The organism is Streptomyces sp. NPDC037271, assembly GCF_055603605.1.
Genome location: NZ_JBVJVN010000031.1, coordinates 1 through 55,146, shown reverse-complemented (window position 1 = coordinate 55,146; position 55,146 = coordinate 1). Strand labels below are relative to the sequence as shown.

Sequence of the window (55,146 nt, the reverse complement as noted above, 5' to 3'; positions counted from 1 at the left end):
CGTCGGTGATCAGCGCTGGCCCTGGTACAGCTTCTTCACGGTCAGACCGGCGAAGGCGAGGACGCCGACGCAGACCAGGACCAGCAGGGCTTCGAAGAAGATCTCCACGGGGTGCTCCTTGAGCGGGGGGGGCATACGACAGGGCCGCCCCCAGCTTACGCGGCCCCTCCGGCCGCTTCCCGTCGGACTCCGCCCACGAAGGCGGCCCATGCGGGCGCGGTGAACAGGAGGGCTCCGCGGGCGGGGTCCTTGCTGTCCCGCACGGGGACGAGGGAGGGGAGGTTGGCGGCGACCTCGACGCAGGCGCCGCCGTCCTGGTTGCTGTAGCTGCTCCTGCGCCAGTCGGCGGTACGGAGGAGGTCGTCGGAGACCTCGACGCAGTTGCCGCCGTCCGGGTTGCTGTAGCTGCTCTTGCGCCACGTAATCGTGCTCAGATCGATGGCTTGCATGGCGCTTCCTCCAGCATCCGCTCGATGAACTCCCGCGACGCCCCCGGAGACAGGGCCATATCGCGCACCCGATCGTATCGGAGCTGGAGCAGATCAACGGCCTGAGTTTCTTGCACCAGTTCGCCTGAGTAGCCCGTTTCCACCCAAGCCACAGCTCGGCCGCTGGTGCCGCGCAGGAACATGGCGTCGGTGTTGGGCAGCCCGTGCAGCCCGGCCGATAGCAGCTGCACCTGGAGGGTGACGTTGGCACGGCCTCCCATCACCAGGAGATGAGACAACTGCGCCCGCCAATTAGCGGGTGCGCTCATCGGGCTGCGCAGCGCTGCCTCGGAGAGCAGGGCCCGGAACTGCGGCCCGCCCTCGGCCAGCAGCGGTTCACGCCGGCTCATGCGCGCCGCCACCTGCTTGTCCAGCTCGACGCCCGTCAGTCCGCCCTGGCTGAGCAGCTCCGTCGCGTACTCCGGCGTCTGGAGCAGGCCCGGCACGATGCTCGGCGAGTACTGCCACATGCTCACCGCCTCGGCCTCCAGGACCATGTACCGGCGGTACCGCTCCTTGAACTGCGTGGGATCGGCCACCGCCAGCTCCCACAGCGTGAGCAGCATGCCGCCCGTGCCGTAGTACTGGTCCAGCGCCTCGACGATCTCCGGGCCGCCCAGCGTGTGGCCGTTCTCCATCTTTCCGAACTGGGACGCGTCCCAGCCCACCGCCTCCGCCATGCCCCGCAGGGACACGCCCCGCCCCTGCCGGAGCAGCCGCAGCTCCTCCGCGAACCGCGCCCTCGGTCCCTGACTGCGACCCGTGATCGCCCTCCGCTGCGGCACGCCACCCCTCCCGGCTGTGGAATTTGTGGAATTTGGAGCGCCCGGTGTGGCACTAGCGGCCGTTTCCGGCCTGGCGACCCCCAGTCCGGGTCATGCTCTTACTGCCCACCACTACGCAGAGTAGGGCAACTGTCGCATTCCGTACAGACATTGACGTAAGGGAGCGGATCCGTGAGAACAGAACCGGCCACCTACGAGCCCGGCACCGTGCTCTACGACACCGCCGCCGCCAAGGTCGGTGAGTACCGGGGTCACAGCGGGTCGCGCGCGATGCTCCGGCCGCTCGGCGGCGGGCGGGAGTGGGAGGCGGAGCCGGCGGCGCTGCGCCCGGCGACCGACCGGGAGCGGCTCGGGGCGAGCCTGCGTGCGGTGAACGACCGCACTCTCGCCGCGCCTCCGGTCCCCGGCGAGCTGGAGCGGCCGCCCCTGCCGGTACCCGGCTGCGAGGCCTGCGCCTGGCTGGCCGACCGGCGGGAGGCCGCACGGGCGGCGTTCGACCACAGCGCGGTGACGGACGCGAACGTCCTGCTGCGCCAGCACCGGCGCAAGGAGCACGAGGGATGACGTACGACGGCGGACTGCCCTACGAGGAGTGCCGGCGGGCGCAGCGGCTCGCGCCGCGGCGGGACCGCGCTCCCCTCTCCCCCGGCTTCGCGCTGCCGCCGTTCCATCCGGACCACCCGCCGAGGCCCGTGCCGAAGCACAAGGCCCGGCACCGGCGGCGCACCCGGCTGGACGGCGCCACCGTCAGCGGCCTGCTCACCGTCCTGTGGGTCGCGACGCTGCTGGTGACGATCACCTTCGCCGTCTGACGCCGAGTACACAGGCCCCGTGGGGTCCGTCCGCCCGGCGGATCAGTGCAGCAGTTGGCTCTGCAGGACGACGGTCTGCTGGAAGGGCACCGCCCAGGCGCCGCCCTTGCGGCTCTGCAGGACGACGGCCAGCACGTCACCGGCGCCGAGGTAGGCCTGGAGCACCTGTTCGGCGCCGTACGGCTCGGGTTCGACGTAGAAGGTGTACGTGACGTCGTCGAACCGGGCCTCCTCCGGAACCCTCTCGCCGAGGAAGGTCTCGCCGGGCACGGACAGGTCCTCGCCCCGCACCGCGAAGGCCGGGTTGAGGGCAGGCGCGATGTGAAGGGCCTTCAGCTCGTCCACGACGGCCGCGGTGTCGAAGTGGAGCAGGTAGATCCGCGTGTGGGTGCCGTCCGGCGTGGTCCAGCCGCGGGCGGCGATGTGCCGCAGTCCCCTGTCGACGAGCATCCGCCGCAGGGAGTCCCGGTCCGACTCCACCTGGTACTCCCGGAGGAAGACGTCGGTGGGCAGCCAGCCGTCCTTTCCGCGCAGCGCCTTGTCCACCGTCGCGCCCTCGGGGGCCGGCAGGACCAGGTCGCGCAGGTCGGCGTAGTGGGCGCCCGCCGCGTTCTCCTCGGCGAACGGTCCCGGGCTGCCGGACGGCAGCGGTGCGGCGGTGAGCGCGGGGTAGTCCCACCGTCCGTCCGACTCGGTCGCCAGGCCGGGTACGTCCGTGCGCTCCACGCGGGTGACGCCGTACGCCGTCACCGACCCGACGGCCGCGAACACGGCGACGGCCGCGCTCCAGCGCAGCACCGCGCGCAGCACGCGGCGGTCTCGCTCCCCCGGCGCCGGCCGGGCGGTCTGCTCGGTCACACGGACTCCCCGGGCTCGGCGATGCGGTCGAGCTGTTCGGTCACCAGCTCGGTGAAGCTCTCGGTGTCGAACGGCCGCACACTGTCGGCGGTGACGGTGACCAGCACGTCTCCCTCGTAGGCGGCGCAGAAGACCATGTCGAGTTCCTGGTCGGACTCCGCGGACGGACGGAAGCACCTGGCGTCCTTGTGGCCCTTGATGCGCGGGCCCTCACGGAAGACGTCCATCGCCGCGAGGAACTCGTTCTGACGCGTCGCCATATCGCGTACCGCCGACCGGTTCCCCATGCGGGAGAGCACGATCGTCACCGTGGCCGCGCCCGCCTGTCCGTCGTCGGTGACGTGGCCGCCACCGGCGTAGTTCCGCATCGCCATGCCCGTGATGTGCCGGCGGTCGATCTCCTTTTCCAGCTCCTTGCGCTCGGAGCGGGGCAGGCCGGCCAGTGACTCCTTGCGCAGGGCGGTGGCCTGGGCGCCGCTCAGCGTGGCGTCCGAGCCGAACTCTCCGAGGTCGGGGCCGCGCGACCAGGCGTCGTTCCGGTACGGCACGAGGGTCTGGGCCAGGCCGGCGGCTCCGGCCGGGACCGGTGCCTGCTCCGCCTTCTTCTCCGGCGCGGCCTTGGGGAGCGCCAAGGTGGGGGCGCCCGGGCTGCGGTCGGCGTCCCTCACGGTCACGGCGGTGTACCCGGCGCCCGCGACGGTGACGGCCGCCAGCACGAGCGCGCTGCCGGCCACCGCGAGACGCCGACCACGCCCAGGCCGCGCGTCGACCGCGTCGGGCTCCACGGGCGTATCGGCCTCGCCGGAACCGGTGGAAGCGCCGGGCTCGGTGGACTCGCTGGAACCGGCGCTCGCGTCGGCTCCGGCGCTCGCGTCGGACTCGGTGAGAACGTCGATGCGCGGCGTCCTGTCCGGTTCGGCGGTTGCGTGGGACTCGGCGGGCGCGTCGGGGGGCGGTAGGGCGGAGGTGGGATGCGGCGGCTCGGGGACGCTGAGGGCCGGGAGCGCCGGCTCGCCGTTCCGGTTCTCGTTCACAGGCGCTCCATCTGCCGCTCGGCCAGGTCCAGGATCGTCTGCTTGCTGATCGGCTTGTCGCCGTTGACCCAGATCTCCATGGCCACGTCACCCCGCCGGGCGTGCGCCTCCGCGGTGTACACCGGCGGCTCTCCCGGCTCGCCGGTGGGCAGCCCGTGGACGTACGCCCGCCCGTCCCCGGTCCCCGGGACGGGCCAACTGTCGGTGTCCTCGTCCCGCATCGCCCAGTACTTCGCTACGGCGACCTTCTCCCCCACCACCAGAACCTCCTCCTGACGGAACTGGACCAGCCGGATGCTCACCGCGTAGGAGCCTTCGACGTACCAACCGCCGACGGCCGCCCGGCGGAACTCGTCGTGGAGCAGCGCGGCGAACTGCACGCCCGGCCGCTCATAGGTCTCCGCGTACGTGGCGAGGTCCATCCAGCCGTCCTCGCCCTCCGGCCACTCGAGGTCCTGGGCGGCGCGCGGCTTCTCCAGCAACAGCTCGCGCAGGTCGCCGTCGGTCCGCACCCTGCGGTCCTGCGCGGCGGGCAGCCGCTGCGGCACCTCACCCTTGCCGGGCGCGGCCAGCGGCCGGGCCAACGACGGCAGCTTCGTCGGCTCCCGGTCGGCCTGCACGAGGTAGCCGGCGCAGACGCCGGCGACCAGCCCGAGTACGGCGGCGGTGCAGATGAGCACGGTGGTACGGCCGCGTCGACGCGGCCGTGGCTCCGGCACCGTCCCGTCGGCCGGCGGCGTGCCCTCCGTTCGCGGTTCCGCTTCCGGTTCCGTTTCCTCTTCCAAGACGTCCCCCCACAGAACGTGTATGACGCATTCGATCAGTCGCGCGCACAGGAGACCCACAGCCTGGCGCCGGGGTTGTGATGGCGTTGATTACGATTCGGCCATGGCGAAGAAGCTCGTGATCAAGGTGACGGCGGGGGCGGACGCGCCCGAGCGGTGTTCTCAGGCGTTCACGGTGGCGGCGGTGGCCGTGGCCAGCGGTGTCGACGTGTCGCTGTGGCTGACCGGGGAGTCCGCCTGGTTCGCGGTGCCGGGGCGCGCGGCCGAGTTCGAGCTGCCGCACGCCGCGCCGCTGCCGGACCTGCTGGACTCGCTGCTGGCGGGCGGCCGGGTGACGCTGTGCACGCAGTGCGCGGCTCGGCGCGACCTCACCGAGAAGGACGTCATCGAGGGCGTACGCATCGCGGGCGCGCAGGTCTTCGTACAGGAGGCGCTGGCCGACGACACCCAGGCCCTCATCTACTGACCTCCTCCCCGAAAAGCGTGAACGCCCAGCACCCAAGTGTCCTCCAACCGCTCATTCGAGCGCCCCGAGGACACCAGGGCCGAAGTGTTCACGCTTCCGACTCCGTCGGGCGCCGGCAGGACCAGGTCCCGCAGATCGGCGGCGTCCCTGGGCTCCGGGGAACGGGCTCGCGGCCGGGGCGTGGATCGATGCGACCGTGCGCCCACGGGGCATGGCCGGGACCGTGCCCCTACGGGGCGCGGGCTATGGGAACCGTGCGCCTACGGGGCGTGGGTCCGCGAGGCATCGGTCCTAGTGACGCCCCTTCCTGCCGTCCAGCTCGTCCCACCACTCGTCGGACTGGGCGTCACCCGACGGGTCGTCCCACCAGCGGTCGTCGGGGCCGCGGCGGTTGGCGACGACCGCGGCGAGCGGGGGGATGACCATGGCGACCACGCACATGCCGACGGCCGCGGGGACCGACCAGAGACGGACGACGCCCCAGGCCAGGACGAACAGCCCGATGCAGACGCCCATCATCACGAAGTAGATGTGCCGCCGCCGTGCGTACATACGTCCAGGGTAGGTCCGGACGCGGGACCCGACAGGAGCCCGGAGGCGGTACCGGACACCGGACCGGACACGGGACCGGACACGGGACCGGACACGGGACCGGACACGCCGGAGGGCCGCACCCCGGGCGGCGTCCAACCCGCGGGGTGCGGCCCTCCGGCCGTCACTGGCCGTCAGACGGCGATCGCGACCTCGGCCAGCCCACCCGGCTGGGCGACGACCGTGCGGTCGGCGCTGGCGCCCGGGACGAGTGCCCGTACGGTCCAGGTGCCCTCGGCCGCGTAGAACCGGAACTGGCCCGTGGCGGAGGTCGGGACCTCCGCGGTGAACTCGCCGGTGGAGTCCAGCAGACGGACGTAGCCCGTCACCGGCTCGCCGTCGCGGGTCACCTGGCCCTGGATCGTGGTCTCACCCGGCTTGATCGTCGAGGCGTCGGGGCCGCCGGCCTTCGCTCCGCACATGTCGTACTCCTGAAGGGTTGGGAAAGGTCGGTCGGGTGTACTACCCGCTTGCTTACTTGGCCGCGCCGAGCTCGATCGGCACGCCGACGAGGGAGCCGTACTCGGTCCAGGAGCCGTCGTAGTTCTTGACGTTCTCCACGCCCAGCAGTTCGTGCAGGACGAACCAGGTCAGGGCGGAGCGCTCACCGATGCGGCAGTAGGCGATGGTGTCCTTCGCCAGGTCGACCTGCTCGTCCTCGTAGAGCGCCTTGAGCTCGTCGTCGGACTTGAAGGTGCCGTCGTCGTTGGCGTTCTTCGACCACGGGATGTTGCGGGCGGACGGGACGTGGCCCGGGCGCTGCGACTGCTCCTGCGGAAGGTGGGCCGGGGCGAGCAGCTTGCCGGAGAACTCGTCGGGCGACCGGACGTCGACCAGGTTCTGCGCGCCGATGGCGGCGACCACGTCGTCGCGGAAGGCGCGGATCGCGGTGTTCTGCGGCTTGGCCTTGTAGTCGGTGGCGGGGCGCTCGGGCACGTCGGCGCCGTCGACCAGCTCGCGGGCGTCCAGCTCCCACTTCTTGCGGCCGCCGTCGAGGAGCTTGACGTTGTCGTGGCCGTACAGCTTGAAGTACCAGTAGGCGTAGGACGCGAACCAGTTGTTGTTGCCGCCGTAGAGGACCACGGTGTGGTCGTTGGAGATCCCCTTGGCCGACAGGAGCTTCTCGAAGCCCTCCTGGTCGACGAAGTCGCGGCGGACCGGGTCCTGGAGGTCCTGGGTCCAGTCGATCCGGATCGCGTTCTTGATGTGGTTCTTCTCGTAGGCGGACGTGTCCTCGTCCACCTCCACGATGGCGATGCTCGGGTCGTCCAGGTGGTCCTGCAGCCAGTCGGCGTCGACCAGTACGTCGCTGCGGCTCATGATTTCTCCTCCGGGGCAGTTGGCGGCGGGGCGTGCGGTGAGACGGTGTGCGCGCTCGGGCCGGAGCGGCGCGCGGGTGCCCTGACCAGGGCGGTGAGGGGGACCGGACGGCGGCGTCGCCGTCCGCTCAGAAGGTGCGACAGAGCATGGCGGCAACGCGGCACAGGTCCACTGCCCGCCGCTTCGTGAGATCCGCCTGTCGCTTCATGAGTCCTGATCGTAGGGACGGACGGTGGGCCATGTCACCGACGTGTCGCATGGTGAGACATGATCGTCCGCGATGCGGGACAACAGAGGGTTGGGGAGTGCCGTCGAAGGGTGCCCGACGCAGGACGACCGGCGCTCCATCTGCGGTACGGACGGTGCCGTCTCGCCTGTCGGACGCCCGGTCGTCGTTCGCCGCCTATCTCCGGCAGCCGGCCGTCGCCCTCTCCGGCAGCCGGCCGTCGTCCTGCCCGGCAGCCGGGCCGTCGTCACCGGCAGGCCGACCGTCGTCCTACCCGGCCAGCACGACGTTCGAACCCTTCACCGAGATCTCGACGCCGTCCTTCGCCGCCTCGACCTTGTCCAGCTCGATGCCGCCGGGCAGTTCGTCGATGGACTGCTGGAAGTCGGTGATCGCCCGGATCCGGGACTCGGCGAGCTGCTTGCCGCCGATCTCCGGCAGGCCTTCGGCGACGACCTCCACGTCGTTGTCCTTGACCGTGACCGTGCTGAGCACCTCGACCGGCTGGGGCACGTCGACGCCCATCACGGTGGCCGCGAGCGACACCTTGATCTTGCCGTTGCCGCCGTCGGAGAGGCCGATGACCTTGGCGGTGACACCGGGCGCGATGGCCGTGGGCTCGGACTTGGCGGCCTTCATCAGCTCGTCGTAGCCGACGGTCGCGGTGCCGGTGGCGGTGGCGGCGGTGGCGGAGCTGTAGTCGCTCGAGAACTCGACGCCCTTCATGTTCGCGCGCAGGTTGTCGATCATGATCTTCTCGCCGCCGTTGCCGGTGGACGCCTCGTAGTCGTCGATGCCGACCTCGACGTCGTCCAGCTCGCCGCCGACGACCTGGGTGAGGAAGGGGAAGCCGTTGATGGAGACGTCCGGCGCCGAGGCCAGGTTCTCGGTGCTGCGCAGCTGGTCCGCCGCCTCACCCTCGGCGAAGTTGACCGCCAAGCGGTCCGCGATCACGAAGAGTCCGCCCAGGATCACGACGACGATCAGCAGTATTCGCAGTGCACGCATGCGGTGTTCCTCAACCCTGGGCGGTCAACGACGACGGTCCCCCGACGGCCGGCGGCCGTACAGCGCGAGGGTAACGCGGCAGGGAAGGGCCACCGGGGTTTTGTCGATCACCTGTGACAGGGGGCGGCCCGGCGCGGCCCGGGGAGCGCCGCGGCCGGGGAGCGCCACCCCCGGGGAGCACCCGCGGCCGGGGAACCCCGCCCGGGGAGCGTACGGCCCGGGGCGGTGGCTCAGCGGCTCAGCCGAACGCCCGGCCGAGCACGTACACGGCCGGTGCCGCGGCCGCGAGGGGCAGCGCCACGCCCGCCGTGAAGTGGACGAACCGGGACGGGTAGTCGTAGGCCGCCACTCGGTGGCCGATCAGCGCGCACACCGCCGCTCCCGCGCCGAGCAGCGCCCCCGACGTCCCGAAGTCCGTCATCGAGCCGACCGCGATCCCCGCCCCGGCCGCCGCGAGCAGCGCGGCGACCACGGACACCGGCGTCGGCAGCGGCAGGGCGCGGACCACGACGGCGACGGCCACCGCGATCGCGCCCACGGTCACCGCGTCCGCGTCGGCGGCGAGGTACCCGCCCGCGACGACCGCCAGGGCCGATGCGGCGACGGTGGCCATCAGGCCGTACATCCGCTCGTCGGGGTCGGCGTGCGAGCGCAGTTGCAGGACGAGCGACAGCAGCACCCACACCCCGAGCGTGCCGAGGATCGCCGCCGGGGAACGGTCGGACACCAGCATCGCCGCGTCGGCGGCCAGGGCACCCGCGAAGCCCAGCGCGATGCCCTGCCGGGCGGGCCACATGCCGTTCAGACGGAACCAGCCCGCCGCGGTGACGGCCTGGAGGGCGACGAGCGGGACGAGGAGGGCGTACGTGCCGAGCGCCGCCGATCCGGCCAGCAGCAGCCCGAGCAGCGCGGTGAGCCCGGCCGGCTGCATCCCCGGGTCGATGATCGGCGAACGCCCTTCGGCACGGGCGCGCTGCGCGTCGGTGATCCGGGTGTTCCCGGCGATGGTCGCGGGACCGTAGCCGGGCGCGTCGGAGGCCGCGGGGGCGGAGGGTTCGGGGGCGGAGGGCGCGGGGGCGGGCACGGGGTCGGGCGCAGGGGGTTCGTACGGCTGGGAGTGGGGCTGGGGGTGGGGCTGGGGGGCGTAGGCCTGCGGCTGTGCCTGGTACGGCGGTGACTGTGCCTGGTGCGGCTGCGCCCGGTACGGCTGAGGCTGCGACGGATACGGTTGCGGCTGCGACGGATACGGCTGCGGCTGCGGCTGCGGCTGTGCTGCGTAGCCCCCGGTCGTCCCGTACGGCGTGCCCGTCGGCTCCTGATGGCCGTGCGGCGGCTGCGTCGACAGGGGCGGCAGATACGCCGTCTCCTCGGCGGAGACCGGCGGCTGCACCTGGGTCTCCCAGGTCTGCCCCTGCCACTGCTGCGTGTACTGGGCCGCGTCCGGGTCCTGGTAACCCTGGCCGTCCTGGTACGCCTGCTGCGCCTGCTGCGCGGGCCACGCCTGGGCGTCGTACGCCTCGTACCCCTCGTACGACTGATGCGGCTGATGCGGCTGATGCGGCTGGTTGGTCATCGCTCACCCTCCTGCGAACGGCGGGAGCACCTCGACCGTGCCGCCGTCGGCCAGCCGTACCGTCTCATGCCCGCGGGTGCCCACGGGGTCGCCGTCGACGAGGAACGAGCAGCGCAGCAGCACGCGCGTGAGTTCGCCGGGGTGCCGCTCGCGCACCGCGCCGAGCGCGTCGGCGAGCGTGGCCGCCTCGTACGGCTCCTCGGCCACCCCCGCCGCGGCCTTCGCGGCGGCCCAGTAGCGCACCGTGACCTTTGCCATCTGCATCCTTCGTCGCCGGTGCCGATCGGCGTCCGTGTCGACCGGCAGTGAACACATGCAGGCTAGCCCGCCCGGGACGCGGCCCAGTCGCCGATCCGGCGCAGCAGGTCCTCGTCGGACGCGTGCTCCGCGTGGCCCATGCCGGGCTCCAGCCACAGTTCGCCGTGGTCACCGGCGGCCTCGGCCAGCATCCGGGGGTGGTCGAGGGGAAAGTAGCCGTCCTGGTCGCCGTGGACGACGAGCAGCGGTGTCGGCGCGATCCGCCCCGCCGCCTCCACCGGCGACAGCGGCACCGGGTCCCAGTCCCGGTGGTGGATACGGGTGCGCAGGCCGTAGCGGCCCACCAGGCGCCCGGCGGGCCGCATCACCAGCCAGTGCAGCCGGCGCATGGGCGCCGTTCCCCGGTAGTACCAGCGGGCGGGGGAGCTCACCGACACGACGGCGTCCGTACGCGCCTCGCTGTCGGCGCCGTACAGCGCGGCGTGCCGCAGCACCACCGAGCCGCCCATGGAGAAGCCGACGGTCACCACGCGCGCGTGCCCGAAACCGCGCGCCCAGGTGACCGCCGCCGCCAGGTCGAGCACCTCGCGGTCGCCGACGGTGGACCGGCCGCCGGACGCGCCGTGCCCGCGGAAGGAGAACGCGACCACGGCCCCGTGGCGCGCCAGCGCCGCCGCGATCCGCCGTACGTGCGGGCGGTCCGCGTCGCCCGTGAAGCCGTGCGCGATGACGAACACCAGGTCAGCGGCCCCGCGGCCGGCCGCGCCGGGCTCGTACACGGCGTCGATCCGGACCCCGTCGGATGCGCGCAGGAAGGTGCGTGACGGCGTGCGGCGCGGCGTCCCGCGGGGCGTCTCGGGATGCGGACGATGGGTGGGACGCGCCACATGACCCGCCGGTCGGTTCCTCATGTCGGCTATTCTGCTGGGCAGAGGACTCGGGCAATGTAGCCCCCGGGTCCTTTTGTGCTTCCGGGAGCGACGCGCGGCGTTCATCTCCCGGACGCGCGGTGGGCCCCACGGCCAACGGGGTCCGCACCTGTACGAAGCAGTGCCGTAAACGTCCTCGCAGGGACCCAGGAGGAACCAGACGTTATGGGCGAGCGAAACGTGCACGACCGCAGGACGACCCGGGCAGGTGGGGCGCGATGAGTTCGCTGCTGCTCCTGACCAACGCCCTCCAGCCGTCGACGGAGGTGCTCCCCGCCCTCGGCCTGCTGCTGCACAGCGTGCGCGTCGCCCCGGCGGAGGGACCCGCCCTCGTCGACACCCCCGGCGCCGACGTCATCCTCGTCGACGGGCGCCGTGACCTTCCCCAGGTCCGCAGCCTGTGCCAGCTGCTGCGGTCCACCGGGCTCAGCTGTCCGCTGGTCCTCGTCGTCACCGAGGGCGGCCTGGCCGCCGTCACCGCCGACTGGGGCATCGACGACGTGCTGCTGGACACCGCCGGTCCGGCGGAGGTCGAGGCCCGGCTGCGCCTCGCCATGGGCCGCCAGCAGATCGTCGGCGACGACTCCCCCATGGAGATCCGCAACGGCGACCTGTCGGTGGACGAGGCGACGTACTCGGCGAAGCTCAAGGGCCGGGTCCTGGACCTGACCTTCAAGGAGTTCGAGCTGCTGAAGTACCTCGCCCAGCACCCGGGCCGGGTCTTCACCCGCGCCCAGCTGCTCCAGGAGGTCTGGGGCTACGACTACTTCGGCGGCACCCGCACGGTCGACGTGCACGTACGGCGGCTGCGCGCCAAGCTCGGCCCCGAGCACGAGTCGCTGATCGGGACCGTCCGCAACGTCGGCTACCGCTTCGTCACGCCGGAGAAGCCCGAGAAGTCGGAGCGCGCCTCGGAGGACGCCAAGGCGAAGGCGAAGGCCCGGTCCCAGGCGCAGGCGGAAGCGGGGTCGGACACCGCGGCGGAGGCGACGTCGGCCAACGCGTGAACCAGGGCGTGAACCAGGACGTGAACCAGGTGTGAACCAAGGTGTGATACGCCCTGCCCGGTACGGTTCCATCCGCGTAGACTCCGCGCGTGGCCAAGGTGACTAGGGATGATGTGGCGCGACTGGCGGGGACTTCCACCGCCGTCGTCAGCTATGTCATCAACAACGGACCCCGGCCGGTCGCCCCGGCCACGCGCGAGCGTGTACTCGCCGCGATCAAGGAACTGGGGTACCGGCCGGACCGGGTCGCCCAGGCGATGGCGTCACGGCGCACGGACCTCATAGGCCTGATCGTGCCGGACGCGCGCCAGCCGTTCTTCGCGGAGATGGCGCACGCGGTCGAGTGGGCCGCCTCCGAGCGCGGGAAGATGGTGCTCGTCGGCAACTCCGACTACGTCGGCGAGCGCGAGGTCCACTATCTGCGCGCCTTCCTCGGGATGCGCGTCTCCGGCCTGATCCTGGTCAGCCACGCCCTGAACGACCTGGCCGCCGCCGAGATCGACGCCTGGGACGCCCGGGTCGTCCTGCTGCACGAGCGCCCCGAGGCCATCGACGACGTCGCCGTCGTCACCGACGACCTGGGCGGCGCCCAGCTCGCCGTACGCCACCTCCTGGAGCACGGATACGAGTACGTCGCCTGCATGGGCGGCACCGCCGAGACCCCGTCCGTCGGCGACCCGGTCTCCGACCACGTCGAGGGCTGGACGCGCGCGATGAAGGAGGCCGGGCTCTCCACCGAGGGCCGGCTCTTCGAGGCGCCGTACAACCGCTACGACGCCTACCGCGTCGCGCTGGAGCTCCTCTCCGGGCCCAGGCGTCCGCCCGCGATCTTCTGCTCCACGGACGACCAGGCGATCGGCCTGCTGCGCGCGGCGCGCGAGCTGCGCATCGACGTCCCCGGCGAGCTGGCGGTCGCCGGCTTCGACGACATCAAGGAGGCGGACCTGGCCGACCCGCCGCTGACGACGGTCGCCTCGGACCGGTCGGCGATGGCGCGGGCGGCCGTGGACCTGGTCCTGGACGACGGTCTGCGGGTGGCGGGCTCACGGCGGGAGCGGCTGAAGGTGTTCCCGTCGCGGCTGGTGGTACGGCAGTCCTGCGGCTGCGAGTAGCTCTTTATATCGGGCATACGAGGTTCTGCCGGGCTTCTCAGGCAGCACTCAGACCGCTCTCATACGGGGGCGGGAAGCTCATGAACATGACCGAGAGCCTCCGCCGCAGCGGCGAGTACGAGCACGCGCACGAGAACCCGTACGGCAGTCCGTACCAGGGCACCCAGCAGCACGCCTCCTCTCCCGTCAACCCCGAGTGGCCGCCCCCGCCGGCGCAGCCGCCCGCCGGGCCCGCGCAGGCGGCTGCTCAGCCCGGACAGCCCGTGCAGGCCGCTCAGCCCACGCAGGCCGCTCAGCCCACGCAGGCCGCTCAGCCCGGACAGCCCGAGCCGCCCGCCCAGTTCGAGCAGCCCGAGCCGCCGCGCAGGAAGCGCACGGTCCGTCGCGGCCCCGCCGCCCTGCTCGCGGCCGTGGCGATCGTCGCGGCGGCCGTCGGCGGCGGCACCGCGTACGGCATCCAGGAGCTGACCGGCAGCGACACCGTCGTCTCCAGCGCCACCAGCACCAACGTGGTGCCCGCCGGTCAGAAGGGCACGGTCGCCGGGGTCGCGGCGGCGGTCAGCCCGAGCATCGTCGAGATCAGCGCCACCTCCAACGCCGGCTCCTCCACCGGCTCCGGCGTGATCATCACCGGCGACGGCGAGATCATCACCAACAACCACGTCGTGTCCGGCGCCTCCTCCGTCAAGGTGACGACCGGCGACGGCAAGCAGTACGCCGCCCGGGTCGTCGGCACCGACAGCAGCAAGGACCTCGCGCTGATCAAGCTGGAGAACGCCTCCGGCCTGAAGGCGGCGACGCTCGGCGACTCCGACGGTGTCGGGGTCGGCGACCAGGTCGTCGCGATCGGCTCCCCGGAGGGCCTGACCGGCACCGTGACCAGCGGCATCGTCTCGGCCCTGGACCGTGACGTGACCGTCTCGACGGACGAGGGGCAGCAGCAGCAACAGCAGCGGCAGGGCGGCGGCTGGCCGTTCGAGTTCGGTGGTCAGGAGTTCAACGGCGACACCGGCTCGTCCACGACGACGTACAAGGCGATCCAGACCGACGCCTCCCTCAACCCGGGCAACTCCGGCGGCGCGCTGATCGACATGAACGGCAACATCATCGGCATCAACTCCGCGATGTACTCGTCGGCCGAGTCCTCCGCCGGTGCGGGCAGCGTCGGCCTCGGCTTCGCCATCCCGGTCAACACCGTCAAGGCCGACCTGCCCGCGCTGCGAGCGGGCGCCGACGGCTGAGCGGGTACGGAAACGTACGACGCGACGTGCGACGCTGAAGGCGTTGGCAGCCCGCACCGACCCACCGCCCGCACCCACCGCCCGTACCCACCGCCCGTATCCCACCGCACCCGAGGACTGACCCCGAGCCATGAGCCCCGCAGACGGCGACCGCGACCGTGACACCCAGCGCATCCTGATCGTCGACGACGAGCCGGCGGTCCGCGAGGCCCTCCAGCGCAGCCTCGCCTTCGAGGGGTACGGCACCGAGGTCGCCGTCGACGGCGCGGACGCCCTGGAGAAGGCGGCGGCCTACCGGCCCGACCTGGTCGTCCTCGACATCCAGATGCCCCGCATGGACGGCCTGACCGCCGCCCGCCGGATCCGCGGCGCGGGCGACACGACCCCGATCCTGATGCTGACGGCCCGCGACACGGTCGGCGACCGGGTGACCGGCCTGGACGCCGGCGCCGACGACTACCTGGTCAAGCCCTTCGAGCTGGACGAGCTCTTCGCCCGTATCCGCGCCCTGCTGCGCCGCAGCTCCTACGCGGCGGCCGTCGAGGCCACCGCCGAGGACGACGACACCCTCTCCTTCGCCGACCTGACCATGGACCTGGCGACGCGGGAGGTCACGCGGGGCGGACGTCCGGTGGAGCTGACCCGCACCGAGTTCACCCTCCTGGAGATGTTCATGGCGCACCCGCGCCAGGTCCTCACCCGGGAGCAGATCCTGAAGGCGGTCTGGGGCTTCGACTTCGAGCCGTCCTCCAACTCCCTCGACGTGTACGTCATGTACCTGCGCCGCAAGACCGAGGCAGCCGGCGAGGCGCGCCTCGTCCACACGGTCCGCGGCGTCGGCTACGTCCTGCGGCAGGGCGGCGCGGAGTGAGAGGACCGGTCCGCCGCTTCCGTACGCTGCCGCTGCGTTCGCGCCTGGCGATGCTGGTGGCCGCGGCGGTGGCGTTCGCCGTGACGGCGGCGGCGGTGGCGTGCTGGTTCGTGGTCAAGAGCGTGCTGGTGGACTCGCTGGACGAGGCGCTGAAGGCGAACCGCATGGACCGGCAGCAGGTGAGCCAGTACGTCAACCTGCGCACCGGCCTGTGCGCCCACGACCCCGTCACCCACGAGCAGAATCCCTTCGGCTCGTCCGTACAGCTCGTGGACCGCAAGGGCGGCAGCTGCCTCATCATCGGCACGGAGGAGGTCCCGCTCACCGACGCCGACCACGCCGTGGCCGAGGGCGCGTCCTCCGACGCGCTGCACGACGCCACCGGGTCGGACGGCACGCAGTACCGCGTCTTCACCTACACCGTGCCCGACCTTTCGGGCGTCGCCGTCTCCGCCGCGCGTCCGCTGGGCGAGGTGAACGGCTCTCTCAGCAACCTCGCGCTGGTGCTCGTCTTCGTCGCGGGAGCCGGTGTCGTCGGCGCGGGTGCCGCCGGCCTCTGGGTGGCCCGGACCGGCCTGCGCCCCGTCGACGAACTGACCCGGGCCGTGGAGCACGTGGCCCGCACCGAGGACCTCACCGTCCGCATCCCCGTGGAGGACGACAGCGAGGACGAGATCGCCCGCCTCTCCCGCTCCTTCAACAGCATGACCTCGTCCCTGGCCAGCTCCCGCGACTTGCAGCAGCAGCTCATCGCCGACGCCGGCCACGAACTGCGCACCCCTCTCACCTCCCTGCGCACCAACATCGAACTCCTCACCCGCAGCGAGGAGACCGGCCGCCCGATCCCCGAGGCCGACCGCAAGGCGCTCCTCGCCTCGGTCAAGGCCCAGATGACGGAACTGGCCGCCCTGATCGGCGACCTCCAGGAACTCTCCCGCCCCGACACCGGCCAGCACACGGGCCGCACCCGCATCCTCGCCTGGCACGACGTCGTCGAGTCGGCCCTGCGCCGCGCCCGCCTGCGCGGGCCGGAGCTGACGATCACAGCGGACGTACGGCCCTGGTACGTGCGTGCGGAACCGGCCGCCCTGGAACGCGCGGTCGTCAACGTCCTGGACAACGCGGTGAAGTTCAGCCCCGAGTCCGGCACCGTCGACGTACGCCTCGCCGACGGCGTCCTCACCGTCCGCGACCACGGCCCCGGCATCCCCGTCGACGAACTCCCGCACGTCTTCGACCGCTTCTGGCGCTCACCGAGCGCACGCGCCCTGCCCGGCTCGGGCCTCGGCCTGTCGATCGTGGCGCGGACGGTGCAGCAGGGGGGCGGCGAGGTGACCCTGACCCCGGCCGAGGACGGTGCCGGCGGAACCGTGGCGACCGTGCGGCTGCCGGGGGCGCCGGTACCACCGCCGGAGACGACCGCGGCCGACGGGGGTCAGTGGTAGCCGAGCATGCCGGGGGCGTCGATGCCGACGGTGAGGAAGCCCGGTGGGTAGAGATCCTCCTGCCCGGTCAGGATGATCGACATGCCTCCCGAGTCCAGGTGCGGCGTCGCAACGTAGAGCGCGTGACACGTATCCGCACCGCCCCAGCCGTCCCGCACCATCCCGCCGACAGTGATGGCCGCGACCTGGCCGAGCGGATCGACGTGCAGGCCCGGAAGCGCCATCAGCGCGCCTCCGACGTTCGCCTCGCTCTCCTCGGCCTTCATGAGGCACAGCGCCGGGAGATGCAGCCAGTCACCCGGCGTGTGAGCGACGTTGTCGGCGAGGCGATGGAGGGCCTCATGGCCATGGGCGAGCGCCAGGGCCGCACCCGCGTCGAGAATGATCACGCGGCTTGCTCCCCGAGGGCCCGGGTCTTGTCCGCCGCCATCGCGTAGATGTTGGCCAGCACGTTCGGTCCGCTCTCGAACTCCTCGTCGCTGAGTGTGCAGCCCAGCCGTTCACGCAGCACCGTGCGCGTGGCCGCCACCCGCTCCGCGATCTGCTCCGCCGTCGGCTGTTCCGAGGCCAGCTGCTCCACCAGCTGGCCTAGGGTCATGCCCCGCTCCTTGGCGACCTGCGCGAGGTGGTCGCGGGCCTGGCGTGACACCTGAATGGTCGTGTTCTCTGCCATGGCACCACCATAGCCACATTACAACCCAGGGGGTCGCCGCCCGCCGCTCCCTTCACCCCAAGGTGTCTACGACGCTCGCCCCGCTTGACGCCTTCGGCTCCGCGCCCCTCGGCTCCGGCGCCGCCTTCATCACCAGCAACGACCTAGCCGCGATCGCCAGCCGGATACAACCCCGTACTTACCGTGATCGCGTTGCTTGTGCCCCGAGCACGCCCAGCCCACACTTGAGGAGGTGACGTCAGTACCTGTCCAGGTCCTCCATGACCGCCCGCTTGGAGAGCCGTTCACCCTTCTCCAGGCGGTACAGGTAGCTCTTGTCGTACGAGGTCTCCTCGGCCAACTGGCCAAGCGACTTGCCCGCCTTCTCGCGGAGTATCCGGAGCGGCGCACCCAGCTCGGCGCGCCTCGACTGCCCTTCGTCGAGCGGGTGTTCGTCCATGCCTGCCCTCCCCGATTGTCCGCCGCCCAGGCAACGTCTGGCCTCTTTCGCAGCGTACGCGCAGCGAGTGACGATCAGAGCACGAACGGTAATAGCCGCTGGCCGCGGCTCCGAAGCGGGCCGTGCGGTTCGCGTTGACTAGGGCGACGGAGTCGCTGGAGGACGTGCTGCGGGTCGCGGTCAGCCGGGGCCGGCGTCTCCCCCGGCCGGCGGGCGGCAACCTTCGCGGGCGGGGCGGCGACTGAGCAGCGGACCATCCCCACGTGGAACGGAACGCCCATGAGCGAGCAGCACCGCAGCAAACCCCGGCACCGCAAAGGCAGGAAGGCCCTGGCCGTCGGGGTCCCGCTGGCCCTGACCGCCGCGGGGACGCTGGCGTACGGAGCGGACCTCGGCGTGCTCGGCTCCGGCGCACAGCGGGCGTCCGCCGCGACGGCCGCCGCACCGGCCTGGGCGACCGCCACCGCCGACGGCTTCGCCTCGGTCGACGCCCTCGGGCAGAACGGCACGTACGGCGGCCGGGACGGCGAGACGGTGACCGTACGGACGCAGGCGGAGCTGGAGAAGTACGCGACGGCCGAGAAGCCGTACGTCATCGTCGTCGCCGGGACCATCGACATGGCGCCCGTCGGCAAGGAGATCAAGGTCCGGTCGGACAAGACCATCGTCGGCGCCGGCACCTCCGGGCAGATCGTCGGCGGCGGTTTCTTCCTCGGCACCGGCGTGCACAACGTGATCATCCGCAACCTGACGATCCGGGACTCCTACCAGGGCGTCTGGAACGACAAGGAGCACGACTTCGACGCCATCCAGATGGACGGCGCGCACCACGTCTGGATCGACCACAACGACCTGCGGCACATGGCCGACGGACTGATCGACGTCCGCAAGGACAGCACCTACGTGACGGTGTCCTGGAACAGACTGAGCGACAACAACAAGACGTTCGGCATCGGCTGGACGGACAACGTCACCACGGACATCACCATCCACCACAACTGGTTCCGCGAGACCGAGCAGCGCAACCCGTCCACCGACAACGCCGCCCACGCGCACCTCTACAACAACTTCCTGGAGGACGCGCCGGGCACGGACATCACCTCCTCCTACGGCAACTACGCGCGCGGCAGGACGTCGATGGTCCTGGAGAACAGCTACTTCCAGGGCGTGCGCAACCCCGTCACCAAGGACGCCACCGCGACGCTCGTCCAGCGCGGCAACGTCTTCTCGGGCACCTCGGGCCGCAACGAGAGCGGCGGGGCGGCCTTCGACCCGAGGAAGTTCTACGCCTACACGCCCGACCGGGCCGCAGACGTGCCGGCGCTGCTCAGGTCGGGCGCGGGCCCGCGCCCCTCGATCGGCGTCACGAACGCCACGAGCGGTGCGAGCGGTGCGAGCGGTGCGAGCACGAAGGCGGCGGCCACGCTCACGGTCGCCAAGGACGGCAGCGGCCAGTACCGGACCGTCCAGGCCGCCGTGAACGCCGTCCCCGCGAACAGCACCTCCCGGGTCCTCATCGCCGTGAAACCGGGGACGTACCGCGAGACGGTGAAGGTGCCGTCCGACAAGCCCCACGTGACCATCGAGGGCACGGGCGGCAGCCGCAAGGACACCGTGATCACCTACGGCAACGCGGCCGGGACGCCCAAGCCCGACGGCTCCGGCACCTACGGCACGTCCGGCAGCGCGACGGTCGCCGTCGAGGCCGATGACTTCCAGGCCCGCAACCTGACCATCGCCAACGACTTCGACGAGGCCGCGCACCAGTCCCTCTCCGGCCACCAGGCGGTGGCCCTGCGCACGGCGGCCGACAGGGTCTTCCTGGACGGCGTGATCGTCACCGGTGACCAGGACACCCTGCTGCTGGACACGGCTGCCAAGGACAGGCTCGGCCGCGTCTACATGAGGAACTCCTACGTCGTCGGCAACGTCGACTTCATCTTCGGCCGGGCGACGGCCGTGATCGACCGGTCGGTCATCACCCTGAAGAAACGCTGGAACGGCACCTCGGCCGGCTACGTCACCGCGCCCAGCACCCCGGCCCACCGCAAGGGCATCCTGATCAGCCGCTCCGCCGTCGGCGGCGACGTCTCGGCCGGTTCCTTCCACCTCGGCCGCCCCTGGCACGCGGGCGGTGACGCGAGCCTCGACCCGCAGACCACGGTCCGCGACACCACCCTGAGCGCCGCGGTCAAGTCCGCGCCCTGGACCGACATGAGCGGCTTCTCCTGGAAGGACGACCGCTTCGCCGAGTACCGCAACACGGGCCCCGGCGCGGGCCCCGCGAGCGCCGACCGCCCCCAGCTCACCGCCGGCCAGGCGGCCGGCCAGGAGGTCGCGGACTGGCTGGGCGGCTGGGTGCCCACGGCGTCGTAGGGCCAGGACGCCCGGCCGCGCGCAGGGGACCTTCCCGATCGCGGTGACAAAACAGGCCAACTGTTCACGGTGCGCTCACATGAGCGCACCGTGAACGCGCACGCCCATTCGTACTCGTTCCGGAGGAAGGCACCGCCACCGGCCCGCCGCGGTCATCGTGCGCGCGTGCCCGGCGGACCCGGGCCGGAGCAGGAAGAAGGGGCCCGGCACCCGCGGGGCTCGTAAGGCCTGCCATGGGTGCCGGGCCCCTTTCCGGAGCCGGTGAGCGGTTACCGCACGACCGTGATCCGGTCGGCCGCCGGCGGGGCGATCGGGGCGGTCGCCGACGAGTTGGCCGTCAGGTACTGCTCCAGCGCCGTCAGGTCGTCCGCGCCGACGAGTTCGTTCGCGCCCTCGCCCAGGGTGGGGAAGCCGTCGCCGCCGCCCGCGAGGAAGCTGTTCGACGCGACGCGGTACGACGCCGTCGGGTCGATGGGCGCGCCGTTCAGGCGGATGGAGTCCGTGACGACGCGGTCCGCGCCCGTCTTCGTCAGGTCCAGGGTGTAGGTGAGGCCGGACGAGACCTGGAGGATCTTCGGGGCCGCCTCGTTCGGGCCGCTGACCTGCTCCTTGAGGACCTGGATCAGCTGGGCGCCCGTGTAGTCCTTGAGGTTCACCGTGTTGGCGAAGGGCTGGACGGTGAAGCCCTCGGCGTACGTGACGACGCCGTCGCCCTCGCCGCCCGTGGCCGCGTAGGTGAGGGGCGCCCGGATGCCGCCCGGGTTCATCAGGGCCAGGTCGGTCTCCGGGTCCAGGGACCTGCCGTGGGCGAGCTGCGCGTCGGCGATCAGGTCGCCGAGCGGGGACTCGGTGCCGTCGCGGTTGATGTCGCCGGAGATGTAGCCGACCGGGCGGTTGCCGATCGGGGCGGCGAGGGTGCCCCACCTGTCGATCAGGCGGGTCATGTCCGGCGCCTTCGGGACGTCCCGCGTGACCACGTGGTTCGCCGACTTCACCGCCGTACGGGCGATGTCACCCGTCGCGCGGTCGTAGGTCAGCGTGGTGTCCGTGTAGAGGCGGCCGAAGGACGCGGCCGACGTGACCGTGCGGGGCTTGCCCGCCGGGTCGGGGATCGTGCAGACGTACGCCGCGTGGGTGTGGCCGGTGACCAGCGCGTCGACCTGGGGCGTGACGTTCTTCGCGATGTCGGCGATCGGGCCGGAGATGCCGTCGCCGGCGCCCGGGGAGTCGCAGTCGTAGTTGTAGGAGGACGAGGCCGGGAAGCCGCCCTCGTGGACCAGGGCGACGATCGACTTCACGCCCTGGCGCTGGAGCACCTTGGCGTACTTGTTGATCGTCTCGACCTCGTCCTTGAAGGTGAGGCCCTTGACGCCCTCCGCCGAGACGATGTCCGGGGTGCCCTCCAGGGTCACGCCGATGAAGCCGACCTTGACGCCCTTCTGCTTCCACACCCAGTACGGCTTCAGGAGGGGCTTCTTCGTCTTCTCGTCCAGGACGTTCGCCGCCAGGTACGGGAAGTCGGCGCCCTTGAACTCCTTGTCCGTGTAACAGCCGTCGGTGGGGTGGCAGCCGCCGTTCTGGAGGCGGGCCAGTTCCCTTGCACCCTCGTCGAACTCGTGGTTGCCGACGCTCGTCACGTCCAGGTCGAGGGCGTTCAGCGCCTCGATGGTCGGCTCGTCGTGGAAGAGGCCGGAGAGGAGGGGGGACGCGCCGACCATGTCGCCGCCGGCGGCGGTGATGGAGTAGCGGTTGCCCTTGCGGGCCTCCCGCAGGTGGGTGGCGAGGTACTCGACGCCGCCCGCGTCGACCGTCTTCGTCGTGCCGTCCGGCTGGAGCTCGGTGACCCGGCCGGAGGAGCCGGCGGGCGGTTCGAGGTTGCCGTGCAGGTCGTTGAAGGAGAGGAGCTGGACGTCCTGGTAGCGGCCAGGCCGGTGATCGGGCTTGTGACCGCCGTGGCCCCGGTCCCGCTCGCCCGCGTTCGCCGACGCGGGCAGCGTCGCGGCGGCGAGCGCCCCGGCGGTGACGACGGTGGCGGCAGCGGCGAGGAGACGGGTCGTACGGCGTCTGCGGCGCGGTTGGTGCGACGGTGCTGTGGCTGGCATGCGCCCCCCTGTGGGTGTGCGTGAGCGCGAGCCGCTGAGGAGACGGCTCGTCGGCGCAGCAGCCTAGAGTCAACGCGCGTAGCGCGACAGGGGGTCCCGGGTCACATCCTGGTGTATCCCGCCGTCGGCCCCTTTCCTGCCCCTCCCCCGATCCATCCCCCGGCCTGTCCCGCGGACCCGTCCCCCCCGGTCCGTCCCGGCGGCCCGCCCCCGGCTACCGCCGCTTTGCCGCGCCCGCCCTTTACGCTCGTACGCATGACCAGCGACGACACCGTGCGGCCCGGCCGCACCCGCTCGATCGAGACCCTCGCCGAACTCTCTCCGGAGCAGACCGAGGCGGTCCTCGCCCTGCTCAGCGAGGCCGCCCGCAGCGACGGGCAGCAGGCCGTGTCCGAGCAGGGACGGCTGCAACTGCGCGGCCCCGCGCGGGAGGGCATCGCGCACCTGCTGCTCACCGTGGACGGCGGAGAACTCCTCGGCTACGCCCAGCTGGAGGGCACCGACCCGGTGGAGCCGCCGGCCGCCGAACTGGTCGTCCACCCCTCGCACCGGGGCCAGGGGCACGGGCGGGCGCTGGGCTCCGCGCTACTCGCCGCCTCCGGCAAGCGGCTGCGGGTCTGGGCGCACGGCGGCCACTCCGCCGCCCGGCACCTCGCACAGGTGCTCGGCCTGACGTTGTTCCGCGAACTGCGGCAGCTGCGGCGCCCGTTGACCGGCCTGGACCTGCCCGACCCGCGCCTGCCCGAGGGCGTGACCGTCCGTACCTTCGTGCCGGGGCAGGACGACGCGGCCTGGCTCGCGGTGAACGCCGCCGCCTTCGCCCACCACCCCGAGCAGGGCTCCCTCACCCAGCGGGACCTCGACGACCGCAAGGCCGAGGCGTGGTTCGACCCGGCGGGGTTCTTCCTGGCCGAGCGGGACGGCGAGCTGATCGGCTTCCACTGGACCAAGGAGCACGCCGAGGAGCGGCTCGGTGAGGTGTACGTCCTCGGCATCCGCCCCGACGCCCAGGGCGGCGGCCTCGGCAAGGCCCTGACCACCATCGGCCTGCGGCACCTGGCGGAGCGGGGACTGCCCACGGCGATGCTGTACGTCGACGCCGACAACAAGGCCGCGGTGTCCGTCTACGAGCGCCTGGGCTTCGTCACCCACGAGACGGACCTGATGTACCGAACGGAGACGTGAGGTGGCGGTCCGGCCCCACGTGGCGGTCCGGTCCCAGGTGCTGGTCCGGCCCCATGTGCTGGTCCGGCCCCATGTGGCGGCGATCCGGCCCCACATGGCGGCGGTCCGGCCCCACGTGGCGGCGGTCCGGCCCCACGTGGTGATCCGGCCCTAATGCCGGTCCGCCGGCTTCGAGGTGGTGGTCCGGCCCCGAGCCGGTCCGCCGGCTCGGCGGAACCGCCTCCTCCCCCGCCCCAGCGGCTCCGGCCCGCACACCCCCCACACCACGGCCACCGCCGCCAGCAGCACCGCCCACCGGTCGTGCGCCGCCGGCCACCGCGGGTCCTCGGGCGGCACGGCCAACGCCCAGTCCTCCGGCGTCAGCAGGGGCGCGAGAACCGCCATGAGCAGCAGGGCCGCCGCGACGGCCGGACCCGGACGCGCCTCGTCCGTCAGCCGTACCGCCGTCGCGGCACCGGCGAGTGCGAGTGCGCCCAGCGCCGCCGCCTCCAGGGTGATGTCACCGGCCGGGGGCCGGTTCGCCGAGGGGGTGAGCAGCAGTACGGCCGTCCACCACAGCGCGGCGAGCGGTGCGACCAGGGCGACCCGCAGCGCCTGCCGCAGCGAGCGCCGGACCGGGACGGGAACGGTGAGGTGCCGGGCCGGGTCGTCCAGCAGGAAGGCCAGGGCGAGCGCGCCGATCAGGGCGGTCCCCCGCAGCAGGGTGAGCGTCTGCGAGGGCGTCGGTTCCGCTCCGACGACGACCGGCGCGGCCGCGACCAGCAGCCCGAGGGTTCCGGCCGCGGCCAGGGCCCGCCGCGGCAGCGTGCGCCACACCGGGCCGGCCAGGGCCCGTGTCACTCCTCTCACTCCTCGCACGAGTCCGCCTTCTCCGGCCCGGCGACGCCCAGCAGTTCGGCGGCCCGGGCGGTCGTGACGCCCGGGGCGGTCAGCTCGGCCCAGTGCGCCTTCACCCGGTCCCCGACACCGGGGCGCGGCTTCTCCAGCAGACGCCGTACGACGTCCGTCTGGCCCTCCGTCATGGACAGCGGGTCGGTGGGCGACAGGACGATCGCCGAGCCCTCCACACTGTCGTCGAGGCGGACCCGGCGCAGGGCGTTCACCGGGTCGTCCTGCCAGCTCAGGGAGAGCCACATGAGGGTGACCATCCGCCCGTCGCAGATCTCGCTCCCCGCCTTCTCCGTGCCCGCGACGAGGACCGCGGCGACGGCGCTGGAGAACTCGGGGACCCGGTTGCCGCCCCAGGCGGTGCCCACGGTCACCTGGTGCGCGTCGGCCAGCGCGGGGATCGCGGCGTCGCCCTCCAGCCCGTACCGGGCGTCGATCCGCTGCCGTACGACGAGCCGCCGGTCGTGCGCGGAGCCGCCCGCGAGGGACTGGACCCGGTCCACTACCCCGGCCCAGGTGCCGGTGCGGGGCACCCACTCGGGGAAGGCGCAGTACGTCGACCCGCCGTGCTCGACGCAGGTGTGCTCGGGCCGCACCGAGGCCCGTTCGCGGGCCGCGGTCAGCTCCGGCGACGGCGACACGCCCCGGGCCTGCAGGACCCCGCCCGTCACCGCCAGCGCGAGGGTCAGCGCGACGCCCGCCCGGACGGCCAGGTTCCGGCCACCGGCGAGGAGGACCGCGAGGAAGGCCGCGCACAGGCCCGCGCCCGCCAGGTACAGGGCGTGCCAGGCCGCGGGCCGCCCCAGCAGGTCGGAGGGCAGGGTGTTGGAGCTGATGTCGGCGACGACCGGTGCCAGCCACGACAGTCCGCTCGCACCGCCCGGCCCCGTCCCGAGAACGAGCGTGAACAGCAGGACGACCAGCAGCAGCGGCGCGGCGGGCGCCGACCGCACCAACCGGGCCAGCAGCACCCCGACCGTCCCGGACAGCAGCACCGTCAGCGGCCCGACGAGCAGCTCGGCCGGCGAACCGTGCCCGATCGCACCCGGCTTGACGGCCTCCCAGGTGAACTGCCCGGCCACGCACACCGCGGTGAGCAGGGCGGCCGGTACGACGGACAGCGCGTGGGCCACCGTACGGCGCCAGGGCGCGAGCACCAGCACCGCGAAGTGGGGTTCGGTGCCGTGCCGTTCGGAGCGCAGGACGGCGATGTTGGCGGACAGCAGGACGGCGAGGCCGACGAGCATCGGCATGCTCTGGGTGGCGCGGTCGACGTCCTGCAACGCCGGGTGACCGTCCCAGGAGCTCCGGGTACGCCAGACGATCCACGCGACGTACGCCACGAAGGCGATGACGACCGGGATGCTCAACAGCAGCCGGCGCGCCTCGAACCGGGCCAGGGCGAGCACGGCCCGCGTACCGCCGCGCGGTTCGTTCCCGACGGCGGGCGGGGCCTGGGCCAGCACGGCGCTCACGCGGCCACCTCCGTGCCGGCGCCGTCGAGGGCGAGCAGGTAGCCGTCTTCGAGGGTGGGATCGACCAGTTCCGCTCCGGCGGGCGGATCGCCCACGTTCCGGAAGGACCCGGTGCCGGTACGCCACCCGGCCTTCGCGCCCGGATCCTTCTCCTTGCTGCTCCACACGCGCCCGGCGGCCCGCGCGGTCAGTTCGGCCGGGGTGCCGTCGAACCGCACCGCTCCGGCGGCCATGACGACGACCCGGTGGCAGAGCATCGCCACGTCCTCGGTCTGGTGGGTGGACAGCAGGACGGTCCGCCCTTCCCCCGCCCCGGCGATCAGCTCCCGGAACCGCATCCGCTGCTCCGGGTCCAGACCGACGGTCGGCTCGTCGAGCACGAGGAACCCGGGGTCGCCCACCAGCGCGGCCGCGAGCGCGACCCGCTGCCGCATGCCCCCGGACAGCTTCTTGATCCTCCGCCCGCGCACCTCGCCCAGATCGACCTCGTCCAGCACCCGCCGCACCTCACGGTGGCGGGCGCCACGGTCCGCCAGCTCCTTCAGGACCGCGACGTAGTCGACGAACTCGAAGGCGGTGAAGTCCGGATGGAAGCCGGGCGTCTGCGGCAGGTACCCGAGCCGCCGCCGCACCTCCTGCCGTCCGCGCGCGGTCCCCGGGTCGTGCCCGAGCACGGTGAACGCGCCCCGGTCGGCGGGCACGGCGGTGGCGAGCACCCGCAGCAGCGTGGTCTTGCCGGCCCCGTTGGGCCCGAGCAGCCCGGTGACGCCCGGGGTCAGCCGCAGCGACACGTCGTCGAGGGCGCGGGTGCGGCCGTAATGAAGGCTGAGCCCGGAGGCGGAAACAGTGGGGTGGGTCATACGGCGCTCCCGGACGGAAAGGGGACGAGGAGGAAAAGGAAGAGGGAGACGGAAAAGGAGAAGGAAGGGGAGAAGACAGGACTCACGCGGCACCCCGCGCCGAGACGTCGAACCGGTCGCGGAACAGGAACAGCAGCCCGGCACCCAGCACGGCCACCAGCCCGGACACGCCCTGCCCGGCCGCGGTGAACGGCGCCAGCGGACTGTCCTCGGCCGCTCGTGCCGCGTCCGCGGCGAACAGCAGCGCCACCCACGCCCCCGCGACCGCGGAGGGCGCCAGGACCGGACCCAGCCGGGGCGCCAGCGCGAGCCCGGTCGCGGTGAGCGCCAGCCCGGGCAGCAGCCAGGACAGGGCGCGCAGCCCGTATCCCGGCAGGGCGAGGGTCGCCGACCCGTTCACCGCGAGCGCGACGGCCAGCACGGCGACCGTACGGATCATCAGCAGCCGGAAGCCGTGCATCGGCGAGACGACCGCCATCTCGTACGTCGGGTCCAGCGCGGGCCCGTAGGCGAGCGCCACCCCGGCCAGCGGCAGCAGCGGGGCGAGGGCGAGGAAGAGGGTGGGCGTGCCGGAGGCCGCGAAGGCGACGGTGAAGGTCATCAGCAGCACGGCGAGGACCGCGCCGAGCCAGGACCGGCGCAGTACGGGGGTGGCCGCGAGCAGCCGCGCGGTGCCGTCACCGACGCCGCACCGCACCAGCAGCCCCTCGAACCAGCCCGGCCGGGGTGCGTCCAGCTCGGCGTCGAGCCGCTCCCACCCCACGTCCAGAGCGGCGGCGTCGCTCACCCCGGCGAGGACGCCGCGGCAGTGGGGGCAGGCGGTCAGGTGGGCGTCGGCGGACCACAGCGCGGGCGCGGCCAGCTCGCCCCGGGCGTAGGCCCGCAGGTCGTCCTCGTCCACGTGCCAGGTGTCCCGGCGACGGCTTTCCTCGATACTCATGCCAGCGCCTCCCGCAGCTGCCGGCGGGCGCGCATCGCCCGCGTCTTGACCGTGCCCGGCGGGATGCCGAGCAGGACGGCCGCCTCACGGGTGGTCAGCCCGTCGATGACGGTGGCCTGGAGCACCGCGCGCAGCTCCGGGGAGAGCCGGACGAGCGCGCCGGCGAGGTCACCGTGCTCGACACCGGCGAGCACCCGCTCCTCGGCGGAGACCTCGTCCCGGTGCCGCAGCCGCGCCAGTGCCTGCCGCAGCCGGCCCCGCGCACCGTCGCCGCGCAGGACGTCGACCAGCCGCCGCGATCCGATCCGCCACAGCCAGCCGGCCACGTCGCCTTCCTCCCGGTAGCGCGCACTGCCCCGCCACACCGCGAGGAAGGTCTCCTGTACGACGTCGTCGACGACACCGGCGTCGGCGCAGCGGCTGCGCATACGGGCGGTCAGCCAGGGGGCGTACCGGCGGTACAGCTCCTCGAAGGCACGCCGGTCGGCATCCGCCGCGACGGCCCGCAGCAGCTCCCCGTCGCTTCTCGTTTCGCTCACGTCTCCTCATCGGACGACCCCGGCCAACCGGTTCACACGATCGCAGGCGGAAATCCCGTGCGGGGAACGCGGGCACACCACCCGGCCGCCCCACGCGAACGCCGCCCGCTCATCCCGCGCGGACACACGGCCACGCCGCCCGCTCGCCCCGCGCGAACACACGGCCACATCGCCCGCTCGCCCCGCACGAACACACGGGCCCGTCATCCAGTCGCCCGGCGCGCACGCGGGCGCCCGGACGTCGTCCCCACTACCCGGCACGGACGCAGGCCGACCCCGTCCAGCCCGCCGCAGGCGCCGGCGGACACCACCGTCGGAAGCCCGCCGCTATCCCACACGTCATGTCCCCGTAACCATCGATTCAGACAGCCTTGCGACGCTCACCGAATGAAGCCGACCGTGCCGGAGCCACCAGGAGCAGAGCATCACGCGCCTTCCGACGCGCCTGTCCTGCGCGTGGCGCGGAAGAATGGGTTCATGAGGCAGCCGAACACCCAGGCAGAGGTCCAGCACACACAGCCCTCCGTGGGCTCCATCGCCGCGCACCGCCCGCACACCGTGGCCGCCACGGTCTCCGACCTGGAACCCGACATCGACGCCGACCTCGACGGCTACGAGGAGTCGGAGGAGTCCCAGGCCGGCGGCGCCCAGCTCCCGCAGGGCCGCTTCCTGGACCGCGAGCGCAGCTGGCTCGCGTTCAACGAGCGCGTCCTCGAACTCGCCGAGGACCCGAACACCCCGCTCCTCGAGCGCGCGAACTTCCTCGCGATCTTCGCCAGCAACCTGGACGAGTTCTTCATGGTCCGCGTCGCCGGCCTCAAGCGCCGCATCGCGACCGGTGTCGCCACCCGCTCCGCCTCCGGCCTCCAGCCCCGCGAGGTCCTGGAGATGATCTGGGCCCGCTCCCGCGAACTCATGGCCCGGCACGCCGCCTGCTTCCACGAGGACGTCGCCCCGGCGCTCGCCGAGGAGGGCATCCACCTGGTCCGCTGGAACGAACTCGCGGAGAAGGAGCAGGCCCGCCTCTTCACCCTCTTCCGGCACCAGATCTTCCCGGTCCTCACCCCCCTCGCGGTCGACCCGGCGCACCCCTTCCCGTACATCTCGGGCCTCTCCCTCAACCTCGCGGTCGTCGTACGCAACCCCGTCACCGGCCACCGCCACTTCGCCCGCGTCAAGGTCCCGCCGCTGCTCTCCCGCTTCCTGGAAGCGTCCCCGGGCCGCTACGTCCCCATCGAGGACGTCATCGCCGCCCACCTCGAAGAGCTGTTCCCCGGCATGGAGGTCCTGGAGCACCACGCCTTCCGCCTCACCCGCAACGAGGACCTCGAAGTGGAGGAGGACGACGCCGAGAACCTCCTCCAGGCGCTCGAGAAGGAACTCATGCGGCGCCGCTTCGGCCCGCCCGTCCGCCTCGAGGTCGAGGAGTCGGTCGACCGCGAGGTCCTGGACCTCCTGGTCCGCGAGCTGAAGATCGGCGAGGCCGAGGTCTACCCGCTCCCCGGCCCCCTCGACCTCACCGGCCTCTTCCGCATCGCGGGCATCGACCGCCCCGAGCTGAAGTACCCGAAGTTCGTCGCGGGCACCCACCGTGACCTGGCCGAGGTCGAGTCCGCCTCCGCGCCGGACGTCTTCGCCGCCCTCCGCAGCCGCGACGTACTCCTCCACCACCCGTACGACTCCTTCTCGACCTCCGTCCAGGCCTTCCTGGAGCAGGCCGCCGCCGACCCCGACGTCCTCGCGATCAAGCAGACGCTGTACCGCACCTCCGGCGACTCCCCGATAGTCGACGCGCTCATCGACGCGGCCGAGTCCGGCAAGCAGGTCCTCGTCCTGGTCGAGATCAAGGCCCGCTTCGACGAGCACGCGAACATCAAGTGGGCCCGCAAGCTGGAGGAGTCCGGCTGCCACGTCGTCTACGGGCTGGTCGGCCTGAAGACCCACTGCAAGCTGTCGCTGGTGGTCCGCCAGGAGGGCGAGACGCTGCGCCGCTACAGCCACGTCGGCACCGGCAACTACCACCCGAAGACGGCCCGCCTCTACGAGGACCTGGGCCTGCTCACCGCGGACCCGCAGGTCGGCGCGGACCTCTCCGACCTGTTCAACCGCCTCTCCGGCTACTCCCGCCGCGAGACCTACCGCCGCCTCCTCGTCGCGCCCAAGTCCCTGCGCGACGGCCTGGTGTCCCGGATCCACAAGGAGATCCAGCACCACCGCGCCGGCCGCCCCGCCTACGTCCGCATCAAGGTCAACTCGATGGTCGACGAGGCCGTGATCGACGCCTGCTACCGCGCGTCCCAGGCCGGTGTCCCGGTGGACGTGTGGGTGCGCGGCATCTGCGCGCTGCGCCCGGGGGTGACGGGCCTGTCGGAGAACATCCGGGTCCGTTCGGTCCTCGGCCGCTTCCTCGAGCACTCGCGGGTCTTCGCCTACGGCAACGGCGGCGAGCCGGAGGTCTGGTTCGGCAGCGCCGACATGATGCACCGCAACCTCGACCGCCGGATAGAGGCGCTGGTCCGGGTCACCGACCCGGCCCACCGGGCGGCCCTCAACCGGCTGCTGGAGACCGGCATGTCCGACGGGACCGCCTCCTGGCACCTCGGCCCGGACGGTGAGTGGACCCGGCGCGCGACCGATGCGGACGGCCAGCCCCTGCGCAACGTCCAGGAGATGCTCATAGACGCCCGGAGGCGCCGGCGTGGCACAGCGACACCTTGAACCGACGGACCCCACGACCGCCGCCGGGCCGCCGGCACCCGCGGACGTGGACGCCCTCACGAACTACCTGCGCGCCCAGGCCACGGAGTTCCTCCGCGCCCTGCGCCTGCACCGCGAGTCGGGCACGGGGGCGGGCGCCGGGGGGAACGCGAACGGTGCGCACGGCACCGGCAGGGCGACCGCGTCCGGCGACCCCGACGGCCCCGTGGACGCCGTCCGTTCCCTGCGCCGGGCGGCCCGCCGCCTCAGCGCCACCCTGCACACCTTCCAGCCGCTGCTGGATCCCGACTGGGCGGAGGGCATGCGCCCCGAGCTGGCCTGGCTGTCCGGCACGCTGGCGATGGAGCACGGGTACGCGTCCCGCCTGGAGCGCCTGCTCCAGGCCCTGCACCGGCTGTCCGGTTCGGCGGCGCTCCCGGCCCAGCAGCCGGCCGGCCGGGCCGCCGCCGGGTCCTTCGCCGCGTCCGCCGCCCACCCGGCAGCCCCGGACCGCGGCAACCTCACCGTCGGCGCGGCCAAGGCGGGCGCGCTGCTCGACCGCCAGCTGACCCTGGCCCGCACCCGGGCGCACTCCACCGCCCTCCAGGCGCTGGGCAGCAGCCGCTTCCACGCGGTGGCCGACAAGGTCGCCTTACTGGCCAGCGAGGTCCCGCTGAGGGCCCCCGGGTCCGCCGCACCCGGTACCGCGACGGCCACCGCGGCCGGCCCGGCCACCTCCGCATCCACTTCGCCGGCCCTCGCGGGCGTCGCGGGCACCACCGCCTCCCCCACCGACCTCCGCCCCCTGGCCGCCGCCGCGGCGGCCCGCCTCTCCGACGCGGTGGCCGCGCTCCCCCTCGTCACCGCGGGGAGTCCGTACAACGCGGAGGCACTGATCCACGGCCTCTCCCCGAACCCGGTCCCGCACCCCCAGGACGCCCCGTGGCACCAGGTCCGCCTGCTGCTGCGCCTGCACCGGTACGCACTCGAAGTGCTGGCCGGCGACGACGCCGGGGACACCGAGGACATCCTGGACGTACGCCTGCTGGCCGCCGGGGAGGCCCTGGACCGCCACCGCGACGCCTCGGAGGCCGCCGCGGCCGCGGCCCAGGCCGCCCGTACGCCGCGCATCGCCCCGGCGACGGCGTACGCGCTCGGCGTGCTCCACGCCGACCAGCGGCATGAGGTGGAGGCGGCGAGGTACGCGTTCCAGCACAGCTGGCGCAAGGAACCCGTCAAGCTGCCGTAGGCCGGGGCGCCGCCCACCGGACGGGCGGCCGCCCACCGGACCGACGCCAGCCACCGGACCGACACCGCACACAGGACCGATGCCGCATGCCAGGACCGACGCCGCATGCGAGGACAGGCGCGGAAGCCGGTACCGGCCCCTCGTCGGCGCGCCCTGCTCGCGACGCGCCCGGCCGGAACCCCACCGTGTCCTCAGCGTAAGCGTTCCGTGACCTCACCGCACCGTCCACAGGGGTTCACCCCCCGTTCATTTACGCCCATCGGCGCCTTCACCTGTTCTGCCTAATTTCGGCCTTAGCCGATACGGGGCGCATCCCGAAAACGCGTCCGTATCGCCCAGCGTCACCCAGCCTCACCCAGTCTTGATCGTCTTCAACGCCACTCCTCGCACGCCGCCGGATTCAGGACGGCGGCTCCTGGAAGGAACTCCCTCAGTGAAGCTTCAGCGCATGAACCGGCGGGCCCTCGCTCTCGGTGCTCTCGCCGTCTCCGGCGCCCTGGCCCTCACGGCGTGCGGCTCCGACGACACCGGTGGCAACAGCAGCGGCGGTGACGCCAGCGCCGCCGCCAACAGCAACATCAAGTGCGAGGACGCCAAGGGCCAGCTCCAGGCCTCCGGCTCGTCCGCGCAGAAGAACGCGATCGACGCCTGGGTCAAGCAGTACGTCGCGGCCTGCAAGGACGTACAGCTCAACTACAACCCGACCGGTTCCGGCGCGGGCATCACCGCGTTCCTCCAGGGCCAGACCGCCTTCGCCGGCTCGGACTCGGCGCTGAAGCCCGACGAGATCGCGAAGTCCAAGGAAGTCTGCAAGGACGGCCAGGCCATCGACCTGCCGATGGTCGGCGGCCCGATCGCCGTGGGCTTCAACGTCCCCGGCGTCGACACGCTCGCCCTGGACGCCCCGACGCTCGCCAAGATCTTCGACAGCAAGATCACCAACTGGAACGACGAGGCGATCGCCAAGCTCAACCCCGAGGCCAAGCTGCCCGACCTCAAGATCCAGGCCTTCCACCGCTCGGACGAGTCCGGCACCACGGACAACTTCACCAAGTACCTGAAGGCCGCCGCGCCCCAGGACTGGAAGTACGAGGGCGGCAAGTCCTGGGAGGCCAAGGGCGGCCAGTCCGCACAGGGCTCCTCGGGCCTCGCCCAGCAGGTGAAGCAGACCTCCGGCGCCATCTCGTACTTCGAGCTGTCGTACGCCAAGGACGGCGTGAAGACCGTCGACATCAAGACCGAGGCCGCCGAGCCGGTCAAGGCCACCGTCGACAACGCCACCGCCGCCATCGGCGCGGCCAAGGTCGTCGGCACCGGCAAGGACCTCGCGCTGGAGCTGGACTACACGCCGAGCGCCGACGGTGCCTACCCGCTGGTCCTCGTCACCTACGAGATCGTCTGCGACAAGGGCAACAAGGCCGAGAGCCTGCCCGCCACCAAGTCCTTCCTGAACTACATCGCCTCGGAGGACGGTCAGGGCCTGCTGAAGGACGCCGGCTACGCCCCGATGCCGACCGAGATCATCACCAAGGTCCGCGACACCATCACGGGCCTGAGCTGACCCGAGTGCGGTCCGGCCTCCACGCGGGGGCCGGACCGCACCGTCCGGTGCACCGCCGCCAGGAGCCCCCGAGACGGGGCGGCTCCGCCCGAGCCGCCACGCAGGACGGCTCCGCAGACCGGAGAACCCGATGGACATAACCACTGATCCCCACAAGCCCGCACCAGCACCCGTACCGCAGCAGCCCTCCGAGGCCGAGGCCAAGCGCGCCGCACGCGGCGCCACCCGCCCCGGCGACCGGATCTTCCTCGGGCTCTCCCGCGGTTCCGGCATCCTCGTGCTGGTCATCATGGCCGCCATCGCGGCCTTCCTCACCTACCGGGCCTCGATCGCCATCAGCGAGAACGAGGCCAACTTCTTCACCACCTTCGAGTGGAACCCGACCGGCATGCCGCCGGAGTTCGGCATCGCGGTCCTGGCCTTCGGCACCGTCGTGTCGTCGGTCATCGCCATGGCCGTCGCGGTCCCGATCGCGGTCGGCATCGCCCTGTTCATCACGCACTACGCGCCGCGCAAGCTGGGCGGCCTGATCGGGTACGTGATCGACCTGCTCGCCGCCGTGCCCTCGATCGTCTACGGCCTGTGGGGCGCGCTCGTCCTCGTGCCGCACATGGAGGGGCTCTTCGGCTGGCTGGACGACTACCTCGGCTGGACCGGCATCTTCGAGTGGAACGACGGCGCGCCGCGCTCGCTGTTCACCGTGGGCATCCTGCTCGCGATCATGATCCTGCCGATCATCACCAACGTCAGCCGTGAGGTCTTCCGGCAGGTCCCGCGCATGCACGAGGAAGCCGCCCTGGCCCTCGGCGCCACGCGCTGGGAGGTCATCCGCATGTCGGTGCTGCCCTTCGGCCGCTCCGGCGTCATCTCCGCCTCGATGCTCGGCCTCGGCCGCGCGCTCGGCGAGACGATGGCCGTGGCGATGGTGCTCTCCTCCAGCTTCGAGATCAACCTCAGCCTGCTCGACACGGGCGGCGGCACCTTCGCCCAGAACATCGCCAGCAAGTTCAACGAGGCGAGCGAGATGGGCCGTGACGCGCTGATCGCCTCCGGTCTCGTCCTCTTCGTCATCACCCTGCTGGTCAACGGCGCGGCCCGGATGATCATCGCCCGCCGCAAGGAGTACTCGGGGGCCAACGCATGAGCAACGCAACCCTTACCCCCAGGAACGGCAGCTCCCTGCGCGGCGCCACGCTGCCCAAGTGGTTCCTCTGGGCGGTCGCCGCCGGCTCGATCGCCGCCGGGCTGGGCATCAGCACCGCGGCCGGGCTGGACAGCAGCATCCAGTGGGCCCTGATGGCCGCCGTCCTCTTCGTCCTCGGCACGTACGTCATCTCGGCGCGCGTCGAGGGCGGACGGCAGGCCAAGGACCGCGTGGCGACCAGCATGGTGTGGGTCGCGTTCATCGTGGCCGTGGTCCCGCTGGCCTCCCTGGTCTGGGCGACCGTCAAGCGCGGCGTGAAGGTCCTCGACGGCTACTTCCTCACCCACTCGATGGGCGTGGTCGCCGACGCCGAGGTGGGCGGCGGCATCTACCACGCCATCCTCGGCACCCTGGAGCAGGTCGGCATCGCCGCGGTGATCTCCGTGCCGGTCGGTGTGCTGACCGCGATCTACCTGGTCGAGTACGGGCGCGGCAAGCTCGCCAAGGCCGTCACCTTCTTCGTCGACGTCATGACGGGCATCCCGTCGATCGTCGCGGGTCTGTTCATCCTCAGTACGTGGATCCTGATGCTGGACATGGGCCCGTCCGGCTTCGCCGGTTCGCTGGCCCTGTCGATCCTGATGATCCCGGTGGTCGTCCGCTCCACCGAGGAGATGCTCAAGCTCGTCCCGAACGAGCTGCGCGAGGCGTCCCTGGCGCTCGGCGTGCCGAAGTGGCGCACGATCCTGAAGGTGGTCCTGCCGACGTCGATCGGCGGCATCACCACCGGCGTCATGCTGGCCATCGCCCGCATCACCGGCGAGACGGCCCCCGTGCTGCTGCTGGTCTGGGGCACGGACTTCATCAACGCGAACCCGTTCCAGGACGCGCAGGAATCACTGCCGATGTACATCTATCTGCAGTACTCCAACAGCGGCGGCGCCGGCGCGGCGTACGACCGTGCGTGGGCCGCGGCCCTGACGCTCATCGCGTTCATCATGGTCCTCAACCTGGTGGCCCGCGGCATCGCCCGCTGGAAGGCCCCGAAGTGACATCTATGCGGCTCAGCCGCACGGCCGGCCGCTGACGCGGCCAAGGCGAAGACAGTCAGCGACCCGAAAGAAGCAGTGATTCCCATGGCCAAGCGCATAGATGTCAGCGGCCTCAACGCCTACTACAGCTCCTTCCTCGCCATCGAGGACATCTCGATGACGGTGGAGCCCCGCTCGGTGACGGCCTTCATCGGCCCGTCCGGCTGCGGCAAGTCCACGTTCCTGCGCACGCTCAACCGCATGCACGAGGTCACGCCCGGCGGCCGCGTCGAGGGCAAGGTCATGCTCGACGACGAGAACCTCTACGGCGCCGGCATCGACCCGGTGGCCGTGCGCCGCGAGGTCGGCATGGTCTTCCAGCGGCCGAACCCGTTCCCGACCATGTCGGTGTACGACAACGTCGCCGCCGGCCTGAAGCTCAACGGCAAGTTCAAGAAGTCGGAGCTGGACGACGTCGTCGAGAAGTCCCTGCGCGGCGCCAACCTCTGGAACGAGGTGAAGGACCGCCTGAACAAGCCGGGCTCCGGCCTCTCCGGCGGTCAGCAGCAGCGCCTGTGCATCGCCCGCGCCATCGCGGTCGAGCCGAACGTCCTGCTCATGGACGAGCCCTGCTCCGCCCTGGACCCGATCTCCACCCTCGCCATCGAGGACCTGATCGGCGAGCTGAAGGAGCGCTTCACGATCGTCATCGTGACGCACAACATGCAGCAGGCGGCGCGCGTCTCGGACCGTACGGCGTTCTTCAACCTGGCGGCCGTCGGACAGCCCGGCAAGCTGATCGAGATCGACGAGACGGAGCGCATCTTCTCCAACCCGTCGGTCCAGGCCACGGAGGACTACATCTCGGGCCGCTTCGGATAGCCCGAACCCGATCCCCTCGCGGTGCTGCATGGCGGTGCCACCGCGAGGAGCACAAGGGCCCGCCCCCGGATTCCGGGGGCGGGCCCTCTCAGCTGCGCGGCTCCCGGCCAGGACGCCGGGCGACGCCTACAGGAACGCCAGGTTCACGATCCAGAACGAACACGCGGCCACCACCGCGGCCGCCGGCATCGTGATGAACCACCCCACGATGATGTTCCGGGCGACGCCCCACCGCACGGCGTTCACCCGCTTCGTCGCGCCCACGCCCATGATCGAGGACGTGATGACGTGCGTCGTCGAGATCGGCGCGTGGAACAGGAACGCCGACCCGAACATGATCGACGCACCGGTCGTCTCCGCGGCGAACCCCTGCGGCGGGTCCAGCTCGATGATCTTCCGGCCCAGGGTCCGCATGATCCGCCAGCCACCCGCGTACGTCCCCGCGGACAGCATCAGCGCGCAGGCGACCTTCACCCACACCGGAATGGGGTCGCCGTAGTCCTCGACGTCGGCGATGACCAGCGCCATCACCACGATGCCCATCGTCTTCTGCGCGTCCTGCAGACCGTGGCCGAGCGCCATGCCCGCCGCCGACACCGTCTGCGCGATACGGAAGCCCCGCTTGGCCTTGTGCGGATTGGACCGCCGGAAGATCCACATGATCCCGGTCATCACCAGGTACCCGGCGAGCAGGCCGATCACCGGCGACACGAACATGGGAATGACGATCTTGTCCACGACCCCGTGCCAGTACACGGTCGTGCTCCCGGCGAGGGCCGCCCCGACCATGCCGCCGAACAGCGCGTGCGAGGAGGACGAGGGGAGTCCGAAGTACCAGGTGATGAGGTTCCAGACGATCGCGCCCACGAGCGCGGCGAAGAGGATGCCCATCCCCTTCGAGCCCTCGGGGGTCTCGATCACCCCCTCGCTGACGGTCTTGGCGACCCCGGAACCCATGAACGCGCCGGCGAGGTTCATGACCGCGGCCATGGCGAGCGCCGCCCGGGGCGTCAGCGCACGCGTCGACACGGACGTCGCGATCGCGTTCGCCGAGTCGTGGAAACCGTTGGTGTACGTGAAGAAGAGCGCGACCCCGATGGTCACGACCAGAGCGAAGGTGTCCATGAAGGGGTCAGGACTCCTTGACCGCGATGGTCTCCACCGTGTTCGCCACGTGCTCGAAGGCGTCGGCCGCCTCTTCCAGGACGTCCACGATCTGCTTCAGCTTCAGCACCTCGATGGCCTCGTACTTGCCGTTGAAGAGGTGGGCGAGCAGCTTCCGGTGGATCTGGTCGGCCTGGTTCTCCAGCCGGTTGACCTCGATCCAGTACTCGGTGAGGTTGTCCATCGTGCGCAGGTTGGGCATGGCCTCGGCGGTCAGCTCGGCGGCCCGTGCCAGCACCTCGATCTGCTGCTCGACGCCCTTGGGCAGTTCCTCGACGTTGTAGAGGACGACCAGGTCGACGGCCTCCTCCATGAAGTCCATGATGTCGTCGAGGGAGGATGCGAGGTTGTAGATGTCCTCGCGGTCGAAGGGCGTGATGAACGAGGAGTTCAGCTGGTGGAAGATCGCGTGCGTGGCGTCGTCACCTGCGTGTTCGGCGGCCCGCATACGCTCTGCGATCTCGGCCCGGGCGGATGCGTCCGCCCCGAGCAGTTCCATCAGGAGCTTGGAGCCCGTGACGATGTTGTCCGCGGAAGCGGCGAACATGTCGTAGAAGCTCGTCTCCCTGGGGGTCAGACGAAAGCGCACGTGGGGTCCTCGGGGTGCATCGGTTTCGGTCAGGCTGATGCTAGGCGCATCATCCGGCCACTGCTAACGGGCCGTCCTCCAGTGTCGCCCATCAGGCAGAGTGATGAGCAGGGGGGCGATGCCAGGGCCTGGTAAGGGCCCTCTACCCCGCGAAGTTCGTTACGATATACCCGCCAGGGGTATATGTCCGCTATCTGCCCTGCTCTCCCCGACCGACTCCCACACGTTGCCCAACAACAGGAGGACGCGATGACGACCACCGAGGCCGGCGCAGGTGCGCCCTCCCCCGCCGTGGACGCGGTGCCGACGGCGGACGGGACGGACCCGGTGACCGACCACGACCGCGGTGTGCACGGGTACCACAAGCAGAAGGACGAGCACCTCAAGCGCCTGCGCCGCATCGAGGGCCAGATCCGCGGCCTGCAGCGGATGGTCGACGAGGACGTGTACTGCATCGACATACTCACGCAGGTGTCCGCCTCCACGAAGGCGTTGCAGTCCTTCGCCCTGCAGCTGCTGGAGGAGCACCTGCGCCACTGCGTCGCCGACGCGGCCGTCAAGGGGGGCGCCGAGATCGACGCGAAGGTGGAGGAGGCGACGAAGGCGATCGGCCGGCTGCTGCGCACGTGACCGGCACCGCCGGATCCGCTGCCGGTCGGCCCCTTACCGGCCGGGCACGGGCCCTTACCGGCCGGGCACGCGCCGTTACTGGCCGGTCCCGCGCTCCTCGGCGACCCGCAGCACCTCGTCGATGCTCTCCAGGCTCAGCCGCTCCCGGGCGGCCGACGCCGCGATGATCAGCTCGCCGCACAGCTCGATCTCGGCGAGGGCCACGTGGTCCTGAACCGCCGTACCACCGACCGGAGCCACGCGCGTCACCTCGTCTCTGCCGTCACCGGCTTCCTAGAGTAGGGAGCGGCCTACACACCGCGCATGGCACGGAAGGGCTAGTCCTTGCCGCCCGCCACCGCTCCCGCTCCCGCGCCCGCCCCCGCGCCGGACGCCTCCGCCGAGCCCTCCCCCTGCCCGGCGGCCGAACCCTCCCCCGGCCCGTCCGCCGACCCTTCCCCCGGCTCCGCCGCGATCTTGCCGGCGTAGATGTCCTGCTCCTCGGGCAGCCGTACGCGGACGGCGGCGCCGAAATCGTAGAGCAGCGTCGTCGAGGTGACGGCCACGGTGCCCTCGTCCCGCCCGTTGGCGAAGCTGAAGCGGTGCCGGACCTTGCGGATCCGGCCCTCGTCGTCGAGGTAGACGTCGAACGGCACCTCGGCGGTGGCGAACCCCTCGGCCGCCGCGGCCAGCGCCTTCCGGTTGTCGTCCGAGGCGTCCCGGGCCGCCCGGGCGAGGTCGGCGGTGCCCCGGTAGTGCCGCACCGCGGTCCCCGCGAGCTCCGTCCGCCCCATGTACGTCGCCGTCCGCGTCCCCAGCAGCACCTCGGCGGCGGCGAGCGGGTCCGTCGCCCCGCCGGTGACCAGGTTGCCGTCGGACAGCGAGGCGGTGTCCACCCGCACCCACTTGTCGTCGGGCACGCCGGCCCCGCGGTTCTTCATGAACAGGGCGCCCGGTGCGAGCAGCTCGGTGATCGGCCGGTGCTCGCTCACCCCCGCGGGGTCCTGCGGCAGCCGTACCTTCAGCCTCCCGAGCCGCCCGCCGAAGTCGTACACACCCTCGCCGCGGATGGTCACCCGCGTCCCGCCGCTGGCCATCTCCATCGCGGTACGCGTCCTGGCACTGCCGGCGGCCACCAGCCGGCCGGCGGCCCGGTGCAGTACGGCGACCGGATCGCCGTCACCCGCCTCCTGGCCTCCGCCCGCCCCCTGCACGGCGGCTCCCAGCCCGGAACACGCGCCCCCGGTCAGACACACACAGACCACGCCCTGGGCGAGGACGAGGCGCCCGCCCACCCTCCTACTGCGCCGCTTCCTCTCCCATCGGTCCATCGCCACCTACTCCAGCCGTCACGCCCGTTCCGGTCCCCCTGCCGTCCCGGTTAACGAGGGGCAGGTGACGCCGGTAACGTTGTGGACGTGGCGCAGCAGGAAGGTCTCGAAGCTCCTCAGGATGTCCCGGAACACCTCACGACGACGGTCGAACAGGGCCCCTTCTGCCTGGCCCGCTGCACCTGCGGCTGGCGGGGTCCGGCCCGCAGGGCCAGGAGCCAGGCCCGCACCGACGCCCGGACGCACGCACAGGCCTGACCCCGGATCAGGCCGGCGGCACCCCGCTGAACGACGAAGACGCGGCCCGGCCCCCGGCGCTTCTCGAGCGCCGGGACGACCCGGACCGCGTCCTCACCTGCGTCCTCACGTACCCGAAGGCGCTTCGGGCGTTCTCCGGAGCGGCCTCACGCGGCGAGGTCCCGCTCCTCCGCTCCGGTACTCCCCTGGCGAGCCCCCGGGATCACGGCGCTCCGCCCGGCGGCGTCGCCCCGCCCCCGCGCGCTGATCAGCCACCCGGCCCGCGGCGACCGCTCCACGGCCCGCGTCACCGGCACGAGCAGCGCCATGGCGACCGGCGACAGCAGCAGCGCGACGGCCGTACCGAGGGCGAAGCCGCCGATGACGTCCGTCGGGTAGTGGACGCCCATGTAGACACGGATGAAACCGCCGAACACCGCCAGCACGATCGCGGCGAGCCCGAACTTCCGGTTGGCGACGAACAGGGCGACGGCCAGGGCCATGCAGAGCGTCGCGTGGTCGCTCACGAAGGAGAAGTCGTCCTTCCCCGCGACGAGCACTTCCAGCCCGTCATGGGTCTTGAACGGCCGTGGCCGCTCGACGAATCCCCGTATCGGCACGTTGACCAGCACGGCGACGCCGGCCGCGAGCGGCGCCCACACCAGTGCCGCCACGTTCGAGGCCGCGTCCTCCCCGTCCCGCCGCCGCCCGGACCACCAGCACCACAGCACCAGCAGCACGATCGCGAACAGCAGTCCGTACTCACCCACGAACTCCATGACCCGGTCGAACCAGTGCGGTGCGTCCTTGGCCAGGCCGTTGATGTCGTAGAGCAGCTCGACGTCGGGGTTCGACCCGGATTCGGCGAGTCCAGCCATGGTGCTGCGGCCCCTTCGTCATTTCCTCCGGCGCGCCAAGCGCACGCCTCTTCTGCCACCCCCGTGGTCGTAGATCCGCCGGAACCGAACGGTCCGCACACCTACACGTGAACAGGAACGCACGACCCCCGTTGATACGTTCCACACTCCACCGAATGATCACGCAGACGTTATCGAAGAGAAACACGTCGTCGCAGCTCAGGGCATGGGTTCACGCTGCGTTCAAACCATGGCATTCACACCTTGGTGGGCAGCGCTTTCGCGCCATCTTCGGTCACCCGGGTGGCCCCGAAGTAGTCGGGGGTGTCGATCGGATCGAACCGGATCACAGCACCCGGCCTGGGCGCGTTGATCATGTATCCGCCTCCTACGTACATCCCCACATGCCGGATGGCCCGGGAGTTGGTGAGGTCGTCCGAGAAGAACACCAGGTCGCCGGGGAGCAACTCGTCCCTGCCCGGGTGCGGCCCCGCGTTGTACTGGTCGTTCGCGACCCGGGGCAGCTTGATCCCCACGCTCTCGTACGCCGCCTTGGTCAGCCCGGAGCAGTCGAACCGCCCGCCCTGGTCGGCCGTGCCGTTCCCGCCCCACAGGTAGGGCGTGCCGAGCTTCTCCTGCGCGTAGGCGATGGCCCCGGCGGCCTGCTCGGAGGGGTCGACCCGGGTGGTGGGCGCGGCGAAGCTCTTCGCGAGCGTCGTGATCGTCCTGACGTAGTTCTGCGTCTCCTCGTACGGCGGCACACCCTGGTACTTGATCACCGCGTAGGGCCCCGCGTTGTAGGCGGCCAGCATGTTCTCGGTCGGGTTCCCGGGCACGTCCTTCACGTACGACGCGAGGGAGCAGTCGTACGACGCCGCCGACGGGATGGCGTCCGCCGGGTCCCACACGTCCCGGTCGCCGTCACCGTCCCCGTCGATCCCGTGGGTGGCCCACGTCCCGGGGATGAACTGCGCTATGCCCTGCGCCGCCGCATGGCTCTGCGCCTTCGGGTTGAAGCGGCTCTCCTGGTAGAGCTGGGAGGCGAGCAGCGCGGGACTGATGGCGGGACAGTGATTGCCCCACTTCTGCACGAGCGGCTGGTACGCCGCGGGCACCGACCCCTTGGCGAGCTTCTTCGACCCGCCGCCGCTGCCGCCGGAGAGGTTCCCGGCGGTGACGTAGACGCCCACGACGAGCAGCATCACGAAGCCCATCCCGAGGGCGACCCCAACACCGGCCCCGACCCACATCTTGCGCATGGCCCAACCCTCCCCCATGTCCGGGCCGTTCAATAACACTTTCCGGCCATGTCGTCCCCGTTTCGGGCCCGCCCCTCAGCGAATGGCGCGTTTGCGCCCCACCGGGCCCCGTCGAACAGCGCCCGCCGCGAGCGCCGTTGCTACCGCCGCCCCGGTCACCGCCGGCACTCCGCCCACAGCAGCTTGCCGCCCTTCGAGGCGCCGAGCTCGCGCAGCACCGACACGCCCACGGCGTCCGCGCAGGCCCGCACCAGATGCAGACCCCGGCCGCTCTCGGCGTCCTCCGGGGCCACGGCGCCGGGTTCCCCGTCGCGGAAGCCCGGCGGCACCCTCCAGTCGCTGTCCCACACGCCGACCCGCAACCGCCCCGGCTCCCGCGACAGGATGCGGAGGGAGTAGGGGCCGGCGGTGTGCAGGTGGGCGTTGGCGAGCAGCTCGGCGGCCAGCAGTTCGGCGGTGGGCGTCAGCTCCGCGAGACCGTGCGCGGCCAGGGTGGCGCGGAGGGTCGTGCGGGCGATCCCCGGTGCGCGTGGATCGTGCGGGAGGTGGAGGGTGTAGCCCCAGGACGGGTTTACGGTGGCCATGGAAGTCTCCGTTCACAGAGAAGAGTTGGGGACTCTCATTCCTTTGCCCAGTGGCATGCCGGTCCGTCGGCCGGTGCACTTCTGGGCGGTGAGGCGCCACAACTGAAGCTAGCACCGCGGGATATGTTCTTTATCCCATCCGGAGCTATAACTACTTCTTCCACCTGAGTGGGTGACAAGTGGTACGGAGGAGCGACGGTCATGGCCGTGAGAAGCAACCCCACAGCACGACAGCTCCGCTTCGGCGCCGAGCTCCGCAAGCTGCGCGAGCACGCCGGCCTGACCTCGACGGAAGCGGCACGCCTCCTCGGCATCAAGCAGGCCCAGGTCAGCAACATGGAAACGGGCCGCCTACCGGTGAGCGCCGACCGCGTGCGCACACTGGCGTGCCAGTACGAGTGCCCTGACAAGGATCTCGTCGAGGCGCTCGCAGGAATGACCGGTGAGCGTCGGCGGGGCTGGTGGGAGGAGTACCGGAACATGCTTCCGCCGGGACTGCTGGACCTGGCCGAGCTGGAGCATCACGGAACCGCGCTGCGCACCGCCCACACCTCCGGCATCCCGGGCCTGCTCCAGACGTTGGACCACGCCCGCGAGGTGTTCCACCAGGTCGTCCCCGACCTGTCACCTCCAGAGGTGGAGCACCGGACCTCGTTCCGCATCAAGCGCCAGGCGGTCCTCTTCCGCAAGGACCCGATCCCCTACCGCGCGATCATTCACGAGGCCGCCCTTCACATGCGTTTCGGCGGCCGGGACGTGGCGAAGCGACAGCTCAAGCACCTGATCAAGATGAGCGAGCACCCCAACATCTCGGTCCACGTCATCCCCTTCCAGGCGGGTGGCTATCCGGGGGCGGGGCAGCCCGTCTACTACGTGCACGGCCCTGTACCTCCGCTCGACACGGTCCAACTCGACCAATCGCACGGCATCGCCCTGCTGGACGCGGAGGCCCAGCTGAACAAGTACCGCGTGGTCCTGGACCGCCTCATGTCCCTGAGCTTGATCGAGCTGGAGTCCCGGGCCCTCATCCACCACATCAGCCAGTCAATCTGAGAGGCAGCCATGCAGCTCATCCAGTGGCAGAAGTCCACCTACTGCGGCGAAGGCGAGTCCTGCATCCACGTCGCGGCAACGGCCGGCGCCGTCCATCTCACCGAGAGCAGCGACCCCACCGGCTCCATACTCACCGCCACCCCCGCCGCCTTCGGCGCCCTGCTCACCGCAGTGAAGTCGAACACCCGGCCGACGGCCATCCGCGTCTCCTTCACACAGGAGGATGACGGCGGCGCCCCCGTACGCATCCACGACACCCACGCCCCCGGGACCGTCGTCACGACGGATCGCCAGAAGTGGGAAGCCTTCGCGCTGGGCGTACGGGCGGGCGAGTTCGACCACTTCGCGGAAGGGCTCAACGACGCAATCGGACAACAGGTTGCACTTCAAAATCGTTGCCCGGCGTAACGGAACGTGATACACAGAGTGACCATACGACTCTTTACATACCGGTTCGCGCCACTCCGTTAGGGCCTGGCGCGGGCCGGTGGCAAGCTATTCGCACGAAACCCGCCAATCAATGACGCCAAGTCGACATACGACGGCGTCATCGTCAGCGACAATGATGCCTGACCTCTGCACGTCCGCAGAGGGCGCGGAACTACCCAACAGGGGCGGTGACTTACATGCTCTTTGCGGCCGACGAGGGAGACATCAACACCATCATCGGGGGGATCGCTCCGGACTGGGGCCCCTTCGGCAGCCTGGGCACCGAGGCCAAGATCATGATCGAGGTGGTGATGGCCGTCGCCATCCTGCTCTGCCTCGGCATCGCGATCTGGGGTGCCGCCAAGCAGCGCATCGGTGCCACCGCGCTCCGCGACACCTTCAGCGCGGAGCAGGGCAAGGGCCTCATCATCGCGGGCCTGACGGGCGTGTTCATCATCGGCTCGCTCGGCACGCTCTTCACCATCGTGTACGGGATGGCCGTGTAGCCCGACACACGCTTCCCCTTTTCTCCCCCATCCCACCCGCCCGTCGTGCCAACCGGCTGAGGTTGCGTTTCTCTGATGTCGAGTCACCACACCGCGTCCGCGCGGGGACCAGCACGGCTACCGTCGTACTTCTACGGCAGACACGACGTCGAGGGGGCGAACGCGGCATGAGTCTCGGAGACGATCACCAGTCCTCCGGCGGTTACGGCGGCACCGGCCAGACACGGACCCGGCTGCCCGACGGGGGCGGCGACGGCTACGGCGGCCCCCGGCGCGGCGGCCGCTCGTCGTCGCGCAGCCTGGTCACCGTGGTCGGCGTCGTCGTCCTCCTCATCGCCGCGATCGCCTTCGCGAACCGTGGAGGAGACGATTCCTCATCCGCGGACGAGGCGGCCGAGGACAAACCGAAGACGTCGGCGACGGCGCCTTCCGGAACACAGCCGGTGCAGTCGGGCTTCGCCCACGACGAGCAGGGGGCGCAGAGCGCGGCGGCGAACTATGCGGTGGCGTTGGGCTCTGACGGCATGTTCGACAAGGCCAGACGGCACGACATCATCAGCACTGTCTACGCGCCTGATGTCGTAGCTAACCGGCTGACAGAACTGGACAGCGCCTACTCGAAGCAGGAGTTCCTGGCGAACATCGGCCTCGACAAGAACGGCAAGGCACCGTCCGGTCAGACCTTCGTCTCGCGGGTGATTCCGGTGGGAACCAAGCTCACGGCGTCGAATGCCGAGAAGGCCACCGTAGAGGTTTGGTACACGTCCCTCTTCGGCCTGTCCGGTGGCAACTCGACCAACCCGGTCACCGAGAGTTGGTACACCACCACGTACCAGCTGACGTGGGCCAACAACGACTGGAAGGTCATCGACTTCCAGCAGAAGGACGGACCAGTGCCGGTTGGTCGCGATCAGAGGGCCTCCACTGCCGACGACATGACGAAGGCCGTCGAGGAGTACGGAGGGTTCACATATGCGCGCTAACCACCGCGTCCTCAAGGCCGCGGCCGCCGTTGCCGCAGTGCAGACCGCCACGGTGCTGCTGGCCACCCGGGCCTTTGCTGCACCCACCCCCGCGCCGACGGACACAGAAGACCCCTGTGACCTCATCCGCGGCCCCGCCAAGGACTACTGCGAACGAGGCGAAGGCGGCGAAGGCGGCTCCACCGGAGGTGCCGGCAGCCAGGACTACGACCCCAGCACCACCGTCGACCCCCTCTCCTCCCTCGCCAAGGGCTTCGCCGACGCCGCCGCATGGACCGTCGACACCCTCAGTGACGCCGTGAAGAACACCGCCGAGGTCGACTTCACGAACGGAACGTTCCTCAAGCAGTACGCCATCGTCTTCGGGGCGTCGGCGATCCTCACCCTCGTCCTCTGGCTGCTGGCGGTCGCCAAGCGCGCCATGCGCGGCGTCCCTTTCACCACCGCGCTCTCCGAGGCCGTCGGGTTCCTCTGGCTGACCGTCCTGGCCTCGGCCTTCACGCCGCTGATCCTGTACACGGTCGTGTCCGCGACCGACGCCGTGACCGATGTCCTGGCCAAGGGCACCGGGGACCAGACGGACACCTTCTTCGGCACGTTCTCCCAAGCGCTGGAGCAGGGCGACGACATCGGCGGCGGCCCCATCATGCTGATCCTGGTGTCGTTCGTGTCGATCATCGCCGCGGGTGTCCTCTACCTGGAGCTCTACCTGAGGGCCGTCCTCCTCTACGTCGGCGCGCTGCTCGGTGTCGTCGTCTACGCCGGACTGGTCGACAAGAACCTGTGGGGGCACGTCCGCCGCTGGGCGGGCATCATGATCGCCGTGATCATGGTCAAGCCGGTGATCGTCATCGTGCTGGGCCTCGCGGGCGCGCTGACCACGGAGGAGGGGCCCGACTCCGTCGCCGCCATCGTCTCCGGCCTCGCGATCATCCTGCTCGCGATCTTCGCCTCCGCGATGATCTACCGCTTCGTCCCCGGCTTCGGCGACGAGATCGCGAACAGCCGCAACAACCGCATCATGCAGGGCGCCGAGGGCAAGGCCGCGGCCGTCATCAGCTCCCCGGCGAACCTGGTCGCCCAGGGCATCAGGACCCACAGCACCCGCCACAACGGCAACGGCGGAGGCGGCCAGTCCACCTCCTCCTCCGCGCCCCGCCCCTCGAACCCCGCCTCCGGCGGAGTCGCCGCGCACAGCACGCGCCCCTCGAACGGCAGCGGCGGAAGTGTCCCCTCCGCCGCACCCGCACCGCGCTCCGGCAGCCCGGTGAACACGCCGCACGCCGGCAACACCCGTAACAGCCTTAAGAAGAGCACAGGAGGTGACGGGCGTTGACGACCGAGTCCCACGTGTCCCATCCGGTCACGCCCCGCCGTACGTATCTGATCGGCCGCGCCCGGCCGAACGCGATCGTCGGCCGCAACCGCGAGACCGGTGAGATCGCGCTGATCGTCGTCGGCGCGTTCCTCGGCATGATGTGCGGGCTCCTCGTCCCCGTCCTGACCCTGCGCATCGTGCTGCTCGTCGGCTTCCCGATGCTCGCGCTGGCCGCCGTCTACGTGCCGTACAAGCACCGGACGTTCTACAAGTGGTTCGAGATCAACCGCAGCTACAAGCGGACGCTCCGCCGCGGCACCACCTACCGTTCCGGCGCCATCGAGGCCGGCACCAGGATCGACGGGCGGGAGGTCGAGATCGGCCCGCCGCCCGGCATCGGCCGCATCAGCTGGCTGGCGGCGCCCTTCGGGCCGGACGAGATCGCCGTACTGCTGCACGCCGACCGCAAGACCGTCACCGCCGCGATCGAGATCGAGGGGCCCGGCGTCGGCCTGCGCGACTCCGAGGACCAGGAAGCCCTCGTCGACCGCTTCGGCACCCTGCTCAAGCACGTGGCCAACGGCGACGGCTTCGTCACCCGCATCCAGATGCTCGCCCGCACCCTCCCGGCCGACCCCGACGCGCACGCCAAGGACGTCGCCCAGCGCGGCGACGACAAGTCACCGGGGTGGCTGCAGCAGTCGTACGACCAGCTCCAGTCGATGGTGTCCACCAGCAGCGAGCAGCACCGCGCCTACCTCATCGCCTGCATGCACTACACCCGCGAGCTGGCGGCCGAGGCCAACGCCATGGCCCGCGCCGCCCGCCCGCAGAACGGGCGCAAGCTGGACCGCGACGCCGGACTGGCGGTCGTGATGGCGCGCGAGCTGACCGACATCTGCTCGCGTCTCCAGGAGGCCGACATCCGGGTGCGCCAGCCGCTGGGCCAGGGCCGGCTCGCCTCGCTGATCCACGCGATGTACGACCCGGACCACCCCATCGACCACATCCAGGCGATGACCAAGCGCAACGCCTGGCCGGCCGAACTGGACGCCATGGAGCCGACCTTCCTCCAGGCCAAGACCCGGGAGTCCTCCACCCGCGCGCCCTGGTGCCACGCGACCGCCTGGGTGAAGGAGTGGCCGATGACCCCGGTCGGCGTGAACTTCCTCGCGCCGCTCCTCGTCCACACCCCGGACGTGATCCGAACGGTCGCCGTGACGATGGACCTCGAACCCACCGAGGTCGCCATCGAACGCATGCTGACCGAGAAGACGAACGACGACGCCGAGGCCTCCCGCGCCGCCAAGATGAACCGGACCGTCGACCCCCGCGACGTCGCCGCCCACGGCCGGCTGGACCAGCGGGGCGAGGACCTCGCCAGCGGCGCCGCCGGCGTCAACCTGGTCGGCTACATCACGGTCTCCTCCCGCTCCCCCGAGGCACTGGCCCGCGACAAGCGGACGATACGAGCCTCGGCAGGAAAGTCGTATCTGAAACTGGAGTGGTGCGACCGTGAGCACCATCGCGCCTTCGTGAACACGCTTCCGTTCGCCACCGGCATCCGAAGGTAGGGGCTGAGCCTGATGCGGGACCCGCTGTCCGTCCTCACCGACGCCTTCACGTCCTTCCTCTTCGGGAAGGTGGAGACGACCCGCCTCCCGGTCCGCACCTCCACGGGCCAGGCGCAGGCCGTCTACCTGCCGACCGCCGCACCCGGCCTCGGCGACTCCGGTGTGATCATCGGCCGCGAGGTCTACTCCGGCAAGGGCTACATCTACGACCCCTTCCAGCTGTACGGCCAGCAGCTCCCCGCCCCGCACTGGCTGGTGCTCGGCGAGTCCGGCAACGGCAAGTCGGCGCTGGAGAAGACGTACGTCCTGCGCCAGCTCCGCTTCAGGGACCGCCAGGTCGTCGTCCTGGACGCCCAGGGCGAGGACGGCGTCGGCGAGTGGAACCTCATCGCCGAGGAGCTGGGCATAACGCCCATCCGGCTGGACCCGATGGCCGCCCTGGACCACGGCATCCGCCTCAACCCCCTCGACCCGGCGATCACGACGACCGGCCAGCTGGCCCTGCTCCGCACCATCATCGAGGTCGCGATGGGCCACGGGCTGGACGAACGCTCCGGCTTCGCCCTCAAGGTCGCGCACGCCTACGTCAACGAGACCATCGTCCAGCGCCAGCCGGTCCTCACCGACATCGTCGAGCAGCTCCGCCACCCCGAGCCGGAGTCCGCGGAGGCGATGAACGTCGCCATAGACGACGTACGGGCGTGGGGCCTGGACGTGGCACTGGTCCTCGACCGCCTCGTCGACGGCGACCTGCGCGGCATGTTCGACGGCCCGACGACGGTCGGCATCGACCTCGACGCCCCCCTCATCGTCTTCGACCTGTCCCACATCGACCGCAACTCCATCGCCATGCCGATCCTCATGGCCATCGTCGGCGTGTGGCTGGAACACACCTGGATCCGCCCCGACCGGAAGAAGCGCATCTTCCTGGTCGAGGAGGCCTGGCACATCATCAACAGCCCGTTCGTGGCGCAGCTGTTCCAGCGGCTGCTGAAGTTCGGGCGCCGGCTGGGTCTGTCCTTCGTGGCGGTGGTGCACCACCTGTCGGACGTCGTCGACGGAGCGGCGGCCAGAGAAGCCGCGGCCATCCTGAAAATGGCCTCCACCCGGACCATCTACGCCCAGAAGGCCGACGAGGCGCGGGCCACGGGACGCGTCCTGGGCCTGCCACGCTGGGCGGTGGAGATCATCCCCACCCTCACCCCCGGCATCGCGGTGTGGGACGTCAACGGCAACGTCCAGGTGGTCAAACACCTGATCACCGAGACCGAACGCCCCCTGGTCTTCACCGACCGCGCGATGACCGAGTCCTCGGCCGACTTCAACGACGACGCCCTGCGCGCCGCCGAACTGGAGGCGGAGGAACGGGCGGCGGCCTTCGTGGAACAGCACATCGGCGAGACGTCCGAATCGACGGTGGCGTAGGAAGACCGGGAGGGACCGAAGGCATGAGACCGGACGACCACCGCGGCCGGCGGCCGGACCAGCAGGGCGGCATCCCCGACGGCCTGCTGATCGGCATCCTCGCCTTCCTCCTCGGCATGACCCTGCTGGTGTGGACGGCGACCGGCCTCTCCGCCCTGTTCGCCCACGGCTCCTGGCCCTCCGGCGTCACCTTCACCGGCACGCCCCTGGCCATGCGCCACCTGGTCTCCGAACCCCACGACCTCCCCGGCGCCTGGCCGGACACCCCCGAGACGGCACTCTCCGGGTACGGGCTGTTCTGGGGGCTGTTCATCGGCCAGGTCATGGTGCTGGTGGTGCTGGCCGTTTTCGTGATGGGCACGCTGGCCCGGTGGCGGGCGGTACGGCAGCGGCGGCGAGCGGCGGACCCGGCGGCGGACATACGGAGTCAGGAACCGACTCCGACTCCGGCCTCACCTCCGACCGCGATCCCGGCCCCGGCCCCGGCCCCGGCCCCCGAACCGGAGCCGCAACCGGTCCTGGAGCGGCAACCGGACCCGGCACACGCCCACGAGGTGCCGACCCAGAGGGCACCCCGACCGGAGACGCCACCGGAGGACAAGCCCCTGACCCCTGCGGCCGACGGCGACGGCAGGCACACGCACGGCTGGGAAGCGCACCGCTGGGAAACGCACCGCCCCGAAGGCGCGGTGCACTACGGCGCACCCGGCGCCCGCCGGTCGACCGCGAGCCAGGCCCTGCGCGACGCGGAAGGCCCCGCCCTCGTCATCACCTCGAACCCGGCGCTCTGGTCAGACACCAAGGACGCCCGCGCGAAACTCGGCCCCTGCCACCTCTACGACCCGAACCACCTCTGCGACACCCCGGCCCGCCTCCACTGGTCCCCCACCGTGGGCTGCGAGGACAGGCAGACGGCCGTGAGCAGAGCCGCCGCCCTCCTCACGCCGGTCCGCCCCACCGCCCGGCTCGACCAGGCGGTCGGCGACACCGCCGAACTGCTCCTGCGCAGCTACCTCCACGCCGCCGCCGTCGACGGCCGCACCGTCCGCCACGTCCACCGCTGGTCCCAGGGCCTCCAGATCCAGGACGCCGTACGCGTCCTCCGTACGAACCCCAAAGCCGCCCCCGGCGCGGCGGGCGAACTCGAAGGGGCCCTCACCGCCCACCCCGAACGCCGGGACATGGCCCAGCAGCTGACCACCCGGGCCCTGGCCGTCCTCTCGACGGTCAACATCCGCGAGGCATGCACTCCCAACCGAACTGATGCCCTCGCCTTGGATTCCTTCATCCACGAACAGGGAACCCTTTACGTGGTGGGTGAATCCATCGAAGACCCCCGGACGAGCCCGGGCGCGATGCCGCTGCTGACGGCGCTCGTCTCAAGCGTGGTCGAGCGCGGCCGGCGCATGGCCGAACGGTCATCCTCCGGTCGCCTCGACCCACCACTCACCCTCGTCCTGGACGACGTCGCCGCCGTGGCCCCGCTCCCCCAGCTCCCGGAGCTGCTGGCCACCGGCGCGGACCGGGGCATGCCCGCCCTGGCGCTGCTCCGCTCCCGCGAACAGGGCCGGGCCCGCTGGCCCCACGACGAACTGCCGGTGTGACGCCGACGGCCGCGGGCCCGCGTCACCGCTCGACCACGAACTCCAGCTCGCAGCCCCCGGCCCCGCCCTCCAGCGTCACCGTCCGCCCGCTCGGCGCGAACCCCGCCTTCCGGTACGCACCCTGCGCCCGCCCGTTCTCCGCGTGCACGAAGAGCCGCACCCGCTCCAGGCCGCTCGCCCACGCCCACTCCAGCCCGGCGGCGAACAGCGCCTTCGTCAGCCCGCTGCCCCGCCACTCGGGCCGTACGAACACCCCGACCACGTGCCCCTGCCGCCGCTCCACGGGGAACCCGGCCCAGTCCGCCGTCCCGGCCTCCTCCACGATCACGGTCAGCGTGCCCAGCCACCGGCCGCCCGGCCCCTCCGCGACGATCTGCTGCACCCCGGAAGCACCCTCGGCGGCCTTCGCCGCCCGCTCCCGCCAGTAGGAGTCCGGCCGGTCCACGGCGTCGTCGTACGTCTCCAGGAACGCGAGATGCGCGACCGGGTCCCGCAGCGCACGCAGCCGCAGCTCCTTCACCGCCGGCCACTCGTCGGCACGTATGGAGCGGATCACGTAGTCACCAGGGGCAGAGGCACTCATGCGGGCCACCGTAATACCCGGGTACTACGCCCCTCACCCGATATACGGCCTCCGGGCGGACGCCCTCCGCGCCACGAACCGCGATCATGGCCGGATGGAGCCCGTGAAGCCCGCGCCGGAAGAACGAACGGCCGAACCCCTCACCGAGTACGTGCACCGCGTCAACCGCCGGGTACGCGCCTTCGACCGCCGCCGGCCCCTCGTCTGGGACCTGCACCTCACCGGCCTCTGGGTACTGGCCGCCCTGATCGACGCCTCCGGCGGCTGGCGCAACGTCGCCCACGACCCCGGCGTCCCCACCGGACTCGTCATCGCCCTCAGCCTCGCTCTCTCCGTCCCCCTCCTCTGGCGTCGCAGCCACCCCCAGGCCGCCCTCCTCGCCACGCTGCCCGCGGCCCTGTTGAACGCCTGGTCGGGCGCCGCCCTGCAAGCGGCCCTGCTGCAGCTGCTCCTCGTCCACCACATCGCCCTGCGCCTGCCGCTGCGCAACCTGTGGTGGGCGGTGGCGCTGACGACCGCCCCGACCTGTGTCGCGGTCGCCCGGTACGGGGACAGCGCGGGCTCCTGGAACCAGCAGCTCGGCTCGCAGCTCCTCTCCATCGGCGTGGCCGCCCTCATCGGGATCACCGTCCGCAGCCGACGCGACTACACCGGGGCCCTGGAGGACCGCGCCCGCCGCCTGGAGAACGAACGCGACCAGCAGCTCCGGCTCGCCGCCGCCACCGAACGCGCCCGCATAGCCCGCGAGATGCACGACATCATCGGCCACAACCTCTCCGTCATCACCGGTCTCGCCGACGGCGGCCGCTACGCCGCAGCCAAGTCCCCCGAACGCGCCGCCCAGGCCCTGGACGCCATCGCCACCACCAGCCGCCAGGCCCTGAGCGAACTGCGCCGCCTGCTCGACGTCCTGCGCGACGACGAACAGGACGGCATCCAGCCGGCCGAACTGGCCCCGCAGCCCGCCCTCACCGACCTCGAACGCCTCCTCGACGGCGTCCGCAGGGCCGGCCTCCCCGTCCGTACGACCGTCAATGGCCACCCCACGCTCCCGGAGGGCCGCCAGCTCACGGTCTACCGCGTCATCCAGGAAGCCCTCACCAACACCCTCAAACACGCCGGGCCGGACGCCACCGCCCACATCGGCCTCTCCTACGAGTCCGGCGGCGCCGTCACCCTCACCGTCACCGACACCGGCCGCGGCGGCCCGCCCCCCGCCCTCTCCGACGGCCGCGGCCTGCCCGGAATGCGCGAGCGAACTTCCCTGTACGGCGGCACACTTGAGGCCGGCCCACGCCCAGGCCCCGAGCGGGGCTGGCGCGTCCACCTGCACCTACCGGAGGAACCCCCGCAGTGACCACCGTCCTCATCGCCGACGACCAGCCGCTTCAGCGCTTCGGCTTCCGGATGCTCCTGGAGAGCCAGGACGACATGACGGTCGTGGGCGAGGCGGCGGGCGGCGCGGAAGCCGCCCGTATGACGGCAGAGCTCCACCCCGACGTCGTCCTCATGGACGTCCGCATGCCCGGCCTCGACGGCATCGAGGCGACCCGCCGCATCGTCGCGGGCGGCGGCCGCACGCGCGTCCTCATCCTCACGACCTTCGACCTCGACGAGTACGCCTACGCCGGCCTGCGCGCCGGAGCCTCCGGTTTCCTCGTCAAGGACGCCCAGCCGGAGGAACTGCTCTCCGGCATCCGTGCGGTGGCCAGTGGCGACGCGGTGGTGGCCCCGAGCCTGACCCGCCGCCTGCTCGACACGTACGTCCACCATCTGCCGGCCGCCGCCACAACAGCGCAGGACGACTCCCCCGATCCCCGCCTGGCCTCCCTCACCGACCGCGAGAGCGAGATCCTCAGGGTCATGGGCCAGGGCTGGACCAACACGGAGATAGCGGAGCGCCTCCACCTCGCCGAGTCGACGGTCAAGACCCACGTGGGCCGCATCCTGGCCAAGACCGGCTCACGGGACCGGGTCCAGGCGGTGATCCTGGCGTACGACACGAAACTGGTGAAGCCGTCCTGAGCAAAAAGAGGCCCCGAACGAAAAGGGCCGTGAACGCAGAAAACCCCGCACCGTTCCCGGTGCGGGGTCTTCTCGCAATGATTGTTCGGCGGCGTCCTACTCTCCCACAGGGTCCCCCCTGCAGTACCATCGGCGCTGTAAGGCTTAGCTTCCGGGTTCGAAATGT

At 71.5% G+C, this 55,146-nt stretch carries 56 protein-coding genes, 1 rRNA gene and 1 pseudogene; 28 read left to right on the top strand and 30 right to left on the bottom strand.

Annotation, left to right across the window (positions count from 1 at the left end; translation table 11 throughout):
* Positions 1-155: 155 nt before the first annotated feature.
* Both ACZ7G3_RS32870 and ACZ7G3_RS32865 read right to left on the bottom strand, forming a co-directional pair.
* Complete coding sequence (locus ACZ7G3_RS32870) at positions 156-449, bottom strand: DUF397 domain-containing protein (protein WP_470930076.1); 294 nt, start codon at positions 447-449, stop codon at positions 156-158.
* Positions 431-1,273 (bottom strand): helix-turn-helix domain-containing protein, encoded by an 843-nt coding sequence (locus ACZ7G3_RS32865; protein WP_470930074.1) that lies wholly within the window; start codon positions 1,271-1,273, stop codon positions 431-433. Before ACZ7G3_RS32865 ends, ACZ7G3_RS32870 begins: the two co-directional genes overlap by 19 nt.
* A gap of 171 nt (positions 1,274-1,444) precedes the next feature.
* On the opposite strand from ACZ7G3_RS32865, the gene ACZ7G3_RS32860 reads away from it, so the two are divergent.
* Entirely contained in the window at positions 1,445-1,837 is a 393-nt protein-coding gene (locus ACZ7G3_RS32860) for a hypothetical protein (RefSeq protein WP_470930072.1), read from the top strand.
* Positions 1,834-2,085 (top strand): hypothetical protein, encoded by a 252-nt coding sequence (locus ACZ7G3_RS32855; RefSeq protein WP_470930070.1) that lies wholly within the window; start codon positions 1,834-1,836, stop codon positions 2,083-2,085. Before ACZ7G3_RS32860 ends, ACZ7G3_RS32855 begins: the two co-directional genes overlap by 4 nt.
* Before the next feature lie 42 nt (positions 2,086-2,127).
* On the opposite strand, the gene ACZ7G3_RS32850 is transcribed toward ACZ7G3_RS32855, so the two are convergent.
* From ACZ7G3_RS32850 to ACZ7G3_RS32840, 3 genes are read right to left on the bottom strand one after another with little or no spacing between them, the layout of a single operon-like run.
* Positions 2,128-2,943 (bottom strand): hypothetical protein, encoded by an 816-nt coding sequence (locus ACZ7G3_RS32850; protein WP_470930068.1) that lies wholly within the window; start codon positions 2,941-2,943, stop codon positions 2,128-2,130.
* Entirely contained in the window at positions 2,940-3,977 is a 1,038-nt protein-coding gene (locus ACZ7G3_RS32845) for a hypothetical protein (protein ID WP_470930067.1), read from the bottom strand. The genes ACZ7G3_RS32850 and ACZ7G3_RS32845 overlap by 4 nt, the downstream gene beginning before the upstream one ends.
* Positions 3,974-4,657 (bottom strand): hypothetical protein, encoded by a 684-nt coding sequence (locus tag ACZ7G3_RS32840; protein WP_470930065.1) that lies wholly within the window; start codon positions 4,655-4,657, stop codon positions 3,974-3,976. The genes ACZ7G3_RS32845 and ACZ7G3_RS32840 overlap by 4 nt, the downstream gene beginning before the upstream one ends.
* Positions 4,658-4,865: 208 nt before the next feature.
* Between ACZ7G3_RS32840 and ACZ7G3_RS32835 the strand changes: the two genes are divergently transcribed.
* A complete protein-coding gene (locus ACZ7G3_RS32835; RefSeq protein WP_382015775.1) occupies positions 4,866-5,228 on the top strand; it encodes a DsrE family protein in 363 nt (120 codons plus the stop codon).
* Between the two features lie 291 nt (positions 5,229-5,519).
* On the opposite strand, the gene ACZ7G3_RS32830 is transcribed toward ACZ7G3_RS32835, so the two are convergent.
* From ACZ7G3_RS32830 to ACZ7G3_RS32800, 7 genes are all read right to left on the bottom strand, one after another.
* On the bottom strand, positions 5,520-5,780 hold the full coding sequence (locus ACZ7G3_RS32830) for a DUF3099 domain-containing protein (RefSeq protein WP_470930063.1): 261 nt from the start codon (positions 5,778-5,780) through the stop codon (positions 5,520-5,522).
* 173 nt (positions 5,781-5,953) lie between these two features.
* Positions 5,954-6,241 carry a DUF1416 domain-containing protein gene (locus ACZ7G3_RS32825; protein ID WP_426525386.1) on the bottom strand — a complete coding sequence of 96 codons (288 nt, stop codon included), beginning with the start codon at positions 6,239-6,241 and terminating at the stop codon, positions 5,954-5,956.
* A 52-nt stretch (positions 6,242-6,293) separates the two neighbouring features.
* The gene (locus ACZ7G3_RS32820; protein ID WP_426525388.1) at positions 6,294-7,139 is read right to left on the bottom strand and encodes a sulfurtransferase; all 846 of its coding nucleotides are present in this window, start codon (positions 7,137-7,139) and stop codon (positions 6,294-6,296) included.
* Positions 7,140-7,635: 496 nt separating this feature from the next.
* Complete coding sequence (locus ACZ7G3_RS32815; protein WP_470930061.1) at positions 7,636-8,373, bottom strand: LmeA family phospholipid-binding protein; 738 nt, start codon at positions 8,371-8,373, stop codon at positions 7,636-7,638.
* 238 nt (positions 8,374-8,611) lie between these two features.
* Positions 8,612-9,946, bottom strand: coding sequence for a hypothetical protein (locus tag ACZ7G3_RS32810; RefSeq protein WP_470930059.1), 1,335 nt, complete (start codon positions 9,944-9,946; stop codon positions 8,612-8,614).
* 3 nt (positions 9,947-9,949) lie between these two features.
* Positions 9,950-10,204, bottom strand: a complete 255-nt coding sequence (locus tag ACZ7G3_RS32805) for a MoaD/ThiS family protein (protein WP_053133327.1) — start codon at positions 10,202-10,204, stop codon at positions 9,950-9,952.
* A 62-nt stretch (positions 10,205-10,266) separates the two neighbouring features.
* Entirely contained in the window at positions 10,267-11,115 is an 849-nt protein-coding gene (locus ACZ7G3_RS32800; protein WP_470930057.1) for an alpha/beta hydrolase, read from the bottom strand.
* Positions 11,116-11,351: 236 nt separating this feature from the next.
* Between ACZ7G3_RS32800 and ACZ7G3_RS32795 the strand changes: the two genes are divergently transcribed.
* The 5 genes from ACZ7G3_RS32795 to ACZ7G3_RS32775 all read left to right on the top strand — a co-directional run bounded on the left by ACZ7G3_RS32795 (position 11,352) and on the right by ACZ7G3_RS32775 (position 16,809).
* Complete coding sequence (locus tag ACZ7G3_RS32795; protein ID WP_426601837.1) at positions 11,352-12,140, top strand: winged helix-turn-helix transcriptional regulator; 789 nt, start codon at positions 11,352-11,354, stop codon at positions 12,138-12,140.
* Between the two features lie 89 nt (positions 12,141-12,229).
* Entirely contained in the window at positions 12,230-13,252 is a 1,023-nt protein-coding gene (locus ACZ7G3_RS32790) for a LacI family DNA-binding transcriptional regulator (RefSeq protein ID WP_426525398.1), read from the top strand.
* 86 nt (positions 13,253-13,338) lie between these two features.
* Entirely contained in the window at positions 13,339-14,493 is a 1,155-nt protein-coding gene (locus tag ACZ7G3_RS32785) for a S1C family serine protease (protein WP_470930054.1), read from the top strand.
* 130 nt (positions 14,494-14,623) lie between these two features.
* Positions 14,624-15,364 (top strand): response regulator transcription factor, encoded by a 741-nt coding sequence (locus ACZ7G3_RS32780; RefSeq protein ID WP_426601839.1) that lies wholly within the window; start codon positions 14,624-14,626, stop codon positions 15,362-15,364.
* Positions 15,361-16,809, top strand: a complete 1,449-nt coding sequence (locus ACZ7G3_RS32775) for a sensor histidine kinase (protein ID WP_470930052.1) — start codon at positions 15,361-15,363, stop codon at positions 16,807-16,809. Before ACZ7G3_RS32780 ends, ACZ7G3_RS32775 begins: the two co-directional genes overlap by 4 nt.
* Here ACZ7G3_RS32775 and ACZ7G3_RS32770 read toward each other — a convergent pair.
* The 3 genes and pseudogenes from ACZ7G3_RS32770 to ACZ7G3_RS32760 all read right to left on the bottom strand — a co-directional run.
* Positions 16,800-17,198 (bottom strand): hypothetical protein, encoded by a 399-nt coding sequence (locus ACZ7G3_RS32770; RefSeq protein ID WP_470930050.1) that lies wholly within the window; start codon positions 17,196-17,198, stop codon positions 16,800-16,802. The two genes, ACZ7G3_RS32775 and ACZ7G3_RS32770, sit on opposite strands and share 10 nt — an antisense overlap.
* Positions 17,195-17,482, bottom strand: coding sequence for a hypothetical protein (locus ACZ7G3_RS32765; RefSeq protein WP_279563814.1), 288 nt, complete (start codon positions 17,480-17,482; stop codon positions 17,195-17,197). Before ACZ7G3_RS32765 ends, ACZ7G3_RS32770 begins: the two co-directional genes overlap by 4 nt.
* Before the next feature lie 241 nt (positions 17,483-17,723).
* Positions 17,724-17,921 (bottom strand): annotated as a pseudogene (locus ACZ7G3_RS32760) (helix-turn-helix domain-containing protein); the annotation flags it as partial.
* Positions 17,922-18,200: 279 nt separating this feature from the next.
* On the opposite strand from ACZ7G3_RS32760, the gene ACZ7G3_RS32755 reads away from it, so the two are divergent.
* Positions 18,201-20,297, top strand: a complete 2,097-nt coding sequence (locus ACZ7G3_RS32755; RefSeq protein WP_470930048.1) for a pectinesterase family protein — start codon at positions 18,201-18,203, stop codon at positions 20,295-20,297.
* A gap of 269 nt (positions 20,298-20,566) precedes the next feature.
* Here ACZ7G3_RS32755 and ACZ7G3_RS32750 read toward each other — a convergent pair whose 3' ends face one another.
* Entirely contained in the window at positions 20,567-22,399 is a 1,833-nt protein-coding gene (locus ACZ7G3_RS32750) for a bifunctional metallophosphatase/5'-nucleotidase (protein WP_470930046.1), read from the bottom strand.
* A 255-nt stretch (positions 22,400-22,654) separates the two neighbouring features.
* On the opposite strand from ACZ7G3_RS32750, the gene mshD reads away from it, so the two are divergent.
* Positions 22,655-23,584, top strand: a complete 930-nt coding sequence (mshD, locus tag ACZ7G3_RS32745) for a mycothiol synthase (RefSeq protein WP_470930044.1) — start codon at positions 22,655-22,657, stop codon at positions 23,582-23,584.
* Between the two features lie 150 nt (positions 23,585-23,734).
* On the opposite strand, the gene ACZ7G3_RS32740 is transcribed toward mshD, so the two are convergent.
* From ACZ7G3_RS32740 to ACZ7G3_RS32720, 5 genes are all read right to left on the bottom strand, one after another.
* A complete protein-coding gene (locus ACZ7G3_RS32740) occupies positions 23,735-24,424 on the bottom strand; it encodes an ABC transporter (RefSeq protein WP_470930043.1) in 690 nt (229 codons plus the stop codon).
* 5 nt (positions 24,425-24,429) lie between these two features.
* Positions 24,430-25,947 (bottom strand): ABC transporter permease, encoded by a 1,518-nt coding sequence (locus ACZ7G3_RS32735; protein ID WP_470930041.1) that lies wholly within the window; start codon positions 25,945-25,947, stop codon positions 24,430-24,432.
* A complete protein-coding gene (locus ACZ7G3_RS32730; RefSeq protein ID WP_470930039.1) occupies positions 25,944-26,807 on the bottom strand; it encodes an ABC transporter ATP-binding protein in 864 nt (287 codons plus the stop codon). The genes ACZ7G3_RS32735 and ACZ7G3_RS32730 overlap by 4 nt, the downstream gene beginning before the upstream one ends.
* Before the next feature lie 82 nt (positions 26,808-26,889).
* A complete protein-coding gene (locus ACZ7G3_RS32725; protein ID WP_470930037.1) occupies positions 26,890-27,747 on the bottom strand; it encodes a cupin domain-containing protein in 858 nt (285 codons plus the stop codon).
* Positions 27,744-28,286: an RNA polymerase sigma factor gene (locus ACZ7G3_RS32720; protein ID WP_398136042.1), complete on the bottom strand. Its 543-nt coding sequence runs from the start codon at positions 28,284-28,286 to the stop codon at positions 27,744-27,746. Before ACZ7G3_RS32720 ends, ACZ7G3_RS32725 begins: the two co-directional genes overlap by 4 nt.
* A 477-nt stretch (positions 28,287-28,763) precedes the next feature.
* Here ACZ7G3_RS32720 and ACZ7G3_RS32715 point away from each other — a divergent pair, with 477 nt between their 5' ends.
* The 6 genes from ACZ7G3_RS32715 to pstB all read left to right on the top strand — a co-directional run bounded on the left by ACZ7G3_RS32715 (position 28,764) and on the right by pstB (position 36,850).
* Positions 28,764-31,004, top strand: coding sequence for an RNA degradosome polyphosphate kinase (locus ACZ7G3_RS32715; RefSeq protein WP_470930035.1), 2,241 nt, complete (start codon positions 28,764-28,766; stop codon positions 31,002-31,004).
* Entirely contained in the window at positions 30,985-32,232 is a 1,248-nt protein-coding gene (locus tag ACZ7G3_RS32710; RefSeq protein WP_470930033.1) for a CHAD domain-containing protein, read from the top strand. The genes ACZ7G3_RS32715 and ACZ7G3_RS32710 overlap by 20 nt, the downstream gene beginning before the upstream one ends.
* 433 nt (positions 32,233-32,665) lie before the next feature.
* Positions 32,666-33,793, top strand: coding sequence for a phosphate ABC transporter substrate-binding protein PstS (gene pstS / locus ACZ7G3_RS32705; RefSeq protein WP_470930031.1), 1,128 nt, complete (start codon positions 32,666-32,668; stop codon positions 33,791-33,793).
* A 130-nt stretch (positions 33,794-33,923) separates the two neighbouring features.
* Positions 33,924-34,937 carry a phosphate ABC transporter permease subunit PstC gene (pstC, locus tag ACZ7G3_RS32700; protein WP_470930029.1) on the top strand — a complete coding sequence of 338 codons (1,014 nt, stop codon included), beginning with the start codon at positions 33,924-33,926 and terminating at the stop codon, positions 34,935-34,937.
* Positions 34,934-35,989: a phosphate ABC transporter permease PstA gene (pstA, locus tag ACZ7G3_RS32695; RefSeq protein ID WP_470930027.1), complete on the top strand. Its 1,056-nt coding sequence runs from the start codon at positions 34,934-34,936 to the stop codon at positions 35,987-35,989. The genes pstC and pstA overlap by 4 nt, the downstream gene beginning before the upstream one ends.
* Before the next feature lie 84 nt (positions 35,990-36,073).
* Positions 36,074-36,850, top strand: a complete 777-nt coding sequence (gene pstB / locus ACZ7G3_RS32690; RefSeq protein ID WP_055417635.1) for a phosphate ABC transporter ATP-binding protein PstB — start codon at positions 36,074-36,076, stop codon at positions 36,848-36,850.
* 126 nt (positions 36,851-36,976) lie between these two features.
* On the opposite strand, the gene pitH is transcribed toward pstB, so the two are convergent.
* Both pitH and ACZ7G3_RS32680 read right to left on the bottom strand, forming a co-directional pair.
* Positions 36,977-37,975, bottom strand: coding sequence for a low-affinity phosphate transporter PitH (gene pitH / locus ACZ7G3_RS32685; protein ID WP_426601860.1), 999 nt, complete (start codon positions 37,973-37,975; stop codon positions 36,977-36,979).
* 7 nt (positions 37,976-37,982) lie between these two features.
* Positions 37,983-38,603, bottom strand: a complete 621-nt coding sequence (locus ACZ7G3_RS32680) for a DUF47 domain-containing protein (protein ID WP_003974832.1) — start codon at positions 38,601-38,603, stop codon at positions 37,983-37,985.
* A 249-nt stretch (positions 38,604-38,852) separates the two neighbouring features.
* Between ACZ7G3_RS32680 and ACZ7G3_RS32675 the strand changes: the two genes are divergently transcribed.
* The gene (locus ACZ7G3_RS32675) at positions 38,853-39,233 is read left to right on the top strand and encodes a metal-sensitive transcriptional regulator (protein WP_426525448.1); all 381 of its coding nucleotides are present in this window, start codon (positions 38,853-38,855) and stop codon (positions 39,231-39,233) included.
* Positions 39,234-39,308: 75 nt separating this feature from the next.
* Here ACZ7G3_RS32675 and ACZ7G3_RS32670 read toward each other — a convergent pair whose 3' ends face one another.
* Both ACZ7G3_RS32670 and ACZ7G3_RS32665 read right to left on the bottom strand, forming a co-directional pair.
* Positions 39,309-39,473: a hypothetical protein gene (locus tag ACZ7G3_RS32670; protein WP_426525480.1), complete on the bottom strand. Its 165-nt coding sequence runs from the start codon at positions 39,471-39,473 to the stop codon at positions 39,309-39,311.
* Positions 39,474-39,550: 77 nt separating this feature from the next.
* The gene (locus ACZ7G3_RS32665; RefSeq protein WP_470930024.1) at positions 39,551-40,543 is read right to left on the bottom strand and encodes an SCO4651 family lipoprotein; all 993 of its coding nucleotides are present in this window, start codon (positions 40,541-40,543) and stop codon (positions 39,551-39,553) included.
* An 87-nt stretch (positions 40,544-40,630) separates the two neighbouring features.
* Here ACZ7G3_RS32665 and ACZ7G3_RS32660 point away from each other — a divergent pair, with 87 nt between their 5' ends.
* Positions 40,631-40,801, top strand: coding sequence for a hypothetical protein (locus ACZ7G3_RS32660; protein ID WP_426525452.1), 171 nt, complete (start codon positions 40,631-40,633; stop codon positions 40,799-40,801).
* A 146-nt stretch (positions 40,802-40,947) separates the two neighbouring features.
* Here the strand turns inward: ACZ7G3_RS32660 and ACZ7G3_RS32655 are convergent, their stop codons facing one another.
* The 3 genes from ACZ7G3_RS32655 to ACZ7G3_RS32645 form a co-directional block, all read right to left on the bottom strand.
* Positions 40,948-41,658: a phosphatase PAP2 family protein gene (locus ACZ7G3_RS32655; RefSeq protein ID WP_426601863.1), complete on the bottom strand. Its 711-nt coding sequence runs from the start codon at positions 41,656-41,658 to the stop codon at positions 40,948-40,950.
* A 236-nt stretch (positions 41,659-41,894) separates the two neighbouring features.
* Positions 41,895-42,914 carry a bifunctional lytic transglycosylase/C40 family peptidase gene (locus ACZ7G3_RS32650; RefSeq protein WP_470930022.1) on the bottom strand — a complete coding sequence of 340 codons (1,020 nt, stop codon included), beginning with the start codon at positions 42,912-42,914 and terminating at the stop codon, positions 41,895-41,897.
* Between the two features lie 137 nt (positions 42,915-43,051).
* A complete protein-coding gene (locus tag ACZ7G3_RS32645; protein ID WP_426601865.1) occupies positions 43,052-43,480 on the bottom strand; it encodes an ATP-binding protein in 429 nt (142 codons plus the stop codon).
* A 201-nt stretch (positions 43,481-43,681) separates the two neighbouring features.
* On the opposite strand from ACZ7G3_RS32645, the gene ACZ7G3_RS32640 reads away from it, so the two are divergent.
* The 8 genes from ACZ7G3_RS32640 (at position 43,682) to ACZ7G3_RS32605 (ending at position 52,372) form a co-directional block, all read left to right on the top strand.
* Entirely contained in the window at positions 43,682-44,533 is an 852-nt protein-coding gene (locus ACZ7G3_RS32640) for a helix-turn-helix domain-containing protein (RefSeq protein WP_470930019.1), read from the top strand.
* A gap of 9 nt (positions 44,534-44,542) precedes the next feature.
* Positions 44,543-44,941, top strand: a complete 399-nt coding sequence (locus tag ACZ7G3_RS32635) for a DUF397 domain-containing protein (RefSeq protein WP_470930017.1) — start codon at positions 44,543-44,545, stop codon at positions 44,939-44,941.
* A 218-nt stretch (positions 44,942-45,159) separates the two neighbouring features.
* Positions 45,160-45,468 carry a hypothetical protein gene (locus ACZ7G3_RS32630; RefSeq protein ID WP_398136057.1) on the top strand — a complete coding sequence of 103 codons (309 nt, stop codon included), beginning with the start codon at positions 45,160-45,162 and terminating at the stop codon, positions 45,466-45,468.
* Positions 45,469-45,635: 167 nt separating this feature from the next.
* Positions 45,636-46,451 (top strand): hypothetical protein, encoded by an 816-nt coding sequence (locus ACZ7G3_RS32625; protein WP_470930015.1) that lies wholly within the window; start codon positions 45,636-45,638, stop codon positions 46,449-46,451.
* Positions 46,441-47,787 (top strand): hypothetical protein, encoded by a 1,347-nt coding sequence (locus ACZ7G3_RS32620; RefSeq protein ID WP_470930013.1) that lies wholly within the window; start codon positions 46,441-46,443, stop codon positions 47,785-47,787. Before ACZ7G3_RS32625 ends, ACZ7G3_RS32620 begins: the two co-directional genes overlap by 11 nt.
* Positions 47,784-49,343: an SCO6880 family protein gene (locus ACZ7G3_RS32615; protein WP_426601870.1), complete on the top strand. Its 1,560-nt coding sequence runs from the start codon at positions 47,784-47,786 to the stop codon at positions 49,341-49,343. The genes ACZ7G3_RS32620 and ACZ7G3_RS32615 overlap by 4 nt, the downstream gene beginning before the upstream one ends.
* Positions 49,344-49,355: 12 nt before the next feature.
* Positions 49,356-50,768 carry an ATP-binding protein gene (locus ACZ7G3_RS32610; RefSeq protein ID WP_470930010.1) on the top strand — a complete coding sequence of 471 codons (1,413 nt, stop codon included), beginning with the start codon at positions 49,356-49,358 and terminating at the stop codon, positions 50,766-50,768.
* A 23-nt stretch (positions 50,769-50,791) separates the two neighbouring features.
* A complete protein-coding gene (locus tag ACZ7G3_RS32605) occupies positions 50,792-52,372 on the top strand; it encodes a type IV secretory system conjugative DNA transfer family protein (protein WP_470930009.1) in 1,581 nt (526 codons plus the stop codon).
* 22 nt (positions 52,373-52,394) lie between these two features.
* Here the strand turns inward: ACZ7G3_RS32605 and ACZ7G3_RS32600 are convergent, their stop codons facing one another.
* A complete protein-coding gene (locus ACZ7G3_RS32600; protein WP_470930007.1) occupies positions 52,395-52,955 on the bottom strand; it encodes a GNAT family N-acetyltransferase in 561 nt (186 codons plus the stop codon).
* 94 nt (positions 52,956-53,049) lie between these two features.
* Between ACZ7G3_RS32600 and ACZ7G3_RS32595 the strand changes: the two genes are divergently transcribed.
* Together ACZ7G3_RS32595 and ACZ7G3_RS32590 are read left to right on the top strand one after the other, a co-directional pair.
* The gene (locus ACZ7G3_RS32595) at positions 53,050-54,312 is read left to right on the top strand and encodes a sensor histidine kinase (protein WP_470930005.1); all 1,263 of its coding nucleotides are present in this window, start codon (positions 53,050-53,052) and stop codon (positions 54,310-54,312) included.
* Positions 54,309-54,980: a response regulator gene (locus ACZ7G3_RS32590; RefSeq protein ID WP_470930003.1), complete on the top strand. Its 672-nt coding sequence runs from the start codon at positions 54,309-54,311 to the stop codon at positions 54,978-54,980. Before ACZ7G3_RS32595 ends, ACZ7G3_RS32590 begins: the two co-directional genes overlap by 4 nt.
* A gap of 83 nt (positions 54,981-55,063) precedes the next feature.
* On the opposite strand, the gene rrf is transcribed toward ACZ7G3_RS32590, so the two are convergent.
* Positions 55,064-55,146, bottom strand: a 5S ribosomal RNA gene (gene rrf / locus ACZ7G3_RS32585); the annotation flags it as partial.

Bases quoted from the DNA above. Each gene is read 5' to 3' on its own strand.
- pitH (WP_426601860.1), bottom strand. From the start codon at position 37,975: ATGGACACCTTCGCTCTGGTCGTGACCATCGGGGTCGCGCTCTTCTTC.
- ACZ7G3_RS32780 (WP_426601839.1), top strand. From the start codon at position 14,624: ATGAGCCCCGCAGACGGCGACCGCGACCGTGACACCCAGCGCATCCTG.
- ACZ7G3_RS32635 (WP_470930017.1), top strand. From the start codon at position 44,543: ATGCAGCTCATCCAGTGGCAGAAGTCCACCTACTGCGGCGAAGGCGAG.
- ACZ7G3_RS32620 (WP_470930013.1), top strand. From the start codon at position 46,441: ATGCGCGCTAACCACCGCGTCCTCAAGGCCGCGGCCGCCGTTGCCGCA.
- ACZ7G3_RS32855 (WP_470930070.1), top strand. From the start codon at position 1,834: ATGACGTACGACGGCGGACTGCCCTACGAGGAGTGCCGGCGGGCGCAG.
- ACZ7G3_RS32830 (WP_470930063.1), bottom strand. From the start codon at position 5,780: ATGTACGCACGGCGGCGGCACATCTACTTCGTGATGATGGGCGTCTGC.
- ACZ7G3_RS32625 (WP_470930015.1), top strand. From the start codon at position 45,636: ATGAGTCTCGGAGACGATCACCAGTCCTCCGGCGGTTACGGCGGCACC.
- ACZ7G3_RS32665 (WP_470930024.1), bottom strand. From the start codon at position 40,543: ATGGACCGATGGGAGAGGAAGCGGCGCAGTAGGAGGGTGGGCGGGCGC.
- ACZ7G3_RS32630 (WP_398136057.1), top strand. From the start codon at position 45,160: ATGCTCTTTGCGGCCGACGAGGGAGACATCAACACCATCATCGGGGGG.
- pstB (WP_055417635.1), top strand. From the start codon at position 36,074: ATGGCCAAGCGCATAGATGTCAGCGGCCTCAACGCCTACTACAGCTCC.
- ACZ7G3_RS32795 (WP_426601837.1), top strand. From the start codon at position 11,352: ATGAGTTCGCTGCTGCTCCTGACCAACGCCCTCCAGCCGTCGACGGAG.
- ACZ7G3_RS32835 (WP_382015775.1), top strand. From the start codon at position 4,866: ATGGCGAAGAAGCTCGTGATCAAGGTGACGGCGGGGGCGGACGCGCCC.
- ACZ7G3_RS32730 (WP_470930039.1), bottom strand. From the start codon at position 26,807: ATGACCCACCCCACTGTTTCCGCCTCCGGGCTCAGCCTTCATTACGGC.
- ACZ7G3_RS32715 (WP_470930035.1), top strand. From the start codon at position 28,764: ATGAGGCAGCCGAACACCCAGGCAGAGGTCCAGCACACACAGCCCTCC.
- ACZ7G3_RS32870 (WP_470930076.1), bottom strand. From the start codon at position 449: ATGCAAGCCATCGATCTGAGCACGATTACGTGGCGCAAGAGCAGCTAC.
- ACZ7G3_RS32805 (WP_053133327.1), bottom strand. From the start codon at position 10,204: ATGGCAAAGGTCACGGTGCGCTACTGGGCCGCCGCGAAGGCCGCGGCG.
- ACZ7G3_RS32800 (WP_470930057.1), bottom strand. From the start codon at position 11,115: ATGAGGAACCGACCGGCGGGTCATGTGGCGCGTCCCACCCATCGTCCG.
- ACZ7G3_RS32765 (WP_279563814.1), bottom strand. From the start codon at position 17,482: ATGGCAGAGAACACGACCATTCAGGTGTCACGCCAGGCCCGCGACCAC.
- pstA (WP_470930027.1), top strand. From the start codon at position 34,934: ATGAGCAACGCAACCCTTACCCCCAGGAACGGCAGCTCCCTGCGCGGC.
- ACZ7G3_RS32640 (WP_470930019.1), top strand. From the start codon at position 43,682: ATGGCCGTGAGAAGCAACCCCACAGCACGACAGCTCCGCTTCGGCGCC.
- ACZ7G3_RS32725 (WP_470930037.1), bottom strand. From the start codon at position 27,747: ATGAGTATCGAGGAAAGCCGTCGCCGGGACACCTGGCACGTGGACGAG.
- ACZ7G3_RS32785 (WP_470930054.1), top strand. From the start codon at position 13,339: ATGACCGAGAGCCTCCGCCGCAGCGGCGAGTACGAGCACGCGCACGAG.
- pstC (WP_470930029.1), top strand. From the start codon at position 33,924: ATGGACATAACCACTGATCCCCACAAGCCCGCACCAGCACCCGTACCG.
- ACZ7G3_RS32675 (WP_426525448.1), top strand. From the start codon at position 38,853: ATGACGACCACCGAGGCCGGCGCAGGTGCGCCCTCCCCCGCCGTGGAC.
- ACZ7G3_RS32605 (WP_470930009.1), top strand. From the start codon at position 50,792: ATGAGACCGGACGACCACCGCGGCCGGCGGCCGGACCAGCAGGGCGGC.
- ACZ7G3_RS32825 (WP_426525386.1), bottom strand. From the start codon at position 6,241: ATGTGCGGAGCGAAGGCCGGCGGCCCCGACGCCTCGACGATCAAGCCG.
- ACZ7G3_RS32595 (WP_470930005.1), top strand. From the start codon at position 53,050: ATGGAGCCCGTGAAGCCCGCGCCGGAAGAACGAACGGCCGAACCCCTC.
- ACZ7G3_RS32820 (WP_426525388.1), bottom strand. From the start codon at position 7,139: ATGAGCCGCAGCGACGTACTGGTCGACGCCGACTGGCTGCAGGACCAC.
- mshD (WP_470930044.1), top strand. From the start codon at position 22,655: ATGACCAGCGACGACACCGTGCGGCCCGGCCGCACCCGCTCGATCGAG.
- ACZ7G3_RS32650 (WP_470930022.1), bottom strand. From the start codon at position 42,914: ATGGGGGAGGGTTGGGCCATGCGCAAGATGTGGGTCGGGGCCGGTGTT.
- ACZ7G3_RS32815 (WP_470930061.1), bottom strand. From the start codon at position 8,373: ATGCGTGCACTGCGAATACTGCTGATCGTCGTCGTGATCCTGGGCGGA.
- ACZ7G3_RS32655 (WP_426601863.1), bottom strand. From the start codon at position 41,658: ATGGCTGGACTCGCCGAATCCGGGTCGAACCCCGACGTCGAGCTGCTC.
- ACZ7G3_RS32610 (WP_470930010.1), top strand. From the start codon at position 49,356: ATGCGGGACCCGCTGTCCGTCCTCACCGACGCCTTCACGTCCTTCCTC.
- ACZ7G3_RS32755 (WP_470930048.1), top strand. From the start codon at position 18,201: ATGAGCGAGCAGCACCGCAGCAAACCCCGGCACCGCAAAGGCAGGAAG.
- ACZ7G3_RS32810 (WP_470930059.1), bottom strand. From the start codon at position 9,946: ATGACCAACCAGCCGCATCAGCCGCATCAGCCGCATCAGTCGTACGAG.
- ACZ7G3_RS32750 (WP_470930046.1), bottom strand. From the start codon at position 22,399: ATGCCAGCCACAGCACCGTCGCACCAACCGCGCCGCAGACGCCGTACG.
- ACZ7G3_RS32600 (WP_470930007.1), bottom strand. From the start codon at position 52,955: ATGAGTGCCTCTGCCCCTGGTGACTACGTGATCCGCTCCATACGTGCC.
- ACZ7G3_RS32645 (WP_426601865.1), bottom strand. From the start codon at position 43,480: ATGGCCACCGTAAACCCGTCCTGGGGCTACACCCTCCACCTCCCGCAC.